The sequence below is a fragment of the Clostridium sp. D46t1_190503_E9 genome (assembly GCF_015555225.1).
Classification (GTDB): Bacteria; Bacillota; Clostridia; order Clostridiales; family Clostridiaceae; genus Clostridium.
The window spans coordinates 301,506-359,176 of the sequence record NZ_JADNKB010000003.1 but is presented as its reverse complement, the minus strand read 5'-3'; the positions used below and the strand labels follow the sequence as shown (position 1 = coordinate 359,176).

Annotated in this window: 55 protein-coding genes and 2 tRNA genes (1 of these 57 only partly in view); 52 read left to right on the top strand and 5 right to left on the bottom strand. The window is 28.0% G+C overall.

Going from position 1 to position 57,671, the window contains the following annotated elements:
- Nucleotides 1-106: 106 nt before the first annotated feature.
- The 7 genes from I2E83_RS05455 to I2E83_RS05425 all read left to right on the top strand — a co-directional run bounded on the left by I2E83_RS05455 (nt 107) and on the right by I2E83_RS05425 (nt 8,758).
- On the top strand, nt 107-985 hold the full coding sequence (locus I2E83_RS05455) for a zinc ABC transporter substrate-binding protein (RefSeq protein ID WP_195262733.1): 879 nt from the start codon (nt 107-109) through the stop codon (nt 983-985).
- Nucleotides 986-1,037: 52 nt separating this feature from the next.
- Nucleotides 1,038-1,113, top strand: a tRNA-Trp gene (locus I2E83_RS05450).
- A gap of 202 nt (nt 1,114-1,315) precedes the next feature.
- Nucleotides 1,316-1,391, top strand: a tRNA-Trp gene (locus I2E83_RS05445).
- Between the two features lie 155 nt (nt 1,392-1,546).
- Complete coding sequence (locus tag I2E83_RS05440; protein ID WP_195428897.1) at nt 1,547-4,786, top strand: sensor histidine kinase; 3,240 nt, start codon at nt 1,547-1,549, stop codon at nt 4,784-4,786.
- Nucleotides 4,787-4,999: 213 nt separating this feature from the next.
- The gene (locus tag I2E83_RS05435) at nt 5,000-5,848 is read left to right on the top strand and encodes a PRD domain-containing protein (protein ID WP_195262731.1); all 849 of its coding nucleotides are present in this window, start codon (nt 5,000-5,002) and stop codon (nt 5,846-5,848) included.
- 75 nt (nt 5,849-5,923) lie between these two features.
- The gene (ptsG, locus tag I2E83_RS05430; protein ID WP_195262730.1) at nt 5,924-7,969 is read left to right on the top strand and encodes a glucose-specific PTS transporter subunit IIBC; all 2,046 of its coding nucleotides are present in this window, start codon (nt 5,924-5,926) and stop codon (nt 7,967-7,969) included.
- 123 nt (nt 7,970-8,092) lie between these two features.
- On the top strand, nt 8,093-8,758 hold the full coding sequence (locus I2E83_RS05425) for a hemolysin III family protein (RefSeq protein ID WP_195262794.1): 666 nt from the start codon (nt 8,093-8,095) through the stop codon (nt 8,756-8,758).
- 127 nt (nt 8,759-8,885) lie between these two features.
- On the opposite strand, the gene I2E83_RS05420 is transcribed toward I2E83_RS05425, so the two are convergent.
- Nucleotides 8,886-9,836: a phosphatase gene (locus I2E83_RS05420; protein ID WP_195428895.1), complete on the bottom strand. Its 951-nt coding sequence runs from the start codon at nt 9,834-9,836 to the stop codon at nt 8,886-8,888.
- 213 nt (nt 9,837-10,049) lie between these two features.
- Between I2E83_RS05420 and I2E83_RS05415 the strand changes: the two genes are divergently transcribed.
- The 12 genes from I2E83_RS05415 (at nt 10,050) to yaaA (ending at nt 22,678) form a co-directional block, all read left to right on the top strand.
- On the top strand, nt 10,050-10,232 hold the full coding sequence (locus I2E83_RS05415; RefSeq protein ID WP_195262728.1) for an alpha/beta-type small acid-soluble spore protein: 183 nt from the start codon (nt 10,050-10,052) through the stop codon (nt 10,230-10,232).
- Nucleotides 10,233-10,614: 382 nt separating this feature from the next.
- A complete protein-coding gene (locus I2E83_RS05410; RefSeq protein ID WP_195262727.1) occupies nt 10,615-10,980 on the top strand; it encodes a GntR family transcriptional regulator in 366 nt (121 codons plus the stop codon).
- 1 nt (nt 10,981) lies between these two features.
- Complete coding sequence (locus I2E83_RS05405) at nt 10,982-11,680, top strand: ABC transporter ATP-binding protein (RefSeq protein WP_195262726.1); 699 nt, start codon at nt 10,982-10,984, stop codon at nt 11,678-11,680.
- A gap of 20 nt (nt 11,681-11,700) precedes the next feature.
- On the top strand, nt 11,701-12,399 hold the full coding sequence (locus tag I2E83_RS05400) for a hypothetical protein (RefSeq protein ID WP_195428893.1): 699 nt from the start codon (nt 11,701-11,703) through the stop codon (nt 12,397-12,399).
- Nucleotides 12,400-12,412: 13 nt separating this feature from the next.
- On the top strand, nt 12,413-13,210 hold the full coding sequence (locus tag I2E83_RS05395; RefSeq protein ID WP_195262724.1) for a DUF4097 family beta strand repeat-containing protein: 798 nt from the start codon (nt 12,413-12,415) through the stop codon (nt 13,208-13,210).
- Between the two features lie 219 nt (nt 13,211-13,429).
- Entirely contained in the window at nt 13,430-14,560 is a 1,131-nt protein-coding gene (locus tag I2E83_RS05390; protein ID WP_195262723.1) for a DNA repair exonuclease, read from the top strand.
- Nucleotides 14,547-17,294: an AAA family ATPase gene (locus I2E83_RS05385; protein WP_195428891.1), complete on the top strand. Its 2,748-nt coding sequence runs from the start codon at nt 14,547-14,549 to the stop codon at nt 17,292-17,294. The genes I2E83_RS05390 and I2E83_RS05385 overlap by 14 nt, the downstream gene beginning before the upstream one ends.
- A 75-nt stretch (nt 17,295-17,369) precedes the next feature.
- Nucleotides 17,370-18,305 carry a zinc ABC transporter substrate-binding protein gene (locus I2E83_RS05380; RefSeq protein WP_195428889.1) on the top strand — a complete coding sequence of 312 codons (936 nt, stop codon included), beginning with the start codon at nt 17,370-17,372 and terminating at the stop codon, nt 18,303-18,305.
- Between the two features lie 152 nt (nt 18,306-18,457).
- Nucleotides 18,458-20,260 (top strand): MutS family DNA mismatch repair protein, encoded by a 1,803-nt coding sequence (locus tag I2E83_RS05375; protein ID WP_195262720.1) that lies wholly within the window; start codon nt 18,458-18,460, stop codon nt 20,258-20,260.
- Nucleotides 20,261-20,459: 199 nt separating this feature from the next.
- Nucleotides 20,460-21,377, top strand: a complete 918-nt coding sequence (locus tag I2E83_RS05370) for a 3'-5' exonuclease (protein ID WP_195262719.1) — start codon at nt 20,460-20,462, stop codon at nt 21,375-21,377.
- Between the two features lie 92 nt (nt 21,378-21,469).
- Nucleotides 21,470-21,886, top strand: coding sequence for a CBS domain-containing protein (locus tag I2E83_RS05365; RefSeq protein ID WP_008676675.1), 417 nt, complete (start codon nt 21,470-21,472; stop codon nt 21,884-21,886).
- A 24-nt stretch (nt 21,887-21,910) separates the two neighbouring features.
- Complete coding sequence (gene yaaA / locus I2E83_RS05360; protein WP_195262718.1) at nt 21,911-22,678, top strand: peroxide stress protein YaaA; 768 nt, start codon at nt 21,911-21,913, stop codon at nt 22,676-22,678.
- 218 nt (nt 22,679-22,896) lie between these two features.
- On the opposite strand, the gene I2E83_RS05355 is transcribed toward yaaA, so the two are convergent.
- Both I2E83_RS05355 and I2E83_RS05350 read right to left on the bottom strand, forming a co-directional pair.
- Nucleotides 22,897-23,544: a DUF1292 domain-containing protein gene (locus I2E83_RS05355; RefSeq protein WP_195428887.1), complete on the bottom strand. Its 648-nt coding sequence runs from the start codon at nt 23,542-23,544 to the stop codon at nt 22,897-22,899.
- Nucleotides 23,545-23,552: 8 nt separating this feature from the next.
- Entirely contained in the window at nt 23,553-24,206 is a 654-nt protein-coding gene (locus tag I2E83_RS05350; RefSeq protein WP_195428885.1) for a PspA/IM30 family protein, read from the bottom strand.
- A 231-nt stretch (nt 24,207-24,437) separates the two neighbouring features.
- On the opposite strand from I2E83_RS05350, the gene I2E83_RS05345 reads away from it, so the two are divergent.
- Both I2E83_RS05345 and rpsA read left to right on the top strand, forming a co-directional pair.
- Nucleotides 24,438-25,028, top strand: a complete 591-nt coding sequence (locus tag I2E83_RS05345) for a hypothetical protein (protein WP_195428883.1) — start codon at nt 24,438-24,440, stop codon at nt 25,026-25,028.
- 297 nt (nt 25,029-25,325) lie between these two features.
- Entirely contained in the window at nt 25,326-26,471 is a 1,146-nt protein-coding gene (gene rpsA / locus I2E83_RS05340; RefSeq protein WP_195428881.1) for a 30S ribosomal protein S1, read from the top strand.
- Nucleotides 26,472-26,800: 329 nt separating this feature from the next.
- Here the strand turns inward: rpsA and pyk are convergent, their stop codons facing one another.
- Nucleotides 26,801-28,219 carry a pyruvate kinase gene (pyk, locus tag I2E83_RS05335; protein ID WP_195428879.1) on the bottom strand — a complete coding sequence of 473 codons (1,419 nt, stop codon included), beginning with the start codon at nt 28,217-28,219 and terminating at the stop codon, nt 26,801-26,803.
- A gap of 154 nt (nt 28,220-28,373) precedes the next feature.
- Between pyk and I2E83_RS05330 the strand changes: the two genes are divergently transcribed.
- The 26 genes from I2E83_RS05330 (at nt 28,374) to I2E83_RS05205 (ending at nt 53,251) form a co-directional block, all read left to right on the top strand.
- Nucleotides 28,374-29,825 (top strand): aminoacyl-histidine dipeptidase, encoded by a 1,452-nt coding sequence (locus I2E83_RS05330; protein WP_195428877.1) that lies wholly within the window; start codon nt 28,374-28,376, stop codon nt 29,823-29,825.
- Nucleotides 29,826-30,034: 209 nt separating this feature from the next.
- Nucleotides 30,035-30,748: an SPOR domain-containing protein gene (locus I2E83_RS05325; RefSeq protein ID WP_195428875.1), complete on the top strand. Its 714-nt coding sequence runs from the start codon at nt 30,035-30,037 to the stop codon at nt 30,746-30,748.
- Between the two features lie 242 nt (nt 30,749-30,990).
- Complete coding sequence (locus I2E83_RS05320; protein ID WP_195262704.1) at nt 30,991-31,557, top strand: Maf-like protein; 567 nt, start codon at nt 30,991-30,993, stop codon at nt 31,555-31,557.
- Nucleotides 31,558-31,613: 56 nt separating this feature from the next.
- Nucleotides 31,614-32,303, top strand: coding sequence for a DNA repair protein RadC (gene radC / locus I2E83_RS05315; RefSeq protein ID WP_195262703.1), 690 nt, complete (start codon nt 31,614-31,616; stop codon nt 32,301-32,303).
- A gap of 17 nt (nt 32,304-32,320) precedes the next feature.
- Entirely contained in the window at nt 32,321-33,340 is a 1,020-nt protein-coding gene (locus I2E83_RS05310) for a rod shape-determining protein (protein ID WP_195262702.1), read from the top strand.
- Nucleotides 33,340-34,191, top strand: a complete 852-nt coding sequence (gene mreC / locus I2E83_RS05305; RefSeq protein WP_195262701.1) for a rod shape-determining protein MreC — start codon at nt 33,340-33,342, stop codon at nt 34,189-34,191. Before I2E83_RS05310 ends, mreC begins: the two co-directional genes overlap by 1 nt.
- Nucleotides 34,192-34,201: 10 nt before the next feature.
- Nucleotides 34,202-34,693 carry a rod shape-determining protein MreD gene (gene mreD, locus I2E83_RS05300; protein WP_195428874.1) on the top strand — a complete coding sequence of 164 codons (492 nt, stop codon included), beginning with the start codon at nt 34,202-34,204 and terminating at the stop codon, nt 34,691-34,693.
- Nucleotides 34,690-37,668, top strand: coding sequence for a penicillin-binding transpeptidase domain-containing protein (locus I2E83_RS05295; protein ID WP_195262699.1), 2,979 nt, complete (start codon nt 34,690-34,692; stop codon nt 37,666-37,668). Before mreD ends, I2E83_RS05295 begins: the two co-directional genes overlap by 4 nt.
- A 152-nt stretch (nt 37,669-37,820) precedes the next feature.
- Nucleotides 37,821-38,465 (top strand): septum site-determining protein MinC, encoded by a 645-nt coding sequence (gene minC / locus I2E83_RS05290; RefSeq protein WP_195428872.1) that lies wholly within the window; start codon nt 37,821-37,823, stop codon nt 38,463-38,465.
- A gap of 17 nt (nt 38,466-38,482) precedes the next feature.
- A complete protein-coding gene (gene minD, locus I2E83_RS05285; RefSeq protein WP_195262697.1) occupies nt 38,483-39,277 on the top strand; it encodes a septum site-determining protein MinD in 795 nt (264 codons plus the stop codon).
- Nucleotides 39,278-39,293: 16 nt separating this feature from the next.
- The gene (minE, locus tag I2E83_RS05280) at nt 39,294-39,560 is read left to right on the top strand and encodes a cell division topological specificity factor MinE (RefSeq protein ID WP_195262696.1); all 267 of its coding nucleotides are present in this window, start codon (nt 39,294-39,296) and stop codon (nt 39,558-39,560) included.
- Nucleotides 39,561-39,704: 144 nt separating this feature from the next.
- On the top strand, nt 39,705-40,832 hold the full coding sequence (gene rodA / locus I2E83_RS05275) for a rod shape-determining protein RodA (RefSeq protein WP_195428870.1): 1,128 nt from the start codon (nt 39,705-39,707) through the stop codon (nt 40,830-40,832).
- A 134-nt stretch (nt 40,833-40,966) separates the two neighbouring features.
- Nucleotides 40,967-41,608, top strand: coding sequence for a peptidase M23 (locus I2E83_RS05270; RefSeq protein WP_195428868.1), 642 nt, complete (start codon nt 40,967-40,969; stop codon nt 41,606-41,608).
- Nucleotides 41,609-41,691: 83 nt separating this feature from the next.
- On the top strand, nt 41,692-42,570 hold the full coding sequence (locus I2E83_RS05265) for a site-2 protease family protein (protein ID WP_195428866.1): 879 nt from the start codon (nt 41,692-41,694) through the stop codon (nt 42,568-42,570).
- A 134-nt stretch (nt 42,571-42,704) separates the two neighbouring features.
- Nucleotides 42,705-44,558, top strand: a complete 1,854-nt coding sequence (locus tag I2E83_RS05260; protein WP_195262692.1) for a TIGR03960 family B12-binding radical SAM protein — start codon at nt 42,705-42,707, stop codon at nt 44,556-44,558.
- Entirely contained in the window at nt 44,542-45,243 is a 702-nt protein-coding gene (locus tag I2E83_RS05255; RefSeq protein WP_195428910.1) for a TIGR03936 family radical SAM-associated protein, read from the top strand. Before I2E83_RS05260 ends, I2E83_RS05255 begins: the two co-directional genes overlap by 17 nt.
- Before the next feature lie 13 nt (nt 45,244-45,256).
- Nucleotides 45,257-46,705: an Rne/Rng family ribonuclease gene (locus tag I2E83_RS05250; RefSeq protein WP_195428864.1), complete on the top strand. Its 1,449-nt coding sequence runs from the start codon at nt 45,257-45,259 to the stop codon at nt 46,703-46,705.
- A gap of 132 nt (nt 46,706-46,837) precedes the next feature.
- Nucleotides 46,838-47,149, top strand: a complete 312-nt coding sequence (gene rplU / locus I2E83_RS05245) for a 50S ribosomal protein L21 (RefSeq protein ID WP_195428862.1) — start codon at nt 46,838-46,840, stop codon at nt 47,147-47,149.
- A gap of 5 nt (nt 47,150-47,154) precedes the next feature.
- A complete protein-coding gene (locus I2E83_RS05240) occupies nt 47,155-47,529 on the top strand; it encodes a ribosomal-processing cysteine protease Prp (RefSeq protein ID WP_195428860.1) in 375 nt (124 codons plus the stop codon).
- Between the two features lies 1 nt (nt 47,530).
- Nucleotides 47,531-47,830 carry a 50S ribosomal protein L27 gene (rpmA, locus tag I2E83_RS05235; protein ID WP_008676729.1) on the top strand — a complete coding sequence of 100 codons (300 nt, stop codon included), beginning with the start codon at nt 47,531-47,533 and terminating at the stop codon, nt 47,828-47,830.
- 234 nt (nt 47,831-48,064) lie between these two features.
- The gene (obgE, locus tag I2E83_RS05230; RefSeq protein ID WP_195428857.1) at nt 48,065-49,354 is read left to right on the top strand and encodes a GTPase ObgE; all 1,290 of its coding nucleotides are present in this window, start codon (nt 48,065-48,067) and stop codon (nt 49,352-49,354) included.
- Nucleotides 49,355-49,365: 11 nt separating this feature from the next.
- Complete coding sequence (gene yhbY / locus I2E83_RS05225) at nt 49,366-49,662, top strand: ribosome assembly RNA-binding protein YhbY (protein ID WP_195428856.1); 297 nt, start codon at nt 49,366-49,368, stop codon at nt 49,660-49,662.
- A 9-nt stretch (nt 49,663-49,671) separates the two neighbouring features.
- Entirely contained in the window at nt 49,672-50,292 is a 621-nt protein-coding gene (gene nadD / locus I2E83_RS05220; RefSeq protein WP_195428854.1) for a nicotinate-nucleotide adenylyltransferase, read from the top strand.
- Between the two features lie 29 nt (nt 50,293-50,321).
- Nucleotides 50,322-50,888: a bis(5'-nucleosyl)-tetraphosphatase (symmetrical) YqeK gene (gene yqeK, locus I2E83_RS05215; RefSeq protein WP_195262687.1), complete on the top strand. Its 567-nt coding sequence runs from the start codon at nt 50,322-50,324 to the stop codon at nt 50,886-50,888.
- Between the two features lie 48 nt (nt 50,889-50,936).
- Complete coding sequence (locus I2E83_RS05210; RefSeq protein WP_195262686.1) at nt 50,937-52,280, top strand: LCP family protein; 1,344 nt, start codon at nt 50,937-50,939, stop codon at nt 52,278-52,280.
- A gap of 74 nt (nt 52,281-52,354) precedes the next feature.
- On the top strand, nt 52,355-53,251 hold the full coding sequence (locus I2E83_RS05205) for an RluA family pseudouridine synthase (protein ID WP_195428852.1): 897 nt from the start codon (nt 52,355-52,357) through the stop codon (nt 53,249-53,251).
- A 208-nt stretch (nt 53,252-53,459) separates the two neighbouring features.
- On the opposite strand, the gene I2E83_RS05200 is transcribed toward I2E83_RS05205, so the two are convergent.
- Nucleotides 53,460-54,728, bottom strand: coding sequence for a D-alanyl-D-alanine carboxypeptidase family protein (locus I2E83_RS05200; RefSeq protein ID WP_195262684.1), 1,269 nt, complete (start codon nt 54,726-54,728; stop codon nt 53,460-53,462).
- A 159-nt stretch (nt 54,729-54,887) separates the two neighbouring features.
- On the opposite strand from I2E83_RS05200, the gene I2E83_RS05195 reads away from it, so the two are divergent.
- The 5 genes from I2E83_RS05195 to rlmD form a co-directional block, all read left to right on the top strand.
- A complete protein-coding gene (locus I2E83_RS05195) occupies nt 54,888-55,565 on the top strand; it encodes a helix-hairpin-helix domain-containing protein (protein ID WP_195262683.1) in 678 nt (225 codons plus the stop codon).
- Nucleotides 55,566-55,656: 91 nt separating this feature from the next.
- Nucleotides 55,657-55,872 carry a DUF350 domain-containing protein gene (locus I2E83_RS05190; protein ID WP_195262682.1) on the top strand — a complete coding sequence of 72 codons (216 nt, stop codon included), beginning with the start codon at nt 55,657-55,659 and terminating at the stop codon, nt 55,870-55,872.
- Nucleotides 55,873-56,029: 157 nt separating this feature from the next.
- Complete coding sequence (locus tag I2E83_RS05185; protein WP_195262681.1) at nt 56,030-56,701, top strand: hypothetical protein; 672 nt, start codon at nt 56,030-56,032, stop codon at nt 56,699-56,701.
- A gap of 36 nt (nt 56,702-56,737) precedes the next feature.
- Nucleotides 56,738-57,127 (top strand): RDD family protein, encoded by a 390-nt coding sequence (locus I2E83_RS05180; RefSeq protein WP_195262680.1) that lies wholly within the window; start codon nt 56,738-56,740, stop codon nt 57,125-57,127.
- A gap of 19 nt (nt 57,128-57,146) precedes the next feature.
- Nucleotides 57,147-57,671, top strand: partial view of a 23S rRNA (uracil(1939)-C(5))-methyltransferase RlmD gene (gene rlmD, locus I2E83_RS05175; RefSeq protein WP_195262679.1) — the 5' end (the start) only. It continues 828 nt past the right edge of the window; 525 of the gene's 1,353 nt are visible here — the first part of the coding sequence; its start codon is at nt 57,147-57,149; its stop codon lies beyond the right edge, outside the window.

Here is a 57,671-nt window from a genome sequence, read left to right as displayed (position 1 = left end):
AGTATATAAAAAATTAAATAATATATGATTTTAATTTTGATATTTTACATAGATAGATATATAAATTGAAGCATATATAATTATTTGTTTCCTGGAGGAAAGATTTATGAAGAAGTTAACATATGCTTTAGTTATTTTTACTTCTCTTTTATTTTTGGGCCTAACATTTTCCTATAATCCATTAATGGCTAATCCTACTGATGAATTTGATGAGGAAAGGGATATGTTTTTAAATATATTAACAGTTAATAAAGAGCAATATAATATGACTAAAGCATTAGTTGGAAATAAACATAATGTTGAATATTTATTTAGTAATGAAAGTGATATGAAATCTTTTGAGGTTAGCGATAATGTTAAAAGTAACATATTAAATATGGATTTGTTTATATACAATGGATTGGGATACGAAACTTGGATAAATGATATAATAGATGATGCCAAAAATTCAAGCGTAGGTATTATAAATATGAGCAGAGGTATAAGAGCAATTACTACAGAATTATTTAATGAGAATAAAGAAAATCCTTATTATTTATTAGGATTTAATGAATATAAGATTGCCTTATATAATATAAAGACGGCATTACAAGAACGAGATATAATAAATAGAAATTATTATGAAGAAAATTATAATACTATTGTTGAGGAATTAGATGAATTTTTAACTAAATCAAAGGAAGAATTAAATAAGTATAAAGAGTATTATATTGTTACAGATAGTGATAAGTTTGATTATTTATTAAAAGATCTTGGAATTCAAGCGAAAAAGCTAAAGAGCAATGAAGAGGTTAAAGATATAGTAAATGAAAGTAAGGATTCTAAGATTATATTTATTCATGATAATAAATTAGGAAATTTAGATGACTTAAAAAATAAAATTGCAATAAGCTGTAATTATATAGAGTTAAATACTGAAGGTGACAATAATATATTAAAAGATAACGTTACTAAGATAATCGATAGTGTGAAAAATAAAAACTAATTTTAATAGTTGATTTTTACTGATACATAATATATAATAATTATTGTTGCAAAGGGGTATAGCTCAATTGGTAGAGTAGCGGTCTCCAAAACCGTTGGTTGTGGGTTCGATTCCTACTGCCCCTGCCAAATAAATCGGTAATGAATATTATCGATTTATTTTTTTGAAGATTTTTGTTAGTACTATAACTTAAAAAATGTATGTAGATAGGAATTGTATATTAAAAAAATATACAATTAATAATCTGAATAGTATATTAAATAATTGAAAGATAAGTAAATTATTTTATTGACAAGTATCAAAATATCATGATAAAATATGTCTTGTTGAAGGGGTATAGCTCAATTGGTAGAGTAGCGGTCTCCAAAACCGTTGGTTGTGGGTTCGATTCCTACTGCCCCTGCCAAATAAGAGAGTGTAAAAATTACACTCTCTTATTTTTTGTTGAAAAACTGTAAATAATTATGTAAATATACTATAAATTTATATAAATAGATAAGAAATTTGATATAATATATTTACTTAATTATAAGAATCTTAGAATTTTTACGAGGGATGAATATGAGAAAAAGGTCATGTAAAGTTTTGCTTATATTTATAGTAAGTATTATTTTAATAATAAATATGAGTACAATGAGTACATTTGCTATAACAAATGATGATAAAAATATAAATTTTAAAAGAATAACAGTTGAAGATGGGTTATCGCAAACATCTGTAGAGTATTTGTTTCAGGATAGTAAAGGATATATGTGGATTGGAACAGCAGATGGATTAAACAGATACAATGGAGATAAGTTTGAAGTATTTAGATATATTGAAGATAAGCCGAATAGTATAAGTGCTAACTATATTTCTGCAATAACAGAAGATTATGAAGGAAACATATGGGTTGGTACATCTATAGGATTAAATAAGATAAATACACATACAAATGAAATAACAACATATTTGCCAGAAGTAAATGGATGTAATTTATCAAATTACAATATAACAGAAATATTAGTAGATTCAAAAGGTGATATATACATAGCGACAGAAGATGGCTTAAATTTATATAATGAAGAAGATGATAATTTTATACGACTATATAATTCAGAAGATAAAAAGCATTCATTAAGTAGTCAAGTTGTATATTCGATTGTAGAGGATGTTTATGGTAGCTATTGGGTTGGAACGGATAATGGCTTAAATAAAATAACAGGTACTTCAAATGAAGGTATTAAATACTACTCTAATGGAGGAGATAACTCTATTAGTGATAATTTCATATTTAAGCTATATGCTGATAATTTGGATAATCTCTGGATTGGTACATATAATGGTGGGTTGAATAAACTTAATTTAAAAACTGATAAAATAGAAATTTTTAAAAATGATCCTAACGACGACTCTTCCATAGCAGGAAATTTTGTACGATACATATTAAGAGATAGCAAAGGTGAATTATGGATTGCAACTAATAATGGATTAAGTAGACTGATTGAGGAAGAAAATAAATTTATTAATTATAAATCTAAAGTATATGATCCACAAAGCATAGTAAGTAATAATATATTAAGTTTGTTTGAAGATAAATCTGGTGCAATTTGGGTTGGAACTTATGATGGAATAAGTTTATTTAACCCTCAAAATTCATTCAAGAATTATAAAAATGATCCTTTTAATACTAATTCATTAAGTGAAAATATGATGGCTGGAATATATGAAGATGATGAAGGCCTTTTATGGGTTGGAACAGTACATGAAGGATTAAATGTAATAGATAGAAAAAGTGGAATGATAACTAAATTTAAAAGCTCAAATGATGAAAATTCTTTAAGCAATGATTATATAAGAGATATAGTTGGGATAGAAAATGAAATTTGGATAGCAACAGAATCGGGATTAAATAAGTATGATAAACTAACAAAGAAATTTACTAGATATTATGATGAAGATAATAAAAATAGCTTAGTGTCTAATGATGTTAGAACATTATATATTGATAATGAAGGTCTATTATGGATAGGAACTAGATATGGACTATGTACTTTTGATAGAAAGAATACATTTAAATCATATAAGGACATTTTTATTAAAAATGGAATAACTGAAAATATGTTTTCAGATATAGTTCAAGATAAGGATGGGGTTATATGGATAGCTTCAGGCTTAAACGGTGGATTAATTAAAATAAATAAAAATACAAATGAGATAAAAAGTTATAGAAATGATGAAGAAGATAAACATAGCATAAGTTTTAATGCATTAAAAGCTATAGCGGTAGATAGTAAAAATAATATTTGGATAGGAAGCCAATACGGATTAAATAAATTTGATAGAAGTACAGAAAAGTTTCATAAATACACAGAAAGTTCAGGTTTATCAAATAACTTTATAAATGGTATTTTAATAGATGATTATGATAATCCGTGGATAAGTACAAATTATGGAATATCAAAATTTGATATAAAAAATGATAAATTTGTTGACTATAATGTTACAGATGGACTTCAAAGCAATGAATTTAATGGTTATTCATATTTTAAGAGCAAAAGTGGAGAAATGTTTTTTGGAGGAATAAATGGGCTAACTTGTTTTTATCCAAACCAATTGGAAGAGAAAAAGTTTTCTCCTAATGTAGTTATTGATAGTGTCTATAGTGGAGAAAAAGAAATTCTAGATATATCTAATATAAAAATAGGTTATAAGAATAGCAATATACAATTTAACTTTTTTATGCCTGATTATAGAAATGTAAGTAAAATTCAATATGCATATAAATTAGATGGATTAGATGAAAATTGGATTTTTTCTGATGATAGAAATTATGTAAGTTATACAAACCTAGATTCAGGAATATATAAATTTCAAGTTGTTGCAAGAAATTCAAGCGGAGATTGGAGTAAAGCGACCACAGTAACTTTTGAAGTTGAAATGAAACCCTGGAAAACACCATTAGCTTATGTAATATATGCTTTAATAGGCTTCTTAGCACTTTATATAATATGGAACAGGGTGAAGATATTAGATAGTTTAGTAGAGCAAAGAACTCATGAGTTAAATAATAAGTTTAAAGAAAACAAAGAGTTATATGATAAGCTAATAAAAAATGAAAAATATAAAAATAATTATTTTGTTAATTTATCTCATGAGCTTAGAACTCCACTTAATGTTATTATATCAACTCAACAATTAATAACTAAATTAAATGAAGAAGATAAGGAAATACCTAAAGAAAAGCTTTCTTATTATATGAGTACTTTGAGAAGAAATTCTGATAGGTTATTGAAGTTAATAAATAATATAATAGATACATCTAAAATTGAATCTGGATCTTATAAATTAAGAATTGAAAAATATGATATTGTTTATTTGGTAGAGGAAGTTGTTTTATCTATGAAGGATTTTGTTGAAGCAAATGGTATAGAGCTAATAATTGATCCAGAAGTAGAAGAGAAAATAATAGAGTGCGATGGTAGTGAAATAGAAAAATGTATTGTAAATCTAGTTGGAAATGCAGTTAAGTTTACACCAAGGGGTGGGAAAATAGAAGTAAGAATAATAGATTTAGGTAAGAAGGTAAAGATATCGGTTAAGGATTCTGGTATTGGAATAGAAAAAAAATATCATGATGCTATATTTGATAGATTTGGTCAAGCTTATAATGATGTATCAGAAGAACATGGAGGAAGTGGCTTAGGGTTAACAGTAACAAAGCAATTAGTTACATTACATAATGGTAAAATATTTGTCAGAAGTGCACCTGAAAAAGGTAGTGAATTTATAATAATATTACCTACTAAATATACTATGTAAAGTAGATAAATGTAATGGCGATGTTAATGAATTAAAAAAATGGATAAATATGTATAAATTTAATGGTATGCGCTTGACAGTAGTTGTTTACAATGCTATCATAATAAATAAGTAAGTAAATGGATTGTTACTGTAAAGCAGGCAATACCTAAATTAAGATAATATCTTGATTTAGGTATTTTATTTTCCAAGTGTTAGGAGAATGAAGGTAATATGGTTGTAGAAAAGATATTAAACAATAATGTTGTTGTTTCAATAGATCCAAAGACTAAGAAAGAAGTTATTCTTATGGGATCTGGGATCGCCTTCAAGAGGAAAGTAGGGCAAGAAATAGAAGAAAATAAAATAGAAAAAATATTTGTAGTAGATGATAAGCGAATGGGTAATAAACTTAAAAAGCTTATAAATCAAATACCTGATGGTATATTTGAATTATCTCATGAAATTATATCTTATGCAGATAAAGAGTTAAATAGAAATTTAGATAAACAAATATATATTTCTTTATCTGATCACATTGCATTTGCGATTAAGAGATATAAAAATAATGTTAAAATTAAAAATGATTTATTAGATGAAATAAGAAGAATACACAAAGAAGAATATAAAATAGCCCTATGGGCAGTAGATTATATAAATAATAGATTGAAAATAAATTTACCTGAAGATGAAGCTGGGTTTATTGCTTTACATCTGGTTAATGCAAGTTATCAGGAAACGGCAAAAGAATCAGTACTTGCAACTAACATAATTAAAGGTGTGTTAAACGTAATTAGATATTACTACTCAGTTGAGTTTAATGAAGAAGATTTAAACTATGATAGATTATTAACTCACCTTAAGTATTTTGCAAAGAGAGTAGTAACAAATAATCAAAATAATGATGATAGTAGCGAATTTTTGGATATAGCATCCAAAAGTTATCCGGAAGCTTATGATTGCGCTAAAAAGATACAAAAATATATAGAAAGTAATTATGATTATAAAGTAAATGAAGATGAAATAGTATATTTAACTATGCATATACACAGAGTTATCTCTGTACTGCGAAGTAATCATTAATATGTTTATTAAGACTTAAGCCTAAGAATTTAGTGCTTAAGTCTTTACTTTAATATAGGATTATTAGGAGGAAAAATGAATACTATATTTCTAAAAAAGTCTTTTGGAGTTCTTCAGAGGATAGGTAAATCTTTAATGTTACCAGTTGCATTACTACCAGCGGCTGGACTTTTAATGGGAATTGGAACATTTCTACAAAATCCCAATATAATAAGCAATTTTCCAATGTTATCTGGAGAAAACTTTCAACTAATTGCTAATATAATGTCATCTTCAGGTGATATTATATTTTCTAATTTGCCACTAATATTTGCAGTAGGAGTCTCTATAGGTATGAGCAATGGAGACGGGGTTGCAGCATTAGCAGCAATAGTGTCCTTTTTAATAATGAATATGACTGTCGGAATAACAGCTGGAGTTGACTTACTACAGGTTGATACTAATCCAATGTATGATGTTGTACTTGGAATTCCTACTCTTCAGACAGGAGTTTTTGGTGGGATAGTGATTGGTATGATTTCAGCAGTTATATATCAAAAATTTTATAACATAAAGTTACCAGAGTTCTTAGGATTTTTTTCAGGAAAAAGATTTGTACCAATAGTATCTGCAATAGCAGGATTAATAATAGGGATAATGATGGTAGTAATTTGGCCACCTATACAGAATTTTTTATTAGCTTTTTCAAGGAGTATGATAGGAACTAATCCAACTATTTCAGCTTTAATTTTTGGAATTATAGAAAGAGCGCTAATACCTTTTGGATTGCATCATATATGGTATAATCCATTTTGGTATCAGTTTGGAGAATATACTAGTTTAGCTGGACAATTAGTAATTGGAGATCAGGCAATATTTTTTGCTCAATTAAAGGATGGAGTAGAGTTTACAGCAGGAACATTTATGACTGGAAAATTTCCATTTATGATGTTTGGTCTTCCAGCAGCTGCTTTAGCAATGTATCATGAAGCAGATAGTGATAAGAAAAAAGTGGTAGCTGGTATATTATTTTCTGGTGCGTTAACATCTTTCTTAACAGGAATAACAGAGCCAATTGAATTTATGTTTTTATTTGTTGCTCCAATTTTATTTGCTGTACATTGTATATTTGCAGGTTTGTCATTTATGATAATGCAAATATTAAATGTGAAGATAGGATTAACATTTTCTGGTGGTCTTATAGATTTTATATTATTTGGTGTGATTCCCAATAGAACAAAATGGTGGTGGGTATTAATTGTGGGAATCATATTTGCATCTATATATTATTTGGGGTTTAGATATATAATAAGAAAATTAGATTTAAAGACACCAGGAAGAGAGAGAGAAGAAAGTGAAATTGATATAGATATTTCTGATGGAGATTTAGCTTATAAGGTATTAGATGCTTTTGGAGGGCCAAAGAATATAAAATACCTAGATGCTTGTATAACTAGGCTTAGAGTTACAGTGAAGAATATAAGTTTAGTAAACAGAAGTAAACTTAAGGCATTAGGTTCAGCTGATTTAATGATAATCGGAGAGAATATTCAAGCTATATTTGGACCTAAGTCAGATATGCTTAAGGAGCAAATGAAAGATATCATAGATGGGAAAGAAATAAAAATTAAAAAGAAAAAACAGATAGAGAAAATAGAAAAAGGTATTAAAATAGAAAGTTCTATTATGATCCCTTCCACTGGAAAACTTTTGAGGTTAGAGGATGTTCCAGATCCTATATTTTCTATGAAGCTTATTGGTGATGGCTTTGCTATAGATCCGAAAAATAATGTTTTAATATCTCCAATAAGAGGAATGGTATTAACAATATCGAAAACATGCCATTCTATAACTATTAGGGGATTAGATGGATTTGATGTATTCATTCATATAGGAATAGATAGTATTAATTTAAATGGGAATGGCTTTAAGGCTTTTGTTCAAGAGGGAGATATAGTAAATGAAGGAGACATATTAATAGAATTTCCTTTAGATGAAATGAGAAAAAATTTGAAATCACCAATTATACCTGTTATATTTAAAGGCTTGCCTAAGGAGAAATTTATATATTTTAATAACGATATAGATGTGATATCCGGAGATATAAATAAAGTTGAAATACATGAGAAAAAAAATAAGTAAAGTTTTAGGAACAATCTTTAAGGTTAAAAAGATTGTTCCTTTTTATAAAAAGAATAATATATTGATTAAAGAGCAATATATTAAAGTAATTAAAAATGTTAGAGGGTGAAGAAAAAGATACTTATGAGCAATAAAAATGAACAGACAGTTTATAATTTTTATACTAAAGGTGAAGAGATAGCAAATGCTGTAACACATGGAGTGGGAGCTATACTAGCTATTATTGGAAGTGTGTTTTTAATTATAGCAGCATCAAACTCTGGTAGTAATTATGCTGTTATTGGAGTTTGGGTTTATAGTATTTGTCTAATAATACTATATCTTGGATCCACTTTATATCATAGTATTCCAGGTGATTTAGTAAAAAGAATACTAAGGATATTAGATCATTCATCAATATATTTATTAATAGCAGGAACATATACTCCTATTATATTAATATTGTTGAATAGTGATAAAAAATCTATGCAAATATTATTAGCACTGTGGATAATTACATTTCTAGGAATAATGTTTAAGGTGTTTTGGATAGATAAATTTGCTATTTTATCAACAATACTATATATATTAATGGGTTGGATCATAGTACTTAATGTTAAGGCAGTTTTGCTTTTAGTACCTATGAAAATATTAATATATATAGTAGCTGGAGGGCTCGCTTATACTATAGGATGTATATTTTATGCATTAGACAAAATGCCATACAATCATTTTATATGGCATCTATTTGTAATTGCAGGAAGCACATTACATTATGTTGCTATATTTTTAGGAATATTATATTTATAGATTGAAAGCGTAGTCTCAAAAAGTTATTTGATATAAGATTTATTTAATTTCAATTAGTTTATTGCCTTAAAAAAGTTAATTTCTTATTTTTATGAAGGATCTCACGAAATGTGAGACCCTTTTATTTTTAACTTTTTTCATTTATAGGTTCATTTTCATCAGGTAATGGAGCACTCTCACTATATAGGCCTTTTTTATTTTTTAGCCATGTGGAATAGTTAGTCTTAAATCCAGATTCTTTATTTTCTAGAGTATAATTATAAAAATATTCAAGGAAAGTAGCTCTTGGAATATTTTCTGTTAGTACTATTCCACCGATAGCAATTTGGTCATTAAGTATTGTTGATAGTGATGCATTGATTGGATTTTTCATCATTTGGAACATGGACATAAACATGGTTGTTCTTCCATCTCCAGCATCACAATGAAATAGTATATGTACATCATCAGATGTAGTATTAACAAAGTTTATAAAGTCATCTACTGATTCAGGTTTGGGGATTGAATTATCTCTTACTGAAATTCTTTTATAGCCTAACCCGAAATTTTTGCAAGTACTTTCTTCATTTGATACAGTATTTGCTTTTAATGATTCTAGATATTCACCTGTTGTTTTAAAAATTGGAATATTGTAACCTATCGCTATTTTTAATAAATCTTCTTTTTCTGCTTTTAATGTTTCTTGAGCATTCAAATTGCTATTTATAAGTTGAAAAAAACTATAATAGCTTATTGGACTATCATCAATGAATCCATGAGATTCTTGTCTTAAGTCAACTACAGTTATTTTAGGGCTATTTATAGCTACTTTTATATTATCTATTTGGCTAGGTCTAAATTGAGCACAACCTGAAATATTTAGTTCTTGAATGCTTCTAAATCTAGGAGGAAGTTTATAATTTTTTTTAATATCTAATATTAAAAATTTATCCTCAAGAAATGGGATAGTATCTGGTGAATTTATAATTGCCATGGATATATTAGATATGTTACATATAGAGAGTAATGTAGATAAAACTATAAAAATAGAAATTGATTTATATTTAATATTTTTAAATTTTAACATAGAAATCTTCATAGAGAACCTCCTTTTTAGTATATTCACTAAATATTTTGTGCACAAAATGATAAAATATCCTGCATATAAAATATTCTAAACTATCTATAATTTACTAAGAATATAAATTTAGATTAAGGTTAATATAATAGTGTAAACAGAAAACTTTTAAATGAGAGGGAGTTCAATTTTAAAAGTAGTTTACAAAACCAATAGCCAAAGGAGGAATTACAAATGGCAAAGACATTAGTTCCAGAAGCAAGAAAAGGATTAAGTGCATTCAAGAATGAAGTTGCAGCAGAGTTAGGAGTTCCATTTAGCGATTACAATGGCGACCTAACATCAAAACAATGTGGTTCCGTAGGTGGCGAGATGGTAAAAAGAATGGTTGAACAATACGAAAGTTCAATAAAGTAAGCCACAGGAACAAATTAACTAAGGGTTAAGAAGACAGGATGGATATACCGCCAAAGAATTTAGTATTGTAACCATTCAAAAAAAGAAGAGGTATTTCTAAAATAAAAACAAAAGTTTTTATTTTAGATGCCTCTTTTTTATTTATAAAAAAATTTAATCTTATTATGAATATATAGAATTATAAATAATTTTATAAAAATATTTCTAAAAAGCTATGTTTCTCAAATAATAAGTAAAATAAAGAAAGTTAAAGATAATCAATACTAAATACGGATAAATGAATATAATGATTAAATTTACATATAATTAAAAATAGTAAAAAAAACAGTATTAGTGTATTATTTAATTAATACACTAATACTGTTGAGGAAGGAGATAAAAAATGGTACTTGAATTAAATTCAAAAGAACCGATATATCTTCAAATAATTGCTTATATGAAAAAAAGAATAGTTTCAGGGGATTTAAAAGGAGGAGAAAGAATTTTGTCTGTAAGAGAATATGCAAGCGAATTGAAAGTTAATCCCAATACAGTGCAAAAGGTTTATTCTGAATTAGAAAATCAAGATTTAATTTATACTCAAAGAGGAATTGGAAAATTTGTTACAGAAGATGAGAAAAGGATAAATGATTTAAGACAAGAGATATTTAATGAAACCATAGATAAATTTATTGAAGATTCAAAAGCCTTAGGATTCACAAAAGAAAAAATATTAGCAATTATATTAGAAAGATATATGGAGGATTAATATGAGTGATTTATTAGAAATAAAAGATTTATATAAAACTATAAAAGGAAAGAAAGTATTAAATGGAATAAATTTAAAGCTAGAAAAGGGAAAAGTGTTGGGAATAATGGGACCTAATGCTCAGGGGAAGACAACTCTTTTAAATACTATACAAGGGTTTTTAAAAGCTGATGAAGGAGAAATAAAGGTAAATGGATTATCTCTAGGAGTTGAAACTAAAAATTATATTGCATTTTTACAAGATAAAAATATTTTTCATAAAGCGATGAAAATAAAGGATGCAATAAAATTATATTCAGACTTCTTTAATGATTTTGATATGGAAAAGATGAAATATTATTTAGATTTTATGAACTTAGATATTGAATCTAAAATAAAGGATTTATCAAAAGGAACAAATGAAAAATTTAACTTATCATTAACTTTAAGTAGAAAAGCTAAGTTATATTTGTTAGATGAGCCTATATCAGGGGTTGATCCTGTTTCAAGAGAAAAAATTTTAGATGCTATATTAGAAAATTTATCAGAGGAAAGTTCAATGATAATAACTACTCATTATATTGGTGAGCTTGAGAGAATCTTCGATGAAGTTGCTTTTTTAGGAGATGGAAAAATAATAGAATCTGGAGAAGCAGAAGAGTTGAGAGAAAAGTATAAACTATCTATTGATGAAGTTTATAGAAAAGTATTTGCAGAGTAATTTGAATAAGGAGGGATAGTATGAAAAATATTTTAAATATTTTAAAATATAATTTTGGAAAATACAATTCAGGAATAAGCAAGATATTGTATATGAGTGTATTTATAATTTTATGTATGTTAACTTTAGGAATATTTATAAGGGTACCATTTATTGGAGAGTTAATGTCGGTTATGAGTATTGCTTTCATTTCAACATTTCTAGCAATAAATTTCATTATTTCAATAATAAAGTTTATATCACAAATATCAAAAGATAATGGTAAATTAATTTTTACATTACCAATAAAGGCTTGGGAATTTATGATTGCTAAGTATATAGAATTTATAATTTTGCAAGGGAGTATAGCTCTTGTTGCATATATAGTATCAAGCCTTTCTGGCAATGCAATGGCAGAAGTAGTTAAGATGGCGGTATTTGGAGTGGCTTTTGGAACTACAGCAGCATATATTGTAATTACTTCATTTATAGTAATATTTTCATCATATATTTATAATGTAGGATTATGCATACTTGCTGTTATAGTAGGCGGTGGAATTATCCAAAGTTTTGTTTCAGGAATAAACAGGTTTATAACTAATTTATTTCCATATATTTATTTAAAATTAGGATCATTTATAGAAATTGATTTGATTTCTATGCTTTTGGGGATTTTGTGGGTAGGTATTCTTGTAACAATAGCAATAAATCATCTAGATAAAAAATTAGATATTATTTAAGGGGGATATAATTATGAAAAAGCTATTTAAGATATTTTTAGTACTATCGCTCAGCGTTATGTTAGGAGGTTGTAGTGTTAAGTTTGGGGTTGAAAGTAGAAATGATGATAATGATAGCAATTCAACTAATTATAGTGGGGAAAGTATAAATAAGGTTGAAACAATAGAAGGTATAAATAATATTAATATAAAAATAGAAGTTAGTAGTGTAAAAGTAATGTACTATGAAGGTAAGGATATTGAAGTTTCAGGTACTTTAGGAAAGCTATCTAAAGGTATAACAATAGATAAAAGTTCAGATGAACTAACAATTAATGAAAAATCAAAGAAGCGTAATAGTATAAATAGAGATTCTACTAGCGATTTAAAGATAAAGATACCAAATAGCTATAACGGAAATATAGATTTAGAATTTGGTGTTGGGGAATATGAAGTTAGAGATTTGAAAGTAGATAATATAAGTATTAGTTCAGGAGTAGGACAGTTACTCATAAAAGATATTTCATTTAATAAACTTGATTTAGAAAGTGGAGTAGGAGATGTTGAATTAGAAACAAAAGAAATGACTGGAGATATAAATATTGAAGGTGGAGTCGGAAGCATAGAAGTATCATTGGGAAATGTAAATGGAAATTTAATCTTTGAAGGTGGCGTTGGAAATACTAATATAAGGATACCATCAGATTCACCAGTAAGTATAAGAACAGATTCTGGACTTGGAAAAGCTAATATAAATGCTAAAACATCTGGGGAAAATAAATATGTATTTGATATTAGCATGGGAATTGGAGAAATAAATATAACAAACTAAAATCGATGCAGGTAAGTTTGCCTGCATCTTTATTTGTATACTATTAATTAACTGGATGGTGTATTAAAATATTAAAGCTTTATTATTACTTATATATGATATGATTAATAATGAATAAATATAGCGTTTATCTATGGGCATAAATATTGTGCTGAAAGATGAAAAATGATAAAATGAGAACAAAAGTTCGTTGGGAATAATTATAATTAAGGTGATAATATGAAAAAAGTTAAGATATTACAAGCTGGAGATTTGCATTTTGATACTCCATTTAAAGATTTAAATAAAAATATAGCTTTAATAAGCAAAGAAGAGCTTTTAGAAGTTTTTAGTAGGATTATAAACATGTGTATAGAAAATTCTGTTGATATTTTACTATTAACTGGGGATATTTTTGATAATTTAACAGTAAATAAAAAAACACTAGGTTTTATTAAAAATCAATTAGAAAGAATAATCAACATAAAAGTGTTTATATCTCCTGGTAATCATGATCCATATTACGAAAAGTCATTTTATAAAATGATAGAATGGCCAAATAATGTTCATATATTCAAAAGTTCAATTGAATCTGTAGTTTTGCAGGATTTAGAAACTGTTGTATGGGGAGCAGGCTTTAATACTCATCATGTTAAAAAGAGTATGTTAAAGAATATTTCTATAAATGAAAAATATATAAATATAATGGTTATACATGGTGATATATCAAATAGTGATGAAGGAAATGATTATAATCCAATAACCTTAAGGGATATAGAAGAGAGTAAATTAGATTATATAGCTATAGGTCATAGACATAACTACAGTGGAATATTAAGACAAAAAAATACTTGCTATGCTTATGCAGGATGTCCTCAGGGAAGAGGCTTTGATGAACTTGGAGATAAAGGTGTTATAGTTGGAGATGTTTCAAAAGGTGCTGTTGATCTTAGATTTATTAGAACTTCAAAAAGAAATTATTATGTAGTTGATGTAGATATAAGTAATTCTATTAGTTATGAAGAAATAAAAGAAAAGATAATAAATTCTATAAATGAAGAAGACAGAAGGAATAATTTATATAAAATTATTTTAAAGGGTGAAATAGAATCATATATCAACTTAAATGAAGATATAGCATTTGAAAAAGTAAAAGATTATTTTTACTTTGTTAAAGTAATTGATAATACTGATGTAAAGTTAGATTTTGATAAAATATCAAAGGATTATTCTGTTAAAGGGGTTTATGCAAGAAAGCTACTAGATAAAATGGCAGATGATGACTATGATGACGAAGTGATAAAATTAGCATTAAAGATAGGCATCCAATGTTTGTCACATGAGGAAGTGAATTTAAATGATTATAAATAAGATAAATATTATTTCTTTTGCGGGATTAAAAGATAAGACGATTGAGCTTAATAATGAAATAAATCTAATATACGGTGAAAATGAAAAAGGTAAAAGTACTATTCAAAATTTTATTAGAATTTGGCTCTATGGTATGAATTCCAAAAGAAGCAAGGATATTAAAAATAATGATAGAGTAAGATTTATGCCTATTGATGGAGATAAGATTAGAGGAGAACTATATGTAACACATAATAACAGAAGTTATATTATAAGGAGAAGTTTTGGTTCAACTAAGAAGGAAGATGTATCAGAAGTAATAGATGCTGAATCAGGTGATATAGTTTTAGATATACCAAAAGATGAACCAGGAAAGTACTTTTTTAATGTAAACTCATCAACATTTCTAAAAACATTATTTATAAGTCAATTAGGGGTAGCTATCTCGAAGGATAAGGAAGAAGAAATAATAGATAAGGCAGCAAACTTATTAGGTAGTGGCGAAGAAAGTGTTTCACTGCAAAAAGCATTAGAGAAGTTAGATACTATAAAAAAATCTATAACTACAAGCAGAAAAACAGGAGAATTAGATTTACTTAGAAATAAATATAATTCATTAAACGAAGAAAAATATGAGGCTTATAAATTATCGGAATCTAGTATAGACAAAGAACAAAAATTAATTACTTTAAAAGATAATAGAGAAGAATTAAGAAAAGAACTTAAGAATTTAGATATATATAAGAAATATATGAAAAAAGCAAAGCTTCAAAAAGAATATGAAGAAATAACTGAATATTTAAAGAAGAAAGAAGAGTTGAAGAAAAAGGAAAGATATATAGAAGAAAGTATATCTTCTAGAAATGGTGTAATAGATGAAGTTTTACTAAATGATATAAAGGATGAAAATTCATTATACTTTAGTATATTGGATATGAAATCTGAAGAAGAAAAGAAGTTGAATAATAGTAAAGAAATTTATTTAAATAAAAGAAATGAGTTTGAAAATTTATTTTTCATAGAAAACTTATCAAGTGAAGATAAAAATAAGTTTATGAAAGCTATCATGGAAAGAGAAAATTTAAATGAAAAAATGAAAAACTATGAGGCTTTAAACAATGATATAAATCTTATAAAAAGAGATATAGAAAAAAAGAATGATTATATAGGAAGTTCCATTAATTTTAGAGGAATAAGAGATGAAATAGGAAAGATATTAGAAAAATATGAAGATAAGTTAAAAGAGCTTAAATTTAAATTAGAGAATTCATCTAATAAAGTAGGAGAAAAAGATATAGACATTAAATTGAAAAGTCAGCATAAATTGATTAATTTATCAATCATAATTTTTGCTGTTATTTTAGCTTTATCTATTTTTCTATTTAGAGATAACTTACTTTTAATAGTTATATTAACAGGCATTATAAGCCTTCTTACATTTAAATCTTTTAATTTAAGAACAGAGATAAATAATATTGATAAGCATAATAGTTTATTTAATATTGATAAATTAGAAGAAGATATAAAAGAAATAGAAAAAGATATTTTCAAATATACAAAGTTAGTTGGAGCAACTTCTTATGAAGATTTTATTAGAAAATTAAAGCTTTTTGATGAGTTTGTCTTGTATGAAGAAAAGCAAAATATAAAGATAACAGAAAAGGAAATTCAAGTGTCTGTTCTAAATATAAGGACGGTTGAAGAAAATTATAAAAATAACGAAGATTATATAGAATATATATTAGATTTAGCAAAGACAAGAGATGTAAATGAAGTAATATTAATGTTATCTAAATACGAAGAAGTAAATAAGGAAATTTTATCTATAAAAATAGACATAGAAAAAGAAGAACAATCAATAAATAAATTACAAAAAGAACTTGAAATAAGAGAAAAAAGAATAAGAGAAAAGCTTGAATTTATAGGCCTAGAAGATATAGATTTATTCAGTTTAGAAGAAAAGTTATTAGAAATAAAACAAAAAGTAAAGCAAAGAGATGAAATTGTTAGAACATTAGAAAGTATAGATGAAACTTATAAGGCTTTAACTAAGGATAAGGATATAGATGCAATAAAGGAAGATTTAAAAGACATAATTAACGAAAATATAAATTATACTTATTCCTCAGAAGATGAGATAGATAATCAGATTTCAATAAAATCAAATGAATTAATAGAAATTGAGAAGTCTATAAAAGATGTTGAAAATGATTTAAATAATAGGTTTATAGGTAAAAGAAATATACCTCAAATAGAAGAAGAAATAGAAGATGTTAGGGAAAAGATTAATAAGTTTGAATTAAGGTTAAAAGCTACCGAATTAGCTATAGAAAAAATGAATGAGTCTATAAGAGAAGTTAGAGGAAACTTTGGAAATATTTTAAATTCTAGTGTTATAGAATACTTTAAGGATTTAACAAATAAGAGCTATGATGATGTTATGGTGTCGGATTCATATGAGATGAAAGTAAGAAGGGGGTCGGATGTTCTACCTGGAGCTATTTTAAGTAATGGAGCAAATGATCAATTATACTTATCTTTAAGGCTAGCATTTATTAATATGATATATAAGGATATGGATTTCCCAGTTACGTTAGACGATGCTTTTGTACAATACGACGATAATAGAACTGAGAAAGCCATTGATTTGCTTCTAAGTTGTAAATTTAAACAATTATTAATATTTACATGCCAATCTAGAGAGAAGAATATATTGGAAAAGAAAAATATAGAAATTAATTATATTTCATTGTAGTATTGACAATAATAGTATAAGAAGATAAAATTATACCAATGAATAATGCAAATCATTTGCAAAAGAGGTGGAGAAATGAAGAAAAAATTATTGGGATTAACTCTTATACTGGGAATCATCTTTTCTTTTTCTGGATGTGTAAATAAAAGTAATGATGATAATGGAGAAAAATTAAGAGTAGGTGTTACAATTAATCCTCTTAAAGACTTTACAGAAGCAATAGGTGGAGATAAGGTAGAAGTATTTTCAATTATACCAGATGGTAGTGATGCACATAGTTTTGACCCTAAGCCAAAGGATTTAAAAGATTTAATAAATACAAACATGTTTGTATATAATGGGCTTGGAATGGAGGAATGGATAGACTCTGTTTTAAATACAATAGAAGGCAAAGATATTAAAGTAGTAGAAGCTAGTAATGGTATAAAACCAATTAGTATATCAGAAGAAGATCATGATCATGAAGAGGGCGAAGAAGATGATCATGATCACAGCCATGGAGGAAATGATCCTCATATGTGGCTAAGCTTAAGCGATGCAGCAAAAGAAGCTGAGAACATAAAGAATGCTTTAATTGAGATAGACCCAGAAAATAAAGATTACTATGAAAGTAATTATGAAAAGTTAAATAAAGATTTCACTACTTTACAGGATGAATACAAAACTAAGTTTCAAGAAATAACAAATAAAGATTTTGTTACTGGACATGCAGCCTTTGCTTATTTATGTAGAGACTTTGGATTAACTCAAAAAAGTATAGCAGATGTTTTTGGAGAAGGTGAATTAACTCCAAAAAATTTAGAAGCTTTAATAAATTACTGTAAGGAAAATGGTGTTAAAGTTGTATTTAGTGAATCTACAGCAAGTGCAAAGGAATCAGAAACTTTAGCAAAAGAAGTTGGAGCTAAAGTAGAAAAGATATATAGTCTTGAAACTAAGGAAGATAATAAAAGCTATTTAGAAGGTATGAAATATAATTTAGAAACCATATATAATTCATTAAAAAGTTAATATCTATAGTTGAAATATTTTTTTATTAAATAAAGATTTAAAAGATATCGGATAATAGGTATAGTAAGAATGCTTATATCCGATATTTTATTTTCTAATTAGAAGATAGTAAGTTTATATGATAAAATTATTAAGTAAGGGTGGTGTAAATTATGAGCAGAGCATTAAGTTTTTATGAAAGTAAAATCTCAAAATATGAAGAGAAGATAAAAGATCTAAATAAAGTTATAACTAAGCTTTCTACTTTAAGGTTAATTATAGTTATTATGGCTATATTATCGGCATACTATTTTTACAAAAGAGAAAGCATAGTATTATTAATATTATCGATAGTTATGTTTACAGCCATATTTATTGTAGTAGCATATTATCATAATAAAAAAATTCAAGAGAAAAAAGAATATAAAGTATATATAAATATAAATAGTAATGGAATAGCTAGAATAAAGGGGACTTTTAAAGAAAAAGAAGATAAAGGTGAAGAATTTTTAAGAGATGAGCATCCTTTTGCAAGTGATTTAGATATATTTGGAAGAAATTCGCTTTTTCAAATGATTAATTCAACAAAAACTAAGTTTGGAAGAAATAAGCTATCTCAAATGCTAAACTTAAAGACAATTCCAAATAGAGAAGAAATATTAAAAAAGCAAGAAGCTATAAATGAGTTAGGTGAAAAAGTAGAGTGGAGACAACGTCTAGAAGTTAAATCCACTATTAAAAAGAGCGGGACAAAAGATATAAATGAACTTTTAGAGTGGGCAAATGGAAAAAGTGAAATAAAACCATTATTTAAGGTAGTTCCCTATTTATTTATAGCAATTACTATGATATCAATAGTATTAGTAATTTTAAAAGTATTACCAATAAGTTATATCATTTTAGTTTTTATGATTAATTACTTAGTAGTAAAAATACTTACAAAGGATTTAGTACAAATTATAAGATTATTTGATAAACATAAAAAAGATATAGAGGCATATACAAATTTATTAACTCTTATAGATAGCGAAAATTTTGATTCAGTACTTTTAAAAGAGCTAAAGAATAAATTATATTCTTCTGAAAATAAAAGTTGTGTTGATGAAATGAAAGCACTTAAAAGATTAGTTGACTGGTTAGGGGATAGCTCATCTAACGCATATTATTTATTATTAAATGTAACTGTATTGTCAGACACTTTTATTCTAAGAAATTTAGAAGAGTGGAGAAGACTAAATGGAGATAAACTAGAACAATGGCTTAATATAATGGGAGAGTTTGAAGCCTTATCTAGTGTATCTAATTTATCATTTGATTTTGATAAATGGACTTATCCTAAGATTAGTACATCAGATGTAGTCGAAGGTATAAATGTAGGTCATCCTATGTTAGGTGAAAAAGCTGTAGTTAACAGTTTTACATTAAAAGATGATGCAAAGGTTGCTTTAATAACAGGTTCAAATATGTCGGGTAAAAGTACTTTTTTAAGAACTATTGGGTTAAATTTACTTTTAAGCTATATAGGAGCTCCTACTTGTAGTAAAAGTTTTACTTGTGGTATTTTTAGTATATATACATGTATGAGAACTAAGGATAACTTAGAGGAAAGTATATCATCATTTTATGCAGAAATATTAAGGATAAAGATACTTATCGAAGCTGCCCAAAATGGAGAAAAGGTATTTTTCTTATTAGATGAAATTTTTAAAGGTACAAATTCAAAGGATAGACATGAAGGTGCACAAGTTCTTATAAACCAATTAGTAAAAAATAATGCTATGGGACTTGTTTCTACTCATGATTTAGAATTATGCGATTTAGAAAAAACAAAGAAATGGATTAAAAATTATAACTTCCAAGAATACTATGAAAAAAACAATATTAAATTTGATTATAAGTTGAGAGAAGGAAGAAGTACAACTCAAAATGCAGTCCATTTGATGAAGTTAGCAGGCATAGAGTTTAATGATAAATAAATAGAGCTGTCTAAGACAGCTCTATTTAAAATTGTGAATTTAAAATAATAGTATTTATATAATTTTGAATTTAATATTTTAAATTGAATTTTATGATATATTTTCAAATTTTATATAGTAAAAATTCTAAATACTAGTGAAAAATATTAATAAAAATGGCATAATATACCTATAATAATAATTGATGAGAGGTATAAAAATGGCATTTATAATAATTGATTTAGAATTTAATAATCTAGAAGGAATACATAAGTATTATCCAAATATATTTGATGATTATCCTAATTTACAAAATATAGATTTAGATAATGAAATAATAGAAATAGGTGCAATAAAACTAGATAATTATATGAAGCCGCTTGAAGAATTTAAAGAATATATAAAACCATCTGTTATTCCTGTGCTAAACCCTAAAATATCAGAAATAACAAACATAAAAGAAGAGGATTTAGAAAATGGAGTATCATTCGAGGTAGGAATTGAGAATTTATCAAGAATTATAGATGATGGTGATATTATCTGCTCTTGGGCAAAGGATGATATTATTGAAATAATTAACAATGCAGTATATCATAAATATGATAATTTAGATTGGCTTAAAAACTATCTTGATTTACAAGAGTATTCAACAAAAATACTAGCTAAAAAGAAATCACTTAGCTTGAAAAATGCCTTAGAGGAATTAAAAATAAGAATAGATAACGATAAGTTGCATGATGCTTTAAATGATGCTATTTATACTTCTTTAGTATTTAAAAGAATATATAATTCAAGAGTGCTCAAAAATTATATAATTAAAGATATTTATAATATGCCTGCAGTAGATATAAAAAATTTATCAGAGTATAATTTAGATTTGGATAAGATAAACTGCAAATGTCCTAAGTGTAATGTGGATTTAGAAATTGAGCATGATTTTATACCTATAAAATGGAGATTTGTATCTCTTTGTAAATGTCCTAAGTGTAACAATAAGATTTTAAATGAGGTAATAGTAAAAAAGACTTTTAGTGGAGAGGAAGTTTATAAAGAAATTTCTACTATTGTAGATGAAATAGAATATATGAATTATAGTTATAAGATCAAAAAACTAGATGATAAATTAATAAAATATTAAATAATTATAATTTTAAAACTATTACATTGTAATTATGATAAAATGTATATGTGTCTTAGTTTTAAATTATAAGTATGGGAGATTGATAAAATATGAATATAGCATTTTTTTTAACACCTAAAAATGAGGTTATATATGAATATTTAGATGCAACCATGAGACAAGTTATAGAGAGAATGGAACATCATGGATATACAGCTATTCCATTAATAGATAAAGAAGGAAAATATGTAGGAACATTAACAGAGGGAGATTTGCTATGGAAGCTAAAAAATACTCCGGATTTAAATTTTAAAAATACTGAAAATGTTAGAATTATAGATATTCCAAGAAAAAGAAAGCATAAAAGCGTTTCAATAAATGCAGATGTAGAAAGTTTAATTTCACTTGCTACAAATCAAAATTTTGTACCAGTAGTAGACGATGAAGGAATATTTATTGGTATAATAAAAAGAAGTGATATAATTAATTATTGCTATAGCGAAATGAGAAAGAAGAAAATAGTATAATAAAAATATATAGGAGGATTGGTTATGATAATAGTTATTTCTCCTGCAAAAACTTTAGATTTTGAAGAAAAAGATAATAACTTACCAATGAGTGAGCCGAGATTTTTAGAAAAGTCGCAGGAAATTATGAATGAATTAACTAAATATGATAGTTATTCTTTAGAAAAACTTATGAAGATAAGTACTAAATTAGCAACAGTAAATAGGGATAGAATTGAAAAATGGACAACTAGACTAGATACTTCTAAACAAGCATTGTTAGCCTTTAGGGGGGATGCTTATAGAGGGATGGACGTTGGAAGTTTATCTCATTCTGAGCTTTTTTATGCAAATGATCATTTAAGGATTTTATCTGGTTTATATGGAGTATTAAGACCATTTGATGGGATTAATGAATATAGATTAGAAATGGGAATAAAGTTACCAGTTAATGATTTAAAAGATTTATATGAATTTTGGGATAAAACTTTAGAAGAAAGTATATTAGAAGAAATAAAGGGGCATAAAAATAAGACTATAATAAATCTAGCATCTCAAGAGTATTTTAAATCTATTGAAGGATTGGTTAATAGAGAAGAAGTAAATGTGATTACAATAACATTTAAGGAATTTAGAGGTGATAAGTATAAAATAATTTCTTTAAATGCTAAGAGGGCTAGAGGTATGATGAGTAGATACATCATTCAAAATGAAATAGAGGATATTGAGGATGTAAAAAGATTCAATTTAGATGGATATGAATTTAATGAAGAAATGTCTACGGAAAAAGAACTAGTTTTTACTAGAGAATAATGAAAGAGTAATATTTTTAGAAATACTTTAGTAGGATAAGATAAAATATGAAAATATAATAAAAAGATTTATATGTTGCATATTTTAATAGTATTAAGCTATTAGAATTAGCGCATTAAAATAAGCTAAGGGGCTCGCGTTTCGCGAGCCCCTTTTATATATTGAGAAAATAGTTCACTGTGCAAAAATTTCTCTTCGTTAAGAATTACTAATAAAATTTAAGCTTGTTCATAGGTTTCAACAACCAAATTAAATTCTTCTTCATCAGTTATTTCACCAAACTCATCAGATGAAATTCCAGGATAATAATAAAGAATAAATTTATCGTTAGAATCACTAAGGTTTTCTAATGCTATATACAATCTATCATATTCACAATTTTCTATAGTAGCAAGAACCTTATATCTACTAGCTTTACCTGTATTGTTATTAGTTAAATCCAAAATAAAGTTATTATTAAAGCGAACATTTAATTTAGATTTATCACAGGTTTTTATATATGAATTAGCTCTACAACCACTGCAACTTTGAAATTGACATTCTTTTATGCAGTTTAAACATGAACATTTAGAACAATTTTCAAATTGATTAAAGGCTGCTAAGTTATTTTGTTTATAGTCGGTTAGTTTTAAAACACTATTATCTTTTTTGAAAAAACTAAATTTTTTATTTTTATTAGAGTATTCTGTATCATTTAACATATCCATATATTCTTTTAAGATGGGAAGTTTAGAATAATACTTTCTCTTTTTTAAAATATTTTCATCAAGGAAAGGGCTAACTTCACTTATAGCATAAGTTATATCGGTATATACTTTACCAATAGTAGCCTTTTCTTCATTTATGAAATCAATAGTACTTGACATTTAATCACCTAATTTGCATTTTTGTATTTTTCAAGCTCTAAATCAAGATCAACAGTATCTAAAGCATCAAATTCACTATCAAAATTATCAACATCTCTAAGCTCACCTAGACCATTAGCTAGTGATTCATGTTTTTGAATTTTTCTTTCTATGCTATCAATTTCAATTGAATTTGATTTTGTTTGAACATTAGCAAGAACTTCATTAACTTTTTGAGTAGCCTTTGCATTGCTATATCTTGCAGCAGCTTCATCTCTATAATTTCTTGTCTTTTCAATTTCTGATTCTAACGCAGCTAGATTATTTTTAATAGTATCTGCTTGAGCTCTTGCAGTTTCATAGCTAGATTTTAAACTTGTATATTTCTTTTCAGATTCAATCTTTTTAGCTAAAGCTCTTTTAGCTAAATCTTCATTGTTTTTAGATAAAGCTAATTTAACCTTATCTTCAAAATCCTTAACTTCTAATTCAGCAGATTCCATTTTCTTTTTAATTTCATGTGCATTTCCTATAATTTGCGCAGAGTTTAATTTAGCTGAATTAAGCTGTTTTTCCATATCCCTAATTTTTTGATCTAATAATTCTATTGGATTTTCCATTTCATCTAAAGTTGAATTTACCTTTGATTTTAACATATTTGACATCCTTGTAAAAATTCCCATAATTTGTCCTCCTGAAATTAATATTTTCTATTTTTCAAATAAATTCGTATTACAATAACTATAATTATGAAGATAATAGCAAGTGTAAATATAGAACCAAAGGAGATGCCACCTCCCCCTCTGCTAAAACCAAAATTTCTCATAGCAGAAAGTCCATATGCCATTTTCCCGAAAGAAAAGCCTTTATCATAATTAGTTGTTGTATTCGTATTATCTTTATCTTGGGTGTTTTTGTTTTCACTTGTAGAATTACTTGAACTCTTCTTTTCATCATCTGAAGTTGTACTAAATGATCCAGATGAAAAGTTCTTAGAGGTTCCAGACTTACCTTTATCTACATTGCTAAAGGAACCGCTTTTATATCCACTAGATGAAGTCGATGTGGATTTTGAGTCTGAACTTGATGTACTTGATTTACTATTACTGCTACTAGTACTTGATTTAGAACTGTTGGAACTCTTTGAGCTATTACTAAAAGAGCTGCTTTTAAAACCACTACTTGATTTAGAAACATTTGATTTACCACCACTAGATTTAAAGCTACTAGAGCTAGATTTAGAACTAGATTTAAAGCCAGAACTAGATTTAAAGCTTCCAGAGCTTCTAGGTTTAGCAGAAACAGTTATTTCCCCATGCGTAATATTATCAAATACAGAGATTGCATCAATAAGAAAACTAGAAGTTAGGAAAACAAAAGTTAATAGTAACGTGAAAATTAGTTTTCTATTATTCTTTTTTATAAATTTCACCTCCAAGAAAAGATTGTATTTATATATTATAGTAAAAATAATAATTTCTCAAAACTCATTTAAAGGTAAATAGTAGCAAAAATTAAGGAAAGCATTAAAAATCTAAATACATCTCACTATATCGTAACGATACTATCATTTAATATTTAATAATAACCTTTTAAGAGTTAATAAATAACTTATGGAAATGATTTAAGATTTTTTTATAATATATTTAATTATAGCATATTTAAATATATTATATAAGTTTGAGTATATATAATAAATATATTTGAGATTATGAAGATATTAATAAATTTAAAGTCTTGTAATCAATATCAGATTATTCTAAAATTAATTTATTATACAACATTTTTAAGGAGTGAAATACATGACAAATCAAAATTTAGAAGGAACAATGGGAGATTTATTAAAAGACTTCGATGTTAAAAGAATAAGAACAGGCGATATATTAGATGGTGAAATAATTGATGTAAATGATAAAGAAGTTATGGTAAATATCAATTATGCATTTGACGGAATGATTTCAAAGGAAGATTTAACGAATACTGAGAAAGATCCTAGGGAAGTTGTAAGTAAAGGAGATAAAATAAAAGTATATGTCTTATCACCTAACGATGGAGAAGGATATGTTAAGCTTTCAAGAACAAAGGCTTTAGAAATAACTGAGAGAGAGGAAATTGAAAAAGCTTTTAAAAATGAAGAAAATGTAACTGTTTATGTTAAGGAAGAAGTTAAGGGAGGTTTAGTTGCTTATTATGGAAATATAAGAGTGTTTATACCTGCATCATTAGCTTCAAGAGAAAGAATAGAATTAAACACATTAGTAGGAAAAGAATTAGAAGTTAGAATTATTGAGTTAGATTTTAAATCAAGAAAGATAGTTGCATCAAAAAGAGTTTTAGAAGATGCTATATATGAAAATAAGAAAAAAGAATTATGGAAATCAATTAAGTCAGGAGAAAAAAGAACTGGAATAGTTAAAAAGATAATTAAAGCAGGTGCGATAGTTGATATTGGAGGAATAACTGGTTTAATTCATTTAAATGACTTATCTTGGGGAAGAGTACACAGAGCTGAAGATGTGGTTAATATAGGAGATAAAGTTGAAGTATTTATTGGAGAAGTAGATACTAAAAATGAAAGAGTATCATTAATATTAAAAGATATAGATCAAGATCCATGGGAAACAAACGTATCAAACTTAAAAATTGGTGGTATTTTAGAAGGTAAGGTAGTTAAGTTCCTTAACTTTGGAGCATTTATAGAGTTATTCCCTGGAGTAGAAGGATTAGTTCATATAAATGAAATATCAGAAGAAAACATAGCTAAACCATCAGATGTGTTAAAACTAGGACAAAATGTAAAAGTTAAAGTTTTAGATGTTGATAAGACAAATAAGAGAATATCATTAACTATAAAAGATGCAGAAGAAAAGTCAAAGGAATATTTACAATATAACGATAATGATGAAGGTGTATCATTAGGAGACTTGTTTAAAGGATTATTTAATTAATAGATGAGAATTAAACTTAATGATATGTATTAATTTTCCGATTTAACACATATCATTAATGAGGCTAATTCTTCATTTATAATTTTAAGTGCCAAATATAATCTGGCTAAGATAAATAGACCGTGAAATAAGCATATAGCGAGCGATTAGAAGTACTTGGCGAAGGAAGAGCTACTAGGCCTTAGTGTTGCTTAATTGTTTGAGCGCAGCGAGTTAACTAAAACTCTTGGCATAGTAGTTTTTCCGAGCCTAGTACTTCTTTGTGTAGCTATTTAGCTTATGGAGCAGATCTATTTATCGAAGCCTTTATATTCATGAATAAAATTATACTACACCTTTTCTATTTTAAGCATATTAGTTCCACCGGTAGTAGCACTTGGCATTCCTGCTGCAACTATTATATCATCACCTTTTTCAGCTATAGATAAATTAGTAGCAACTTTTTTAGCTTCACTTAATATTTCATCAGTAGTAGTAAATACATCACATTTAGTAGGGAAAATACCAAAATTAAGATTTAATCCTCTTCTAACTTCATCGTGGGGAGTTATAGCAATAATTGGGCACTTAGGTCTATATTTTGATATAAGCTTAGCTGTTGCGCCGCTATTTGTGGCAGCAACAACTGCTTTTGCATGCAAAAGGTTTGAACTTCTACAAGCAGAATAGCTAATTGCTTCAGAAAATGATGTTAATGAAGGTTCTTTTAATCTTTGATTTAAATAATTATAATCTAAATTATCTTCTGTTTCTATTGCTATTCTAGACATCGTTTCGGCAGCTTCTATAGGATAATTTCCATTTGCACTTTCACCACTTAACATGATTGCATCGGTTCCATCAAATATTGCATTACATATATCACAAGCTTCAGCTCTTGTAGGAAGAGAATTTCTAATCATTGAATCTAACATTTGGGTAGCTGTTATAACTATTTTACCAGCTTCATTACATTTTCTAATTATGTTCTTTTGAATAATAGGAACTTTTTCAATAGGAATTTCAACTCCCATATCGCCTCTAGCTACCATTATTCCATCGGCTGCTTCTATTATAGAATCTATGTTATCTACGCCTTCTTGATTTTCTATCTTTGCAATAATTTGTATATAATTACCACCATTAGTTTTTAAAACATTTCTTACATCTTCAATATCGGAAGCTTTTCTAATAAATGAAGCTGCAACAAAATCAACTTTATTCTCACAACCAAAGATTAAATCTTTCTTATCCTTTTCAGTTATTGAAGGTAAATTTATTTTTACATTTGGAACATTAACACCCTTGTGATTTTTAATAGTTCCAGCTACTGTTACTTTACACTTAATGTTATTTCCTGTTACATCTTCTATTTTAAATCTTAACAGACCATCATCAACTAAGATTTCTCCACCAACTTTAACATCCTTATATAAATCTACATAAGATATGGAGCACTTTTCGGTATCGCCAAGTATTTCTTCACCACAAATGAAAGTGAAATTTTGACCTTCTTTAAGATCAACTCCGTCATTTACAAAATTATGTGTTCTAATTTTAGGTCCTTTAATATCTAGAATGATAGCAGTAGGGGCATTTAAATCTTCTCTTAATTTTTTAATAAGATCAATTTTTTCTTTATGAGTTTCATGAGTACCATGAGAAAAATTTAATCTGGCAGCACTCATTCCTATTTTGATAAATTCTCTTAAAGTCTCTTCGTTATCACTAGCAGGTCCGATTGTAAAAATCATTTTTGTTTTTTGCATAAAGATCACCTCACATTTAAATTAGCACATACAATATAAAGAATATTTTGAATAATCATAATAAAAAAATATAATTTAAGTATTATATATACTATGATATACTTAAAACTATATAATAATTCTAACATAATTTACTATGAAGGGAGAAAAAAATATGAACATTTTACAAAATTTAGAACCAAAAAGCGTTTTTAAATACTTCGAGGAAATATCACAAATACCTAGAGGCTCAGGAAATGAAAAGGCTATAAGTGATTATTTAGTTAATGTAGCAAAAAAATTAAATTTAGAAGTAATACAAGATGAAGCATTAAATGTTATTATAAAAAAACCAGGAACAAAGGGATATGAAAACTCTGAAACTGTTATACTTCAAGGTCACATGGATATGGTTTGTGAAAAAAATAAAGGAACAGACCATGATTTTCAAAAAGATCCATTAAAGTTAAGAGTAGTTGATGATATGGTTTATGCAACTGACACTACTTTAGGAGCAGATAATGGTATTGCAGTTGCATATGCTTTAGCAATTCTTGAATCAACAGATATACCACATCCACCAATAGAAGTATTAATAACAACAGATGAAGAAACTGGTATGTCAGGAGCTATGGCAATTTCAAAAGAGCATATAAATGGAAAAATATTATTAAACTTAGATAATGAAGAAGAAGGTCATTTATTAGTAAGTTGTGCAGGTGGAATAAGAAGCAAACATACATTAAATGTAACTCTAGAAGATGCTGGTGATTATAATAACTTCTTACATATTGCAGTGAGGGGATTAAAAGGTGGCCATTCTGGAATGGAAATAAATAAAGAAAGAGGAAATTCTAACAAGATAATGGGTAGAATTTTAAAATCTTTATTAGCTGTAGATTATAAATTAGTTTCAGTAAATGGTGGATCTAAAAATAATGCTATACCAAGAGAAGCTGATGCAATAATAGGATTAAAATCAGAAGATGTAGCAAAGGCTAAGGAATTAATAAATAGTTGGAATAAAGTTTTATTAAATGAATTAAAGACTCAAGATCCTGGCGTTAATATCACTATCTTAGAAAATACAGAAAATGTAGAAAAAGTATTTACAAAAGAATCTACTGAAAAAGTTGTAAACTTATTATACTTAATACCTAATGGAATAAACACAAATAGTGTGGAAATAAAGGATTTAGTAGAAAGTTCAACTAATTTAGGAGTTGTAACTACTGAAGGTAATAAAGTAGAATTTGACAGTGCTATAAGAAGTTCAGTTGCATCATTAAAAGATGAAATAGTTTTAAGAAGTAAAACTATAGCAGAACTTATGGGAGCAGAATTTGAAACAACTGCAGGATATCCAGAATGGCAATACGATAGCGAATCAAAAGTAAGAGGAATTTGCCAAGATGTTTATAAGAGAATGTATGGTAAAGAAGCTAAGATCGTTGCTATTCACGCTGGAGTTGAATGTGGATTATTTAATGAAAAGCTAGGAAAGCTAGATATGATTAGCTTTGGACCAGACCTTTATGATGTTCATACACCACAAGAGCACATGAGTATAACATCAGTTAAAAATGTTTGGGATTACTTATTAGAAGTTTTAAAAGAATTAAAATAAACTTATTAATAATTAAATAAATATGTAAATATAAATAGCTAGACTATTATTTTATAGTCTAGCTATTTATATTTACTGAAAAGTTAAAATGGAAATAATGGAGAGGTTGAGGATGTTTTGTTATGCAAAATTAAAAAAATAATTTACATAATGAATATTATTAAATCCACTTGAATATATATTTAATATAAAAAGAGGGGGATGATAAAATGAAGTACACAAAATATAATTACAAAAAGAAAAATGAGGGGGCTAAGTTTTTGACTTCCTTAGTTATGACAACACTTGCAGCTGTAGTTATAGGGCTAATAGGAGCATGGGTATTACTTAAGATTATTCCTGATATCAATAAAGGAAATGTAATAACACAAGAGCCGGTAGTGAATGTAAATAATAATGCCGAAAATAATACACAGCAGGTTCAAGAGCAAAAATTTGCATTTATACAATGTGGTTATTTTTCAAAAGAAGATAATGCTAAACAAGTATTAGCCAAAATAGAAAACGAATTTAACTCTTTTATGATTAAAGACGAAACAGGAAAATTTAAAGTCCTAGCTGGTATAGCAAAAGAAGAGGATAGTTCTGAAATAACAGAAAAATTAAAAGAAAAGTCAATTGAAAATGCTAAAATAGGTGTATCATTAAATAAAAATGATGAAGTCCAAGGACAAATAGGAGCTATAACAGAAGGATATCTACAAATAATAAATACTGCAAGTGAAGATGAAGTAAAAGAAATAAATACTAGTGATTTTAAAAGTTGGACCAAGGAATTGAATGAGGTTAATGAAGGTGATGGGGTAGATGTACTTAAAGAATATAAGGCGCATATAGAATCATTACCAGAAACTATTAATAAGGAAAATATAGTATCAGAATTAGGGTATATTTATTCTATTTTAGTGAACTGGCAGAAATAAAAAACAGCATATGGATAAAAATAACAAAACTATTACAAATAAATAAAAATTAAATAAAGAAAGACAAAGCCACTTGTTTGAAAACTTATATAATGATACACTATATAAGATATAAGATAGGGATAAATGGCTTTGTCTTTATATCTTTGCATTGCTAATTTAAATATTTTAAAACTTAAATGATTAAACCATACCGTTTTGTCAATACTATAAAATATGTGTAAAAATAGGATGTGATAGGTTTGAATTATGTATTAGCGTCTGGCTCAGAAAGACGACAGGAACTATTGCATAGAATAGTAGATGAATTTGACATAATAGTAAGTGACTTCGATGAACGTAAGATTTTATTTAACGGAAATGTAGATGAATATGTAATTGATTTAGCTAAGGGAAAGGCTCTTAGCGTTAAAGAGAGTCTAAAAGAAGAAGCTATAATAATTGCAGGAGACACAGTAGTAGTTTTAGATGATAAAATCTTAGGAAAACCAAATAATGAAGAAGATGCATATAGCATGTTAAAACAACTTAGTGGAAAAACTCATAGAGTTTATTCTGGATTAGTAGTGATAAACATGTACAATAATAAAGTTGAAAAAGAATCTCTTTATACTGAAGTTAAATTTTCTAATTTAACTGAAGAGGAGATAAAAAGTTACATAAAGACTGGAGAACCGCTTGATAAAGCAGGTGCTTATGGAATACAAGGGTATGGTGGAGTTTTTATAGAAGGTATTAATGGCTGTTATTATAATGTAGTAGGATTACCATTAAATCTTTTAAATAAAATGCTTAAGAAGGTTAAATAATAGAGATTTAGGGTATATTTATTAATAAAACTATTATTATTTTGAGGAGTATTTATATGAATAATAGTATAAAAGTGATAGATATACCAAAAGAAGAAAGACCTATAGAAAAATTGCTTATAAACGGACCTGAAATACTAAGTAATGCAGAACTTCTTGCTGTGATTTTGAGGACGGGAACAAGAGGCGAAAATGTAATTTCTTTAAGTACAAGAATACTTTCAGAGTTTGATGGACTTAATGGTTTATTGGACATAGGTATCAGTGAAATTACTAGTATAAAAGGAATAAAAAATATAAAAGCAAGTCAGATATTAGCTATAGGAGAGCTCTTTAGAAGGTTTAATTCATTAAATCTAATAAGAGAAGGTAAAAGTATATCTTCTCCAAGTGATATAGCAAAGCTTTTAATAAATGAGATGATGAGTTTAAAGCAAGAGATATTAAAGTTAATAATGTTGGATACAAAAAATAATATTATAGGTATCAAGGATGTTTTTAAGGGAAGCCTTAACACATCTATAGTGCATCCGAGAGAAATATTTAAAGAAGCTCTTAAGAAAAGCAGTTCAAGTATAATTATTTGTCATAATCATCCATCAGGGGATCCTACACCGAGCAAAGAGGATATAAATATTACATTAAGATTAAAGGAATGTAGTAGAATAATAGGGATAGATTTATTGGATCACTTAATAATTGGAAAAGATAAATTTGTAAGTTTAAAAGAAAAAGGAATAATTTAAGCGAAAGGGGAATTCATATGGGATTTTTCAGTAGTAATAAGGATATGGGAATAGATTTAGGAACAGCAAATACGCTTGTTTTTGTTAAAGGTAAAGGTATAGTTTTAAGCGAACCTTCAGTTGTGGCTATTAATAGTACAACAAGAAAACCTTTGGCTGTAGGTGCTGAAGCTAAACTTATGATAGGAAGAACACCTGGAAATATAGTAGCTATTAGACCATTAAAAGATGGTGTTATAGCTGATTTTGATGTAGCACAAACAATGTTAAAAAAATTAATAGAAAAAGTAACTAGCAAGAGTGCATTTACTAGTCCAAGAATTATAGTTTGTTATCCTTCAGGGGTAACAGAAGTTGAAAGAAGAGCTATAGAAGAAGCAGCTAAGTTTGCAGGGGCAAGAGATGTTGTATTAATGGAAGAACCTATGGCAGCAGCTATTGGAGCAGGACTTCCAGTTGGAGAGCCAACAGGAAGCATGATAGTTGATATCGGAGGCGGTACAACAGAAGTTGCTATAATCTCATTAGGTGGAATAGTAACAAGTAAGTCATTAAGAGTTGCTGGTGATGAATTAGACCAAGCAATAATGGCATACATTAAAAAAGAATTTAACTTAATGATAGGGGAAAGAACAGCAGAGCAAGTTAAGATGGAACTTGGTTCAGCATATAAGATTGATGATGAAGAAATGAGTATGGAAATTAAAGGTAGAGATATGATTACTGGATTACCAAAAACAGTAACAGTTACAGATACTCAAATTAGAGAAGCATTAAAAGAACCTGTATATGCTATCATAGAATCAATAAAGACAACTTTAGAAAAGACACCACCTGAATTAGCAGCAGACATAATGGAAAAAGGAATAATGTTAGCTGGTGGAGGAGCTCTACTAAGAGGTTTAGATCAATTAATTAACCACGAAACAAATATGCCTGTTCACATAGCAGAAACACCGCTTGATTGTGTTGTTTTAGGAGCAGGTAAGGCATTAGATAACTTTGATGAATTAAGTAAGAGTCAAAGAGGTCAATAATGAAGCTTCTAAAAAATAAACTGGCAGTTACTATAATAGTGCTGTCAGTTGCCTTTTTAGGCATAATTATTTATACAATGAATAATGAACAAAAAGGTATTGTTTCTAGTGGTGTAGGTAGTGCTGTTAATCCTCTTCAAAAAGTAGTTTATTCAATAAATGATAAGATAAAAGGAACATTAGATTTCTTCTTAAATTTCTCAAAAATAAAAGAAGAAAATGAAGAATTAACTAAAGAAAATATAGATTTAGAAAATAAATTATTAGAATACGATAAGTTAAAAGAAGAAAATGATAGACTTAGAGAAGTCTTAAATTTTAAAAATTCAAAGAACAGCTATGATTACTTAGGTTGTGAAATAATCGGGTATAGCGGAGAAAGCTTTTCAAATGGATATGTTATTGATAAAGGTGAAAATGATGGCTTGAAAAAAGACATGATTGTGATTTCAAACAAGGGACTTGTGGGACAGGTAACTAGTACTGGGTCAAATTGGGCTATAGTTCAAAGCTTGCTAAATGAAAATATAGCAGTTTCAGTAATGGTAAATAGTACAAGGGAAACAACTGGAATCTTAAAGGGATATGTAAGTAATAGCAAGCAAGGATTAACAAAAGTTACTAATTTGCCTATAGATTCATCAATAAAAGAAGGTGATGTAATAGTTACATCAGGACTTGGACAAATATATCCTAAGGAAATCAGAATTGGAGAAGTTTTATCTATAGAAACAGATGAAGTTAAAGTAATGAAAACAGCTATAGTTAAGCCTTTTGTTGACTTTAATAAGCTAGAAGAACTTTTTGTAGTTATACCTAAGGAAACAAGAGAAGTAAAATATGATAATTAGAGGTTAATATATGAAAAAGTGGGTTTTAATTTTAATTTCATTAGTACTTTTAATACTAGATAATTCTCTTATACCTTTTTTTGCTATAAAGGGTGCTTATCCAAGTTTGCTTTTTGTTTTTGCAATTGCGTATTCTATAATAAATGGAAAATCAGAAGCTGTGTTTATTGGGGTTATGACTGGATTAATGCAGGATGTATTTTTCTATAATGGATTTGGTATCAATGCATTAATAAATATGCTTATATGTTTAATAGCTGCAATTATAGGTGAAAACATTTATAGAGAAAAGAAACTTATACCAGTAATATCGGTTATATTTTTATATATATTAAAGGTATTAGCAGTGTTTACAATATTTAAGTTCATGGGAAAATCTATAGATATACAAATAGGAATGTTTACTGCTTTATATAGTTCAGTAGTAATGTTTTTAGGGTATAATTTTGTTTTAAGGCTTTATGATATTGAATATAAGAAAAAGTCATGGAGGTTTAAATGATAGTAAATAAACCGAAAAAGAAGAAGAAGATTTCAAGATATACTGTTTTAAATATTATAATGCTAGCGCTTTTCACTGTAATAATGTCAAAGCTCATATATATTCAGATTTATAAACATGAGGATTATAAGGAAAAGGCAGATATAAGTTCGACAAGATTTATATCAGAAAAAGCACCTAGAGGAAAGATATATGATAGTGAAGGAAATGTTTTAGCAACAAATATTCAAACATATACATTAACATATACTAAGCCAAGTGATGAAAAAGAGAATTTCTATGAGACTATGGATAAAGTATTTAAAATATTATCTGAAAATGGAGAAAAATTTCAAGATGATTTAATGCTTAAGATAGATAGTAGTGGAAAATTCTATTTTGATTTTAAAACTGATGATGCAGAGACTAAAAAAATAGTAGAAGTTAGATTTAAAAGAGATAGAGGCTTAAATGAAGCTATAGAAAAAGAGCTTTTTGAAGGTAAGGAGTCAGATTATACAGATGAAGAAATTGCTAAAGTAGATAGTGAACTTTTAAAGCTATCTGCAGAGGAAACTTTTTATGAATTAGTTAAGATTTATGATATGCAAGAGCTTATAAATCCATCTCCTATCCAAGAAGATGGGGAAAGTGATAAAGAATATGAGGCAAGAGTAAATGCATATGAAGATAAGATGGAAGCTTATGATGATATGTCTGGTAAGGAAATATTAGATGAGCTTTTAGCCACATATTCAATTAATGATATAAGAAATTATATAGTAATAAAAGATGCTGTAAAAATGCAAAGTTTTAAGGGGTATAGAGCAGTTACAATTGCTTCTAATATAAAGCAAGATACTGCGTTTATAATATATCAAAAATTAAATGACTTAGCAGGTATAGATGTAAGTATAGAACCTATTAGATACTATCCTTACAATAACTTAGCATCAGGAGCTTTAGGATATTTATCATCTATAGATGCTTCTAAAGAAACAAATTATGAATTACGAGGATATGATGTGTCTTCTGATTTAATTGGTGTAGCAGGAATAGAATCAGCATTTGAGGATCAGTTAAAGGGAACTAAAGGCGGAACAACTGTTAAAGTTAACTCTAAAGGAAGAGTGACAGAAGAACTATTTAAATTAGATTCTTATCCAGGGAATAATGTTCACTTAACAATAAATAAGGATGTTCAATATGCAGCTGAACAAGCGATGAAAGATACCATGGAACGTATAAAAGGTATTGCGCCAAATGCAACTAGAGGTGCTGTTGTAGCAATAGAAGTTAATACTGGAAGAGTAATTGCTATGGTTAGTTATCCAGGATATGATCCTAATATTTTTTCAATACCAGGAAGGCTAACAGAAGATTTATCAAAGCAGTACTTTGATCCAGATATAGATAGTTTTGCTAAAGAGTATATGAAAAGAACTGGTGCCACAGGAAATATAGATGAGCTATTCCCGGTAGATGAAGATACAGGAAAAAGAAGGGATGGAATAGATGCATACCCAAAAAACTTTTTCAATTATGCAACTCAAGGTTCATTACCACCAGGATCAGTATTTAAACCACTTACAGCTGTGGCTGGATTGATGGAAGGTGTAGTTACTCAATATGAATCTATGAATGATACTAGTGGTACATGGAGCAATGAAGATTTACCTGAAGTACGTGAAAATTTTGAAAGGGTAGCTAATGGAGCAACTGATTTAAGAAAGGCTTTACAAGTATCATCTAACTATTATTTTTATGAACTTGGATACAGATTGTATAAGCAAAATGGTGGCGATATTAATGCTTTAGATACCCTAGCAAAATATGCATGGAAATTTGGGCTTGGAGTAGATCCAAAGTCACCACAAGCAGCTAATCCAGCAACAGGAATTCAAATACAAGAGAATTTTGGGCAAGTATACAACTTTTATTCTTGGAAAAATCAAGTACTTAGTACTCCAATGTTTGAAATAGTTGGTGCACTAAAGGCTGGAAATTATTATTCATTTTCATTTATACCATTTGATATAGAGGATAATGAAAATGATTCTGATGAATTAAAAGAAGCAAAAACTGCTCTTAAGACTCAAATGAAGGATGCACTATCTAAAGTTGGTACGGATGAAGAAATAAGAGATAATACAAAATTTGCCGAAAGCATATTACCATATATTAAAAAGATAATGGATATATCGCCACAGTATAAGAGTGCTGTTGAAGAAGCATCAAAGAGAAGAACTGTAGATATTGATGAAGAAGCAGGCGTTATTTCAGATGCAATTGCATTCTACACTATAAATAATAAGCCAGCAGAGATGAAAACTGCAGGCCAAATAGTATCAAGTGCTATTGGGCAAGGGATTAATAACTTTACGCCAGTTCAACTTGCAAACTATGTTGCAACTTTAGCAAGTGGTGGAACAAGATATAAGGTTACTATTGTAGATAAGATAACATCACCAACAGGAGAAGTTATAAAAGAATATAAACCTGAGGTTGTTGATAAGTTAGAAATACCAGGAGATTATTTACAAGCTATAAAAGAAGGAATGTATAGAGTTAATACTAGTCCAAGTAATGGGACTGCATATACAAGTTTTGCTAATTTCCCTATTAAGGTTGGAGGAAAAACAGGTACAGCCGACTTTAGTACAGATGAACAATATACTATTCAAGGTAGATTAGCATATGGTAACTATATAAGTATGGCACCTTTAGATAATCCGCAAATAGCTATTTTCTCTACTATTTATGATGGTAAAAAAGGTAGTGAAGGTGCAACAATTCATAAAGCTATATACGAAGCTTTCTTTAAGGATGAATTATTGAAACTTGATCCTTCATATGCTTCTAAATCAGAATCATTTAGAAAATATGTTGTAGAATCACCTCTTAAAGATAATAAAGATGATAGTATAAAGCTAGATAACAGCTCAACAAATACTAATACAAATAGTAATAGTAATACTAGTACAAATAATCAATAACCAATAAAAACCATGTTTTTACATGGTTTTTTTTATTTTATTATAAATTATGTAAATTATTGTTGTTAAGTGATATAATATAATTGTATAATTATAGATATATAATAAAGTTTATAATTATTGAAGCTTTAATTATTGGTGGAGGGTGACCAATGAATGACGATAGAATTCAGATAAAAGGTACAAAAGAAGGTATCAATGCAACTATTGATATGGAGAGATTTAGTGATTTTGATGAAATGCTGGAAGTATTAGTAGATAAGCTAACAGCAGGGCAAGGATTTTACAAAGGCGCATCTCTTAAAATCTCAGCTAATTTAAAGAATGTAGATGAAAATGATATTTTAAGATTAAAAGATGTTTTATTTGAAAAAATACAAATCAAAGAATGTGCTTTTGAAGAGGTTAAAGAAGAAGAAGATCAAAAAGAAAGTAAAATTTTTAATGGCGTATATGAAGGAAAAACTAAATTTATAAAGAAAACAATAAGAGGCGGACAATTAGTAAGGTATCATGGGAATATTGTTATAATAGGTGATATTAATAATGGAGCTGAGGTTTACGCAGGGGGAAATATAATTGTTTTAGGAACAATTAAAGGTCAAGTGCATGCTGGGGTAGGTGGCAATAAAAAAGCTATAATTTCAGCTTTTAGCCTTCAACCAGAAATACTCCAAATAGCGGAGATAGTTACTATAGCGCCAGAAGATGGTGTAAAGCCATCGTATCCGGAACTAGCAAAGATTAAAGACGATATTATCGTGGTAGAGCCATATTTACCAAAGAAATATATATAGCGTTGGAGGGAGAAAAAATGGGAATTTCTATAGTTATTACATCAGGTAAGGGTGGAGTTGGAAAAACAACAACTACAGCTAATATTGGTACTGCTTTAGCTGCACTAAATAAAAGGGTTGTGGTTGTAGATGGTGATACAGGTCTTAGAAATTTAGATGTTTTAATGGGGCTTGAAAATAGAATAGTTTATACAATAACAGATGTTATAGAAAATAGATGTAGACTTAAGCAAGCTTTAATAAAAGATAAAAGGTATCAAAATTTATGTTTATTACCTACAGCTCAAACTAAAGATAAAGATGATATAAGACCACAAGATATGCTGAAACTAGTTAATGAATTAAAAGAAGATTTTGATTATGTTTTAATTGATTGCCCAGCAGGAATAGAGCAAGGGTTTGAGAATTCAGTTGTTGGAGCAGATAGAGCTATTGTTGTAGTTAATCCAGAAATAACTTCAGTAAGAGATGCTGATAGGGTTATTGGGAAATTAGATGCAAAAGGTCTAGATGATCATGCAGTAATAGTTAACAGATTAAATTATGAAATGACTCAAAGAGGAGATATGCTAGATGTTCCAGACATAATTGAAACTTTATCAATAGAACTTTTGGGTGTAGTTCCTGATGATAAAAATATAACTGTTTCAACAAATAAAGGAGAACCTATAGTCCTTGATGATAAATCAATGTCTGGACAAGCTTTTAAAAACATAGCTAGAAGAATAAATGGAGAAGAAGTACCCCTTTTAGATTTAAAAACAGGGGGAGAAGGTTTTTTTGCATCACTAAAAAGATTATTTAAGCGTTAGTAGGGGGTTATGAGAGGTGGAATTTTTTAGAAAGTTTTCAAATAAACCAACACCTAAAGAGGTGGCAAAAGATAGACTGAAGTTAATATTAATACATGATAGAGGGGATTTACCTCATGAAACCCTAGAAAAAATAAGAATGGAAATATTAGAAGTTCTATCTAAGTATGTAGAAATAGAGGCAGATGATGTTGAAATAGCCGTAAGCAAAACTGAAAATGTTGAGGGAAATAATCCAGCTTTAGTAGCTAATATTCCAATAAAAAACATAAAACAACCATAAGAGAAAAAGTTAACACACTTTTTCTCTTTTTAAATTAAATTTAATTAATATTTTCTTAAATTTTAATTATTTATCTCAATTATTATAGAGAAAGCATTGATTTTTGGATATAATAATTCTTAGGTTGAAAGATGGAGGTGAAATATGTTATCAAAATTTAAAATAGACTTTAAAAAGTTAAAAGAAATAGATAAAGTGATGTTATTTTCAATGATTGCTTTAATGATATTCGGAATAATTAATATATATTTAGCTAGTGTAGCTGAATTTGGAACATTATTCTTAAAGAGACAATCATTATGGTTTGTTGTTTGTTTAGTAGCTTTATATTTTGTTGTAGCAATTGACTATACATTATTAAAGTCATATACTCCTCTTTTTTATTGGGGATCTATACTTCTGCTTATAGTTACTATATTTATAGGAACTGACATTAATGGAGCAAGAGGTTGGATAAGACTTGGACCATTATCCTTTCAACCATCAGAATTAGCCAAAATGGCTACTATAATGATGCTAGGAAAAACATTAGAAGAAATGAATGGGACAATCAATGAGTGGAAGAACTTTTTAACAATGGCATTCTATGCTATAGTTCCAGCAGTATTTATAGTTATACAACCAGATATGGGGATGACAATGGTTTTATTCTTTATAGTTTTAGGAATATTTTTTATTGGTGGACTAGATTTAAAAATTATTGGTGGTGGAATTTTATCGTTACTTTTGGCCATGATAATAGTTTGGAATTCAGGACTTATTCAAGATTATCAAAAGAAAAGAATAACTTCATTTATGAATCCAGAGTCAGATACTTCACAGTCGGGATATCAACTTAGACAATCTCTTATAAGTATAGGCAATGGAGGAGTTTTGGGATTAAAGGGATCTTCAACTAAGGAAAACTCTGTAGGATATGCAGCTCAATATGTTCCAGAAGTTCAAACTGACTTTATATTTGCAAGTATAGGTGAACAATGGGGAATAGCAGGTGCAGCACTTTTATTATTGCTATATGGACTTTTGATTTCTAAAATGATAGCGATAGGAAGAACAGCTAAAGATACTTTTGGTTCAATAATCTGTGTAGGTCTTGTTGCATATTTCTTATTTGCACTTTTACAGAATATAGGTATGACTATAGGACTTATGCCTATTACAGGTATAACTTTACCTTTACTTAGTTATGGAGGTACTTCATTACTTACAACTGTAATGTCAATTGGATTAGTTCTAAACGTAGGAATGAGAAGGAAAAAAATATATTTTTAATAATAAAAAAAGCTATAGAAGGCTTTGAATCTTCTATAGCTTTTTTTATTTAAGATTGCAAAATATATCGTATGTAGCATAAATCACTATTACTGAAAATATAAATACAATATTAAGAGATAGGAGTGAGGTGTATGGACAGGTACAGAGAGGAGTACAAGGAATATTACGATAAAATAAGGAAAAAAGTAAAAGGAAAACCTGATAAGCAAGAAAGGATAATTAGTACGAGGGATGACATATATCCAAATGTAAGAAATGTTCATAATTTTAGTTATCAAAGGGGAAGTTATGGAGCTGCAACACCTAAAAAAAGTATGGGATATATAGATAAGTTTATTCTTAGATTAATATGTACTTTTTTATTGCTCTTAGGAGTTTTTACATTAAAGACTATACCTAATAGTAATGCGAAGGAGCTATATAATATATGTAAAACTACAGTAGGTACTAATTTTAATTACGATAATATATTATTAAGCATGGATAAGATGGGGATTGATTATAAAAGTGTATTTAATATTATAGAAGAAAAATATACTGATGTAATGAGTGAAATAAAAAATTTAGATAAAGAAGTTCCAAGCTTTAAAGAAGAAGGAGCAAAAACAAATATTGATGAATCCGGAGACTCTAGAGATGTGCAAAATAAAGAAGATCTATTGGAAGCTAATGATAAATTAAGTATAGATAAAGATACTAATACACAAGAACAAGATAACATAGATGAAAGTCAAAGCACATTAACTGAAGAGAATACTACAGATAATCAATAATTATAAAAGGTGATTTTAATTTCAAGAGGTTAGAAATAGAGGGTGATTTATATAGAGATGTAGCAATTTTTAGGGAGATATAAATGAAGAGAGAGACAAAAAAAATATTGGCAGAAATAATATTAATAGTTTTAGTTTGCAGTTATAACAGTATGTTTATATTTGCGTTAATATGGGTATTTCTACATGAGCTAGCGCACATACTAGTTGCATTAAGGTTTGGTTGTAAGTTTTATAATATGGAATTCCATGTATTTGGAATGAAGGCAGAACTTATAGATATAGATAGTTTAAAAGAAAATCAAAAAATTATGGTTTATTTATCGGGAGCATTATTAAATATAGTTCTTGCGATATTTTTCTATATTATAAATATTAATTATAATTCTAGTTTTATAGAAACTAGTATGTATTTAAACATAGGGTTAGCAGTATTTAATTTATTACCTGCATATCCACTAGATGGATCAAGAATATTAGAAATTATTTTATCAAAAAAAATATTGTTTAAAAAAGCCCAAAAGATAATTAGTATAGTTAGTTTTTCAATAGCAGCTTTATTTATTATAATATCAGTTATTATTTATATATTTCTACATAGTCTAAATATAAGTATGATTATAGGTGCAGTAATCATAATATACATTACTAGAATGGAAGAGCATACTACAATGTATATAACTATGAGCAACGTAGTTAAAAAAAGAAATAAGCTTTTAAAAAATAAATATATAGAGAATAAATCCATATCAGTATATTACAAGCAGGGACTTGTTAATGTATTAGCTTTAGTTGATAGAAACAAATTTAATACATTTTATATTTTAGATGATGATATGAAGCTTATTTATATATTAAATGAAGATGAGCTAATTGATGGGTTAAAGGCTTATGGAAATATGACTTTGGAGGAGTATATAAAACAGAAAGCTTTGATATCTAAAAATGGTATAAATTTATAAGGTGTATATAGTGAGTAATAGATTTACTTTTTAGATGTATATATGCTAGAATAGAAAAGATATAAAAGATATAAAAGAAGTATAGAGATATACTTCTTTTTTAATGGATTATTCTCACTTTAGGAGGAAAGATTATGAACAAAATTACAGACCATATTTTACATAAGGTTGAAAAGCCATCAAGATATGTTGGTGGTGAATTGAATCAAGTAGTTAAGAACCCAAAAGATGTTGATATAAGATTTGCATTTTGTTTCCCGGATGTATATGAAGTAGGGATGTCTCATCTAGGTACAAGAATACTTTATCATACAATAAATGAAAGAAAAGATACATACTGTGAAAGAGTATTTGCTCCATGGCCAGATATGGAAGCTGAGCTTAGAAAAAATGAAATACCTCTAATGACATTAGAGACAAAAGATGCTCTTACTGAATTTGATATATTAGGATTTACACTTCAATATGAAATGAGTTATACAAATATACTAAATATGCTAGATATGGCTGGTATCACAATCAGAGCTTCACAAAGAGGAGAAGAAGAACCGATAATTATGGCTGGAGGTCCTTGTGCATATAATCCAGAACCTCTATATGATATAGTAGACTTCTTTGAAATTGGAGAAGGTGAAGAAGTCATGAATGAAGTTCTTGATGTATATAAGAAGTACAAGGGAAAAGGACAAAAGAAAGAGTTTTTAAGAGAAATAGCAAAAATAGAAGGTGTTTATGTTCCTTCTTTATATAATGTTACATACAAGGAAGATGGAACTATAAAAGAGTTTAAGCCTAAGTTTGAAGATGTTCCAGCTAAAATTAAAAAGAGAATAGTTAATAATTTTGATAAAGTAGATTTTCCATTAGATATGATAGTTCCATATTCTGAAATAGTACATGATAGAGTAGTTTTAGAAACTTCAAGAGGATGTACAAATGGATGTAGATTCTGTCAAGCTGGTATGATTTATAGACCAGTTAGAGAAAAGACTACCAATACATTATTAGACCAAGCAAGAAAGATGATAGATGCAACTGGATATCAAGAAGTATCTTTAGCATCATTAAGTATATGTGATTACTCAGATATACAAAGTCTTGTAAGCAATTTAATTTTAGAACATAGTGGTAAAAATGTAGGGGTTGCCCTTCCGTCTATAAGAGTAGATGCTTTTTCTGTTGATTTAATAAAAGAAATACAAAAGGTTAGAAAGACGGGTTTAACTTTTGCACCAGAAGCTGGATCTCAAAGAATGAGGGATATTATAAATAAAGGACTTACAGAAGAAAGAATATTAGAAGCGACTAAAAGTGCTTTTGAGTCAGGTTGGAGCACTATAAAGCTTTACTTTATAGTAGGACTTCCTTATGAAGAAATAGAAGATGCAGCTGGTATAGGTGAACTTGCAGAAAAGATGGCTGCTGTTTACTATGGAATTCCTAAAGAAAAGAGAGCAAAGGGCTTAAAGATTACAGTAAGTACTTCAATACTTGTACCAAAGCCATTTACTCCATTCCAATGGGCTCCTATGGCTAGACCAAATGAAGTTTGGCAAAAGATTGATGCAGTAAAAGGTGCAATAAAGTCAAGAGCTATACACTATAACTATCATGAACAAAAGACTTCATTTATGGAAGCTGTATTTGCAAGAGGAGATAGAAGAACTTGTGATCTTTTAATTAAAGCTTTTGAAAAGGGAGCTAAGTTTGATGGATGGTCAGAGTACTTTGATTATGATATATGGATGGAAGCTATGAAAGAATGTAATATAGATGAAGATTTCTATGTATATAGAGATAGAAGCTATGATGAAATACTTCCATGGGACTTCATAGATATTGGAGTAAACAGAAAATATCTAGAAGTAGAAAATGAAAAAGCAAAAAGAGCAGAGCTTACACAAAATTGTAGAAAAGGATGTACAGGTTGTGGAATAAATGTAAACTTTAAAGAAGGGAAGTGTTTTGAAGGTGCGTTATGTAATTAAGTTTACTAAAGAATCTAGCGTTAAATTTATATCTCATTTAGATTTGATGAGAACAATACAAAGAGTAATAAGAAGAGCTGATCTTCCAATGGAGTACTCAAAGGGATTTAATCCACATATGGCATTATCTATAGCACAACCCTTATCTGTTGGAGTTTATTCTGATGCTGAATATATGGATATAGTTTTAGTTGAAGAATTAGAAGAAAAAGAAATAATAGATAGATTAAATGCTAAGACAGCATCTGGAATTAAGTTCTTAAATGCAAGAAAAGTTATAACTAAAGAAGGGGAAAAGAAATTACCTCAAACTATGGCTTTAGTAGATGCAGCTAGATTTACTATAAAGATGCTTTGTAGCGATTCAAATGTGGTTGAAAGTAAAATAGAAGAGCTTATTAATAAGTCAGAGTGGACTACTATAAAGAAAAGTAAAAAAGGTGAAAAAGAAGTAAATCTAAAGACAATGATAAAAGAAATGAAGCATTGGATAAATAATGATGAGTTAATTTTAAATATATTAATATCATCAGGAAGTAGAGAACATTTATCACCAGATTTAGTGGCAGAGTATATAAAGAGCAATATTCCTGAAATATTAGAGGATGCTTTTATAGATATAAAGAGAGAAGAAATGTATGTATTGAAAGATAATAAGTACATACCGATAGATAAATGTATTTAGGGAAGTGTATCTTATGAGAGAGATTTTCATTGAAAGAGATGAGCCGCTTTTAAGAATTGCTATAAGGGATAATAAAATTTTAAGTGAGTGCTTCGTGGAGGAGCACTCTTCAGGACCTAAAATGGGCGAGATATATAAAGGAAGAGTGAAAAATATAGTGCCCGCTATCAATTCTATTTTTGTAGATATTGGTTTAGAAAAAGAGGCATATATGTATTTTAGCAATGAGCTTAAAAGTGAAGGAATAAAAAAAGGCGATGAAATACTAGTTGAAGTAATAAAAGAGCCAATAAACAATAAGGGTGCTAAAGTAAGTAAAAATATAAGCATACCAGGAAGATTTATGGTTTTAACTTTAGGAGGAAGAGAAATTAACTTTTCCAAGAGAATTAGTAATACAGAAGAAAAAGAAAGAATATTAAGGGCTATTAACAATATAGATGGATATGGAATAACAATAAGAACAGAAGCAGTTCATGCAAGTGATGAAGATTTATTATCAGAAAAAGTAAGTCTTTTATCAGAACTAGAAGCAATTATAAAAAAATTAAGATATAGTTTAAAGCTAGGAAAAGTCTATGGAGAAAATATTATTTTAAATAAAGTAATAAGAGAAAACTTAGGCAATGAATGTAAAATAATTTTAAATCATGAAGAAGATTTAAATGAAGTAAAATCATTGTTAGAAGGTAATGCTAAAGTTAGCATCGAGAAGTTTAATAATACGAGAAGTCTATTTGATTACTATGGAATAGAAAAGGAAATCCTAAAATTAAGACATAAAAAAGTGGCTTTAAATTGTGGAGGAAATATAGTAATAGATAAAACAGAAGCTATGTACGTTATAGATGTTAACTCATCTAAAAATATTAAAGGCAGAAATTTTGATAAAACTATATTAGAAACAAATATAGAAGCGGCTAGTGAAATAGGAAGACAAATTAGACTTAGAAATCTTGGTGGAATAATAGTTATAGATTTTATTGATATGAGGGATTTTTCACAAAAAGCCTTTGTTATGGATGCTTTAAAGGAAGCTTTAAAAGAAGATAAAGGTAATATGAAAATTTTCCCTTTTACAGAGCTAGACCTTGTTCAAATAGCCAGAAAAAGAAGAGGGAAATCAATATATGAATATTTAGAAGAAGGCTGCAAAAGGTGTAATAAAGAAGGATATGTTTTAAAGCTATCATATATAGAAAAGTTGATAAGAAATGAGATAATTAAAGGTGAAGAAGAAAACTCTATTAATTCATTTTATATAGAACTAGATAGTAATTATGAAGAAATGGTAAAAGGAGATATTTTTTCATTTTTAAGTAATATAAATTCATTAAATAAAGAAATTTATTTGAATTTTATGGATGGAATCGAAGGATATAAAATAGAACCACTTATATTTAATAGTCAAAAGGAAAATATAAAAAACTTAAGAATAAGTGGCTATGAAAAATATGAATAAACTTCTTTACAAGCAACATAATATTATGATACAATATCAGATGTTAAACCGCACATATGAGGTTTTTATATAAACAAAGTTTAGAGCTTTGTACCTCGGTTGGCGAGACCGTAATAAGAGGAGGTGTTTTTAATGTACGCAGTATTATCTACAGGAGGAAAACAATACAGAGTTCAAGAAGGAGACGTAATATTCGTTGAAAAACTTAACGCTGAAGTTGACTCAACAGTTGAATTAACAGAAGTATTAGCAGTTTCAAATGGTGATGCTTTAAAAGTTGGTACACCAGTTGTAGAAGGTGCTAAGGTTGTTGCTAAAGTTGTTGCTCAAGGCAAAGCTAAGAAGGTTACAGTATTCAAGTATAAGCCAAAGAAGGACTACAGAAAGAAAACTGGACACAGACAACCATACACTAAGTTAATAATTGAAAAAATCGAAGCTTAATTATTATGATTAAAGTAAAGATTTTTGAAAAAGATAATTTATGCCTTGGATTTAAGATAAAAGGTCATGCTTTATCAAGAGCTGAAATGAAGAAGGTCGGAGATGCTTATGATATGATTTGCAATTCGGTTTCAGTATTATCTCAAAGTACCCTAATAGGTATTCAAGAAGTACTGCAGCTTAAAGTTAAGTATGATATAGATGATGGTTTCTTACATATAGACTTATCTAATCTTAATAACGAGGATATAGAGAAGTGCCAAGTATTACTTTTAACTTTTGAAAAAAGTATAGAAAGCTTGATACAATCTCTTAAATTGAGTTTTGGAAATGAAAAAGACAGTGAATATATAAGAATGTTGAAAGAGGAGGTGCAATAGTATGTTAATAATGAACCTTCAATTATTTGCCCACAAAAAAGGGGTAGGTAGCTCAAAGAACGGTAGAGATTCTGAATCAAAGAGATTAGGAGTTAAAGCTGCTGACGGGGAGTTCGTTTTAGCTGGTAACATTTTAGTTAGACAAAGAGGAACAAAGATCCATCCAGGAACTAATGTTGGTAAAGGTGGAGATGACACTCTTTTTGCTAAAGAAGACGGAATCGTTAGATTTGAAAGAATGGGTAGAGACAAAAAGAAAGTTAGCATTTACCCAGTAAATGTTGAAGAAATAGCAGAATAATATTATTTTTTCTAAAAAGCACCCTGTTTTAGGGTGCTTTATTTTGTAAGAACAAAAAATGGGCAATTGACAATGAATAAAACTTGCCCATTGTACACTGTCAATTGTCCATTAATTTAATGGATTAGAAATTAATTTGCGCATGATATAATAAACATTAAAAATAGTGAGATAATATAAAGTAAGTAAGTGTTTATATTATTATAAATAATTTAAAGAAAGATGGGTGATTTTATGTTTATAGATAAGGCTAAGATATTCGTTAAATCTGGAGATGGTGGAAACGGATGTGTGTCTTTTAGAAGAGAAAAATATGTTCCACTTGGAGGTCCAGATGGAGGAGACGGTGGAAAAGGTGGAAGTGTAATATTTGAAGTAGATCCAGGTTTAACTACACTTTTAGACTTTAAATATAAAAAGAAGTTTGTAGCTGAAGCTGGTGGAAAAGGTGAAGGTTCAAAATGTTATGGTAAAGATGGAGATGATCTTCATGTTAAAGTTCCTATGGGAACAATAATCAGAGATTTTGAAACTAATAAGATTATAGCAGACCTTTCACATAAAGATGATACTTTTGTAATTGCAAAAGGAGGAAAAGGTGGAAAAGGAAATTGCAAATTCTGTACACCAACAAGGCAAGCTCCACACTTTGCAGAACCAGGTATGCCAGGTGAAGATAGATGGATTACATTAGAGCTTAAATTACTTGCAGATGTTGGATTAGTAGGATTCCCTAATGTAGGAAAATCAACTTTCCTTTCAACAGTAACTGCAGCAAAACCAAAGATAGCAAACTATCATTTTACAACATTAAAGCCAAACCTTGGAGTTGTAAAGGCTGAAGGAATTAATGCTTTTGTAATGGCTGATATACCAGGAATAATTGAAGGTGCTGCAGAAGGTGTAGGATTAGGATTAGATTTCTTAAGACATATTGAAAGAACTAGATTATTAATACATGTAGTAGACATATCAGGAATAGAAGGTAGAGATGCTTTCGAAGATTTCGTTAAGATAAATGAAGAACTTAAGAAATATTCAGTTAAACTATGGGATAGACCTCAAATAGTTGTAGCAAATAAAACAGATATGCTTTATGACGAAGAAATTTTTGAAGACTTTAAGAAAAAAGTAAATGAACTAGGCTTTGATAAAGTATATAAGATGTCTGCAGCAACAAAATCAGGTGTTGAAGAAATAATTAAAGAAGCAGGTAGAATGCTTTCAGAAATTCCAATAAAGGATTTAGAAATCAGTGACGAAGAAAGATTTGTACAAGAAGAAAAGAGATTTACATATGATGTATCTATCGAAGATGGAGAAGATGATAACAAGGTATATGTAGTTTATGGATCATTTGTAGATAGATTATTAAATTCAGTAAATATCCATGATGCTGACTCATTAAGATATTTCCATAAGGTACTAAGAAACAAAGGTGTATTTGATAAGTTAAGAGAAATGGGAATAGAAGATGGAGACATGGTAAGACTTAACGATTTTGAGTTTGAGTATATTTTATAGGAGGATAAATAATGATAACAGGAAAGCAAAGAGCATATTTAAGAGGGCTTGCAAATAACTTAGATCCAATATTCCAAGTTGGTAAAAATGGAGTAGAGGAAGCTTTTTTAACACAATTAACTGAAGCTTTAGAAGCAAGAGAACTTATTAAGATAAAGGTACTTGAAAATAGTGGTTTAGGAGCTAGAGAAGTATCAAATTATATATGTGAGAAGATTGGTTGTGAAGGAATTCAAGCTATAGGAAGCAAAATAGTTCTATATAAAAAATCCTCAAAAAAACCTAAGATAGAAATACCTAGTAAATAGAGAATTTTTATGAAAAAGATTGGCATAATAGGAGGAACCTTTAATCCTATTCATTTAGCACATTTGTATATTGCATATGAAGCTAAATGTCAATTGAATTTAGATAAAGTGATTTTTATGCCTGCAGGGAGCCCACCTCATAAAAGAAATGAGGATATATTAGAGGCTCCTTTAAGGTATAAAATGGTTCAAGAAGCTATAAAAAGTTATGAGGATTTTGAAATAAGTAATTATGAAATAGAAAAAGAAGGTTTTAGTTATACCTATGAAACCTTAGAAAACTTTAAATCTACTGATAATATATTATACTTTATTACTGGAGCTGATTGTCTTATAAATATAGAAAAATGGAAAAATCCAGATAGAATACTTAAGACTTCTAATTTAGTAGTATTTAATAGACCAGGATATGACAAAGAGTCATTAAAATTACAAAAGAATGAAATTGAGAAAAAATATAACACAAGTATCAACTTTTTAGATATAATGGACTTAGAAATTTCATCATCTATGATAAGATCTAGAATTAAAGAGGGGAAAAGAATTGATTTTTTTATTCCTAAAGGAGTTCTAGATTTTATTAAAGAAAATAATATTTATGATTATTGTGAAAATATTAAAGAGAGATGAATTTATAACGATATTTAAGGAGAAGATATATGCTTAGTAAAGAAGAAATGAAAATCTACCTTAAAGAGCATTTAACTGAAAGTAGATATAAACATACTTTAGGTGTGGTTGAAACAGCAATAAGATTAGCTGAAATAAATAAGGTAGATAAAAAGAAAGCTGAAATAGCAGCATTAGCTCATGATATAGCTAAAAATATGACTATCTATGAGTTAAAGGATATCATGGCTAAAAATAATATCAATTTATCATATGATGAAGAAAAAACTCCTGAATTATGGCATAGTATTGTGTCACCGATATTAGGTAAGGAGATTTTTAAAATAGAAGATGAAGAAATATTAAGTGCTATGAGATGGCATACTACGGGAAAAGAAAATATGAGTAATCTAGACAAGATTATTTATATGGCTGATATGATAGAGCCAGGGAGAAACTTTCCTGGAGTAGATTTAATTAGAAAAGAAAGCTTTGCTGATTTAGATAAAGGCCTTCTTCAAGGATTAACTCATACTATTAAATATTTATTAGATAAAGGGTTTCCTATTGATATAAATAGTATAAAAGCTAGAAATTATTTATTACTAAATAAATAAGAACTGAATTTATTTAACTATGAAAAAAATCAGAGAGGAATTAAAAGGATGGGGAGTAGGAGAGAAAACCTGGAAAATAGAGAGGGAAGAAGACCTTCTAAAGATGACCAAATTAAAAGAAAAAGAATTGAAGCTAGAAGGAAAAAGAGAAAAAGAAAGAGAATAGCAACATTTATAATAACAATTCTATTAGTATTAATACTTGGAAGTGCGATATATATATTTAACTTCTTGTCAGGATTAAAAACAAATAATTTAGGTACTGGAGTAGCACCAGTATCATCTAAAGATCCTGTAAATATTTTGATTTTAGGTATGGATGTAGGTGATACAGAAAATCAAAATAAAGCTGGTAGAAGAAGTGATACTATAATGGTTTTAAATTATAATCCTAATACTAAGAAGGTTCATATAGTGTCTATACCAAGAGATACTATGATTGAAGTAGATGCTTATTTAGACACTGGTGAATATAGAAGGTATTGGAAAATAAATGCTGCATATGTTATAGGTGGGGAAGATGAGATAAAGACACATGTAGAGGATTTATTAGGTATAAATTTAAATTATATAGTTGAAGTAGATTATAATGCCTTTAGAAGTATAATAGATGCTTTAGGTGGCGTAGAAATGTATATAGAGCAAGATATGTTCTATGATGATGATGAACAAGATCTTCACATAAACTTTAAAGCTGGAGAAACTGTTCAATTAGATGGTAAAAAAGCAGAAGAGTTCTTTAGATGGAGAAAAAATAATGATGGAAGTGGAGGAGAAGAAGGGGATTTAGGTAGAATCAATAACCAACATCAATTTATTGGTAAGGTTGTAGATAAGGCTTTAAGCCCAAGTATAGTTTTTAAGGCACCAAAAATATTAAAAGCTATAAGTGAAAATGTTGAAACTAATATTCCAGCTAAGACTTTAATTTCTCTTGGTATGAAAATTATGAGATTAAAGTCAGAGAATATAGTTATGACTACTCTTCAAGGCCAATCAGAATATCTTTATGGCGAATCTTTCTTGATTGCCGATAAAGATACAAATAGAGATTTAATAAATGCATTAAGAGCAGAAAGCTCTTCATCAGCTCCAGTTATAACTTCAATAAATAAAGAAGATCTAAAAGTATTAGTATTAAACGGAACAAAAATTGATGGATTAGCATCAAGTGCAAAAGATAGTTTACTTTCTCTTGGATATGCAAATGTAGAAGTTGGAAATACTGATAATGTAGAGAAAAGTGTAATTCAATCAGATAATAAGGAATTGAAGGATTTGCTTAAAAATGATACAGGTATACAAAAGTTTGAAAAGATAGGCAAATCAGAATATAAACAATATGATGTTGTAATATTATTAGGTAAAGATTATAACTTATTTGGAAACTAAAAGGGGCTGTCGCAGAAAATCATTTAATGTAAAATGTAGAGTTGTGCGACAGCTCCTTTTTACTAGGAGGAAAAATGAGTACTATAAAAAAAGTTGTTTCAAAAGAATACGAAGGAAGAAAAATTAGAGAATTTTTAAAAGAGGAATTAGGATTATCTTCAAGGTTAATTAGAAGTGCTTCAATAGATAAAAGAATTTTTGTAGATAAGAAAGCTGTAAAAATGAATTATGTACTAAAAAGCAATGAAGAAGTGTTAATTGATTTAGTAAAAGAAGAAACTCAAAATATAGATCCAGAAGATATACCAATAGATATTGTATATGAAGATGAAGATATAATAGTGGTGAATAAGGGACCTAATATGGTGGTTCATCCAACAAAAAGATATCAAAGTGGTACTTTAGCTAATGCCTTAATGCATTATTTTAAAGAAAGTAATCAAAAGTGCATTGTTAGGCTTGTAAGTAGACTAGATATGGATACATCTGGACTTATTATTATAGCTAAAAATCAATATGCACATATGGAATTATCTAAAGAAATGACTTTAAATAATGTTGAAAAAAGATATCTTACAGTTGTGCACGGACATATGGAAAATGATGAAGGAACTATAGATTTACCGATATATAGGCCAGAAGAAGAAGGAACTATAAGAAGAGTTATTGATGAAAGAGGACAGAGAAGTATAACTCATTATAAGGTTATAGAAAGATTTAACGATTCAGATTTAGTTGAATGCTTGTTAGAAACAGGGAGAACACATCAAATAAGAGTTCATTTAAGTTCATTAGGACATCCGATTTGGGGAGATACTTTATATGGATGTGAAGAAGATGGAAAAGTTATAAACAGGCAAGCGCTTCATGCTTATGGATTAGATTTTAAATCTCCAAGAACTAAAAAGGAATTAAGTCTTAGAGCAAGAGTTCCAGAGGACATAGAAAAGCTTATAGAATATTTAAAGTAATATATGGTTATACAAATGTAGTTATCTTTTTTAAAATTAAGGTAACTACATTTTACTTTTTAAATTTGCACTTAGATGCAGAGATGTAGTTACTTTTTTATATATAAAAGTAACTACAATGTATATTTTACTAATAAAAGAAAAGTGTGTTGTAAAATGACTTATAAATCATTTTACAACACACTTTTCTTTTATTATGACTTCAAGCTTATTTAAACCTAGGTCTTCTTCTTCTAAGATTTTTTCTTTTTATAGATAAAAATAAGTATCTAATAAGAATTACTAAAATAACTACTACAACTACAACAATGACAATAAATTTAGGTGTAGTTACTAAATTAGACAATTTTTCTTTTATCTTAACCTGACTATTATATTCTCTATTAGCTCCACTTACCAAATCTAAGGACGATATAGTTTCTCCATTAATATTTATTTTAGCTTTTAAAAGAATATCCCCTTTATTTATATTTTTCTTACTTATATCCTTTTTTGAATAATCTACAGTATATGAAGGTATTCCTTCTGATTTAGATTTAGTATAATATAAATCCTCTTTAGCCAGTAAAGGGATAGATATATCATCATTAATTTTATATGTATCAAGCACATCATTTTTATTGATAAGCTTTATAGTTTCAAAATTATCAAATCCATAATTAAATAACGGACCTATATTTGTATAAAAGTTATCCTTATCTGTAGCATTTAATAATGCTGCTACTAAAAATTGTCCATCTTTCATAGCAGTAGCGGTGTATGTATGATTTGCTTCTGGAGTATATCCATTTTTACCAATATAAGCATATTGATAATAATAAGGAGTATATTCATTAAATAGCTGGTTTCTATTTGTAGCCCATTTTTCACTACCATCAGAAAATGGATGATTTACATATTTGTGAGATTCAGTTTGCGCAATTCTCACAAGGTCTTCGTTTTGATAAGCAGCCCTCATTATAAGTGCTAAATCATAAGCTGTAGTAACGTGCCCATCTTCGTGTAAACCACTTGGGTTTTTAAAATTTGTATCTAATGCACCAAGCTCTTTAGCTTTAGCATTCATAAGTTTTGCAAATTCTTCATTAGATCCAGAAACATGTTCAGCTAATGCTTCAGCGCAGTCGTTACCAGATTCTAATAAAAGGCCTAGCATAAGTTCTTCAACAGTATAAACTTCTCCTTTAGCTATACCAATTGCAGATCCATCTACTAGAGTTGGTTTTTCACCAATAGTAACTTTATCAGTTAACTTTGTATTTTCTAGAACAACTAATGCTGTCATAACCTTAGTTGTTGAGGCAGGCTCATATTGAGTATGCTCATTTTTAGAATAAATAACCTTACCTGTTCTTCCATCCATTAATACTGCACCTTCAGAATATACTTGAGGTAATTCAGTAGCCTTTACATTTACAGCAAAAACACTGCATATAAAAGCAGTGAATAGGAAGATTTTTCTCATAAATTTTTTCATATTAATTCTCCCATAATAAACTTATTACATATAGACAAAAATATTTTATCAGAAATAAGGACATCATTCTATATTTTATGAATAATTAAGTAAATTTTAGTTAAAATGTTAATAAAAAGTTAATAATTAAGATAAAGATTTATCAATTAGAGGTGATTTATGGATAAAAAAATGGAAAAATTTTTAACAAAGAGAAATATAGTATTAATTATACTAGTCTTCATATGTATATTAACATCATTTATCTTGTATGGAAGAAATAAATCTAAGGTATTTAAAGATGAATATATGAAAAATATATTTGTAGATGAAGAATCTCATGCTGAGGATAGTGCAGAAGTAAGTGCAGAGCCTATTAAAGAAGTAAATGGAAAAAATAAATCTCCCCAAAGCACTAAAATGATAGTTGTTGAAATAAAAGGGGAAGTTGTTAATCCAGATGTTTATGAAATAAGTGAAGGAAGTATAATTAGGGACTTAATAACTAAAGCTGGAGGGCTAACTGATGAGGCTAACATAGAGAAAATAAATAGAGCGGATAAATTAAGAGATAATCAACTTATAGTTATACCAAATAAGAATAACTTATCAAATGCAAATGTTAATGATAATACAAATATTAATAATGGGAGCACTTCAGAAAATGGAGTCATTAATATTAACACTGCCACTTTAGAAGAACTTCAAAAAATAAATGGAGTAGGAGAAGTTAAGGCAAAAAGTATAATTGAGTACAGAGAAAAAAATGGAGGATTTAAATCAATAGATGAAATGAAAAATATAGAAGGAATAGGTGATAAGACTTTCGAAAAGATGAAAGATAAAATAACAATATAATCCTATAAATTATAAAATATGTTATATTATAGATTTGATATTTGTGATAAAATTAATTATATAACTATCTAAATTGAAGGGGGAATGGGATATGGATATAGTTTTAAGTACACTTATGAACTTAGGATTAAGTTTATTATTTGGGGCAGTCGGAATATTGGTATTGGTAATTGGATACAAGATATTTGATGCAATAATACCAGCTGATTTTAATAAAGAATTAGAGAAGGGGAACATAGCAATAGCTATATTTTTAGCAGGAGCTTTAATTGGAATAGCAATAATAGTATCACAAGTTGTAAAATAATTAGTAATAAAATGGGCAGAGAAAATTTATCTTTGTCCATTTGCTATTATGGCAGTTATGTGACAGAGGCTTTTAAAATAGCCACTTTAGTGTTATAATAAATTGGATTTAGGAAACTATAAATACATAAGATTAAAAAATCCTAGGGGGGATTATTATGATAAGAAAATTTTTAATGATTGTAATTAGCGGAATAATGGCTACATCATTAGTGGCGTGTAGCGGAAATTCAAATGATAAACAAGCAAAAACAGTTCAAGAACCACCTAAAGTTGAAGAAAAGCAATTTATAGGTGAAGGTGTATGGGCAGAAGATTATACAAAAGACCAAGTGACTATTTTAAATGATGAAATAATGTCAAGAATAGAAGAGGTGGCTACTTTTTATGACTTAGAATATTCTAAGGAAGAAAAAGTTACAGAAGAAAATGGAGAAACAATTAACGATAACCATATATATATAGACAATTTAAATCCTGAACCAAATAGAATGGAAAGTATGTATTATGGATTTAAGATGTATGGGGCAGATATGGCTAGTGGAAGCTTAAATCTAAAGATAGGATTTAAGTTAGATTTGGACCAAATAAAAACTGAAGACAAATTCAATTTTGAAGAAACATCCATAGCATTATTTTCAGAAGCTATGACAAATAATCCAGAAAGAGATTACTCAGAATTAGATAATCAAATAAAAGATATAGTTGTAAACCAAAATAGTAATGGAACTATAGAAACAAATGTAAATGGATTAGTAGAAACAATAACGATAAAGGATGATTTCTTATTATACAAATTAGATTCTAAAAACTATGATTTTAAAAAATAGTACATACTTTAACTTTTAATTTAGGAGGATATAAAATTGGTAGATAGAGAAGATGTAGTAATGAATAATGAAGAGGGAATGGCTAATAATGAAATAATTAATAATGAAGAGGTAAATAACGAAGAGGTAAATAACGAAGAAGTAAATAACGAAGAAGTAAATAATGAAGAAGTAAAAGAAGATGGAAAGGCAGTTAAGTTTATAAAAAGACTTTTAGCTGCAACTATAGATCAAATAGTAGCTATAGCATTAGCTTTACTTTTATTATTAGTTTTTGACTTTTTATTAAAATTCGCAGGTTTTTACATTGCACAAAGACAACCAATGTTCTTGATAATATATGTAATAACTAATATTCTATATAGCACAATTTGTGAATCAACAAAGCTTGGAAGAACTATAGGAAAAAAAACAATGTTAAAATAAACATTAATTAGGAGATAGCATGAGAAAAGGAAGTACAGTACAAGTTAAAATAGATAAAACAGAATTTCCATCCGTTGGAGTAGGCACTTTAGAAGGAAAAAAGATATATGTAAAGGGTGCTTTCCCAGGACAAGTGGTAAGTGGTAGAGTAAAGAAGAAGAGAGAAGGATTTGCAGAGTTAAAACTTTTATCAGTAGATGAAAGAGCAGATTATGAGATAGATGCATCTTGTGAATACTTTGGAGTTTGTGGTGGTTGTACATCACAAAACTTAACTTATGATAAGCAATTAGATTTACTAAGTGAAGAAGTTAAGGCATTATTTGAAGATGCTAATATACCTATGGGAGAGTATTTAGGTGTTGTAGGTAGCAAGGAACAATGGGAATACAGAAATAAAATGGAGTTTACCTTTGGAGATTTCGAAAAAGGTGGAGAATTAACTTTAGGCATGCATATGAAAGGAAAATCATTTGGAATTATAACTGTTGATAAGTGCTTAATAGTTGATGAAGATTTTAGAACTATAATAAGAGAAACTGTA

Coding starts and splice junctions, on each gene's coding strand:
- I2E83_RS05325 (WP_195428875.1), top strand. CDS start 30,035: ATGAAGTACACAAAATATAATTACAAAAAGAAAAATGAGGGGGCTAAG.
- I2E83_RS05350 (WP_195428885.1), bottom strand. CDS start 24,206: ATGGGAATTTTTACAAGGATGTCAAATATGTTAAAATCAAAGGTAAAT.
- minC (WP_195428872.1), top strand. CDS start 37,821: ATGAATGACGATAGAATTCAGATAAAAGGTACAAAAGAAGGTATCAAT.
- I2E83_RS05185 (WP_195262681.1), top strand. CDS start 56,030: ATGATAAGAAAATTTTTAATGATTGTAATTAGCGGAATAATGGCTACA.
- yqeK (WP_195262687.1), top strand. CDS start 50,322: ATGCTTAGTAAAGAAGAAATGAAAATCTACCTTAAAGAGCATTTAACT.
- I2E83_RS05330 (WP_195428877.1), top strand. CDS start 28,374: ATGAACATTTTACAAAATTTAGAACCAAAAAGCGTTTTTAAATACTTC.
- radC (WP_195262703.1), top strand. CDS start 31,614: ATGAATAATAGTATAAAAGTGATAGATATACCAAAAGAAGAAAGACCT.
- yhbY (WP_195428856.1), top strand. CDS start 49,366: ATGATAACAGGAAAGCAAAGAGCATATTTAAGAGGGCTTGCAAATAAC.
- I2E83_RS05250 (WP_195428864.1), top strand. CDS start 45,257: ATGAGAGAGATTTTCATTGAAAGAGATGAGCCGCTTTTAAGAATTGCT.
- nadD (WP_195428854.1), top strand. CDS start 49,672: ATGAAAAAGATTGGCATAATAGGAGGAACCTTTAATCCTATTCATTTA.
- I2E83_RS05240 (WP_195428860.1), top strand. CDS start 47,155: ATGATTAAAGTAAAGATTTTTGAAAAAGATAATTTATGCCTTGGATTT.
- I2E83_RS05270 (WP_195428868.1), top strand. CDS start 40,967: ATGGACAGGTACAGAGAGGAGTACAAGGAATATTACGATAAAATAAGG.
- I2E83_RS05380 (WP_195428889.1), top strand. CDS start 17,370: ATGAAGAAAAAATTATTGGGATTAACTCTTATACTGGGAATCATCTTT.
- I2E83_RS05420 (WP_195428895.1), bottom strand. CDS start 9,836: ATGAAGATTTCTATGTTAAAATTTAAAAATATTAAATATAAATCAATT.
- I2E83_RS05205 (WP_195428852.1), top strand. CDS start 52,355: ATGAGTACTATAAAAAAAGTTGTTTCAAAAGAATACGAAGGAAGAAAA.
- I2E83_RS05455 (WP_195262733.1), top strand. CDS start 107: ATGAAGAAGTTAACATATGCTTTAGTTATTTTTACTTCTCTTTTATTT.
- obgE (WP_195428857.1), top strand. CDS start 48,065: ATGTTTATAGATAAGGCTAAGATATTCGTTAAATCTGGAGATGGTGGA.
- rplU (WP_195428862.1), top strand. CDS start 46,838: ATGTACGCAGTATTATCTACAGGAGGAAAACAATACAGAGTTCAAGAA.
- I2E83_RS05370 (WP_195262719.1), top strand. CDS start 20,460: ATGGCATTTATAATAATTGATTTAGAATTTAATAATCTAGAAGGAATA.
- I2E83_RS05190 (WP_195262682.1), top strand. CDS start 55,657: ATGGATATAGTTTTAAGTACACTTATGAACTTAGGATTAAGTTTATTA.
- I2E83_RS05395 (WP_195262724.1), top strand. CDS start 12,413: ATGAAAAAGCTATTTAAGATATTTTTAGTACTATCGCTCAGCGTTATG.
- I2E83_RS05295 (WP_195262699.1), top strand. CDS start 34,690: ATGATAGTAAATAAACCGAAAAAGAAGAAGAAGATTTCAAGATATACT.
- mreD (WP_195428874.1), top strand. CDS start 34,202: ATGAAAAAGTGGGTTTTAATTTTAATTTCATTAGTACTTTTAATACTA.
- I2E83_RS05415 (WP_195262728.1), top strand. CDS start 10,050: ATGGCAAAGACATTAGTTCCAGAAGCAAGAAAAGGATTAAGTGCATTC.
- I2E83_RS05435 (WP_195262731.1), top strand. CDS start 5,000: ATGGTTGTAGAAAAGATATTAAACAATAATGTTGTTGTTTCAATAGAT.
- I2E83_RS05405 (WP_195262726.1), top strand. CDS start 10,982: ATGAGTGATTTATTAGAAATAAAAGATTTATATAAAACTATAAAAGGA.
- I2E83_RS05195 (WP_195262683.1), top strand. CDS start 54,888: ATGGATAAAAAAATGGAAAAATTTTTAACAAAGAGAAATATAGTATTA.
- mreC (WP_195262701.1), top strand. CDS start 33,340: ATGAAGCTTCTAAAAAATAAACTGGCAGTTACTATAATAGTGCTGTCA.
- I2E83_RS05200 (WP_195262684.1), bottom strand. CDS start 54,728: ATGAAAAAATTTATGAGAAAAATCTTCCTATTCACTGCTTTTATATGC.
- pyk (WP_195428879.1), bottom strand. CDS start 28,219: ATGCAAAAAACAAAAATGATTTTTACAATCGGACCTGCTAGTGATAAC.
- I2E83_RS05365 (WP_008676675.1), top strand. CDS start 21,470: ATGAATATAGCATTTTTTTTAACACCTAAAAATGAGGTTATATATGAA.
- I2E83_RS05210 (WP_195262686.1), top strand. CDS start 50,937: ATGGGGAGTAGGAGAGAAAACCTGGAAAATAGAGAGGGAAGAAGACCT.
- I2E83_RS05385 (WP_195428891.1), top strand. CDS start 14,547: ATGATTATAAATAAGATAAATATTATTTCTTTTGCGGGATTAAAAGAT.
- rpsA (WP_195428881.1), top strand. CDS start 25,326: ATGACAAATCAAAATTTAGAAGGAACAATGGGAGATTTATTAAAAGAC.
- ptsG (WP_195262730.1), top strand. CDS start 5,924: ATGAATACTATATTTCTAAAAAAGTCTTTTGGAGTTCTTCAGAGGATA.
- I2E83_RS05425 (WP_195262794.1), top strand. CDS start 8,093: ATGAGCAATAAAAATGAACAGACAGTTTATAATTTTTATACTAAAGGT.
- I2E83_RS05400 (WP_195428893.1), top strand. CDS start 11,701: ATGAAAAATATTTTAAATATTTTAAAATATAATTTTGGAAAATACAAT.
- yaaA (WP_195262718.1), top strand. CDS start 21,911: ATGATAATAGTTATTTCTCCTGCAAAAACTTTAGATTTTGAAGAAAAA.
- I2E83_RS05265 (WP_195428866.1), top strand. CDS start 41,692: ATGAAGAGAGAGACAAAAAAAATATTGGCAGAAATAATATTAATAGTT.
- rpmA (WP_008676729.1), top strand. CDS start 47,531: ATGTTAATAATGAACCTTCAATTATTTGCCCACAAAAAAGGGGTAGGT.
- rodA (WP_195428870.1), top strand. CDS start 39,705: ATGTTATCAAAATTTAAAATAGACTTTAAAAAGTTAAAAGAAATAGAT.
- I2E83_RS05390 (WP_195262723.1), top strand. CDS start 13,430: ATGAAAAAAGTTAAGATATTACAAGCTGGAGATTTGCATTTTGATACT.
- I2E83_RS05310 (WP_195262702.1), top strand. CDS start 32,321: ATGGGATTTTTCAGTAGTAATAAGGATATGGGAATAGATTTAGGAACA.
- I2E83_RS05260 (WP_195262692.1), top strand. CDS start 42,705: ATGAACAAAATTACAGACCATATTTTACATAAGGTTGAAAAGCCATCA.
- I2E83_RS05440 (WP_195428897.1), top strand. CDS start 1,547: ATGAGAAAAAGGTCATGTAAAGTTTTGCTTATATTTATAGTAAGTATT.
- minD (WP_195262697.1), top strand. CDS start 38,483: ATGGGAATTTCTATAGTTATTACATCAGGTAAGGGTGGAGTTGGAAAA.
- I2E83_RS05355 (WP_195428887.1), bottom strand. CDS start 23,544: ATGTCAAGTACTATTGATTTCATAAATGAAGAAAAGGCTACTATTGGT.
- I2E83_RS05375 (WP_195262720.1), top strand. CDS start 18,458: ATGAGCAGAGCATTAAGTTTTTATGAAAGTAAAATCTCAAAATATGAA.
- I2E83_RS05410 (WP_195262727.1), top strand. CDS start 10,615: ATGGTACTTGAATTAAATTCAAAAGAACCGATATATCTTCAAATAATT.